Here is a 57,671-nt window from a genome sequence, read left to right as displayed (position 1 = left end):
CTTGCGTATTTATCATGAATTCCATCCTCCCAATTGGTTTATTTGTTAATCCTATAGCGCAGCCAAACACTGCCGCCATCCTTGACTTCAGCACTTTTGAGGGTAAAGCCGACCGCTTTATTTGTTGCCATGCCGCCCCGTGTCTCAAATAGCGCAGGAGTTTCTGAGGAACCATCGGCGGCCGCAGCAATGACAACACTCAGCTCATCACACATACCCGCCTGTATAAACGACCAGTTCAGAACGCCTCCGCCGCCCAGCATCAGGGTTTCAATGCCAAACAAAGTTTTCAGCTTTTCCATGGCGAGGGCATAGTCCAGAGAGTCCTCGCCGGCAATGATGTAAGAGATGCCCAGCTTGCGCAGAAAAGCTTTATAGGCATTGCTTGCTTTTCCGGTGAGCACCTCCAGCACATGGGCAGTGGTATCACCGTAGGTCAGCGTATTACTTTCCCAGCCCAGCTTGCCGGAAGGGTCTACCGAAACATAGTACATTGGTGCATTGGGAAGGGCAACAAAGTCGCCCGACCGTACCAGCGGGACATTCTCGTCCAGTACAGGCTTGCGGTAAAGTGTAAAATTGTCATCGGTGGTCACTCTGCCGGATAACCACCCTTGATGTTTATAATGGGGATTGCTGCCGAATGCAATGTTGTAGAACACATCGCCTGCCGCATTGCCTTCGGGTGTTTCCATATAGGAGCCCATGATTTTCCCATCTACGGAAGTCATCATGTGGCAAAAGATATAAGGTCTGTCCATTCTTATCCTTCCGTTCGTTTAATTTTCCGGTTTCAATGGATCGTAAAAGTAAGATGCAGCAACACCGATATGCCAATCTGTCCGGCGCTGGTCAAAATCATGACATTCTTCATTGAATTGCCTCCTTGAGCCGCTCAATCCACTTTTTCAGAATAGGGTGTTACGGTCTGTATTTCAGCAATATCACAGTCCAGGGCTTTTCTGATATGTTGGGCAATCCTGTTGATATGCCGCCGTAAGAATAATAAAGAACCAATGCTTTCATAGGGGCCTCCCTTACCGGTATGATTTTTCAAAAATTGCCGCGCAATCCTCGTCGGACAGAGGCACACGGTCAACGGTAAACAACCCGCCCATAGTCGCACGGGCATTCTGTGCCATCGTCATGAATTCATCTGGGCGAATACCGTAATCGGACATTTTTAAATCGGCAACGCCGCATTCTTCTTGCAATTTTACAAGGGCAGTAATGAAATCCAGAGGCTCCGCTGCATCCTCCACGCCAAGAACCTGTGCCATTCGTACAAAGCGCTCATCACAGGCCCGGGTTTCAATGAAGTGGGTAAAATATGCCTTTGAAATCATAATCAGCCCTGCACCGTGAGGCAGATCTTGATGATAAGCACTCATGGCATGCTCCAGAGAATGCTCACTGGTGCAGACGCTGATAGTCATCACAACTCCGGATAGGGTGTTGGCAAAGGCAACATGTTCTCTTGCTTCCCTATCGGAGCCATCCTTGACCGCACGGGCAAGATACCTGCCGATATTCTCAATAGCAGTGAGTGCATACATATCACTCATCAGATTGGCCGCAGTCGAAATATAACATTCGACGCTGTGGAACAGGGCGTCAAAGCCCTGTAATGCGGTAAACTTAGGCGGCACAGTTTTCATAAGCTCAGGATCGACAATTGCAATTTTCGGGAACAGGGAGTCAGACCCGCCAAAGCCGATTTTTTCATGGGTTTCTTTATTGGAGATGACACCGTACTGGTCAACCTCACTGCCGGTGCCTGCCGTGGTAGTAATTGCAATGATCGGGAGCGGTTCATTGGTCAGCGGTTTCCCCTTGCCGGTTCCTCCGAAGATATAATCCCACAGATCGCCGTCATTGGTCGCCATCGCTGCGATTGCCTTGGATGCGTCCATCACACTGCCGCCACCAAGGGCAACGATAAAATCACAGTTATTTTCACGCGCACAGGCAGCTCCATCCATAACCGTAGACTTCAAGGGGTTTGCCATAATGCGGTCAAAGACTGTCCACTCTACACCGGCTTGTTTTAGCTGCTCTTGTGTTTTGCTAAGGGAGCCGTTGGTTTTTGAGGACTTGCCATCGGAAATGACAATCAACGCCTTTTTCCCCGGCATCTGTTGGTTGCGTAAATTATCCAACTGACCTTGACCAAATAGAATTCTTGTCGGTACATACATTTGAAAACTCATTTTTTCTTCCTCCTAATTGACGAATATCGTCTTGTTCGTTATAATTCATCCTACAACTTAATCGTTATACTACAACTTAAACCATACTTTAAGTCAACAAAAAATAAAAAAAGATAGAAAACAAAAAAGACGAAAAGAGGAAGGGAAAGCGATGCTGTATACAGTTGGTGAAATGGCGAAAAAGTTGGGAGTAGCACCCTCCACACTGCGATATTACGATAAGGAGGGCCTTCTTCCTTTTTTAGAGCGTTCCGGCGGGGGTATCCGCGTGTTCCGGGACGAGGATTTTGAGTACCTCTCCACCATTGAGTGCCTGAAAAAAACCGGCATGACCATAAGGGACATCAGGGTATTCATCGGCTGGTGTCTGGAGGGGGATGATACCATCGGCCAGCGGCTCGCCCTCGTTGACAGACAACGGGAAGCGGTACTTGCCCAGATGGAGCAGATGAAAGAAACGCTGGCTATGCTTGACTATAAGCACTGGTATTATGAAACCGCTGAGAAAGCCGGTACTTGTGCCGTACACGCAGCAATGAAAGAAGATGAAGTGCCAAAGGAATTTCGTAATGCACGGGAAAAGGCGAAGGGGGTCCCAGGCGTCGAGTGAAAATTATATTTTCCCCGAAAGGAAATACTGAGATGATTTTTCGCCCCTGGAGCAAAGCGATTGCGGGCCTCATGTGTTAAACTGCTATTACGATTTTTCCAGATCAAAAACTTTCGTTACTGCATAAATAAGGGAGCGAACGGTATCCGAAGGGGAAGGGGAATAAAGGAGTCCAAAAGGAACCTGATAATCCCATTCTACCGGTAGGACTTTCATAGAGTTATCAATGAAGGTATAATAGTGTGAATGGTGAAGGAAAGTTGGAGATAAATGTTAAAGTGCGTTTAGGCATAAGGAGTTTTTTGATGCTGTTGGATACTTGGAATTATCTAGTGCGAATGTGAAGTGAACATAAAATCCCTGGGAGGTTCGCACCTCGAGATTTGAAGGAATTTGTTGAAAAGTGTAGAGTATAGTGAAGGAAGAAGTGGTATTTGAAAGAAAACTGTCACAAAATTGGTGAATAGTTTTAAGATGAGACGATTTTAATTAGTTTTTGCTGTCGCTCTCTACATGGGAGCGTGGATTGAAATAACGATGGGCGCGCGTGGATTCTATCGGGCGGTAGTCGCTCTCTACATGGGAGCGTGGATTGAAATAGCGTTACGGGGCGGCCACGGCAGTGGGGCTAAGTCGCTCTCTACATGGGAGCGTGGATTGAAATATCACAGTAGGATCCTTCGCTTCATCGGACGCGAGTCGCTCTCTACATGGGAGCGTGGATTGAAATACACACATAATGATGTACCTACGCACATATATTTTCGTCGCTCTCTACATGGGAGCGTGGATTGAAATATGCTATCGCATAAAAGCGCATCAAAAGGGTCTCTGTCGCTCTCTACATGGGAGCGTGGATTGAAATGACACTAAGGAGTCCTAGAAGAACTTCGTTTCGCCCCGCGGTAAGGTATGTTATAATTATCCTATAGTTAACCTTTATAAGAAACATTAGTGATGCGGTTTAGGCACCGAACCTTGTTTTGCCGGCAAATCCCCGTTAGCGCTCAGAAGGAGTGAGGGAATTGAACCTTATCCATAAACCCCATGACAAGTTTTTTAAAGAGACCCTCAGTGATCTTCGGACGACTCAGGATTTTTTGCAAAACTATCTGCCCCAGGAACTTCTGGAATTCATGGACTTGGAGACTGTTACCCTGCATAAGGACAGCTTTATTGAAAAAGAGTTGGAAGAAACCTTTTCCGACTTGTTATTTCAAACCAAAATCAACCATAAGGACAGTTATCTTTACCTGCTCTTTGAGCACAAAAGCTACCCCTCGCCCAAGGTTGCCCTTCAATTGTTAAAATACATGCTGAACATTTGGGAATTAAAAACAGCGGGTCGGCCCGCGGCCAAACTGCCCGTCATCATCCCCCTGGTAGTCTATCACGGTCAAGCACGCTGGAACAGCCCGTTGAAACTCTCGGGTCTGATTGAGGATTATGAGCAGCTGCCCCTAGCCGTTGCCAACTGCCTGCCGGATTTTTCTTATCTGCTCTATAATATCTCCGCCTACAGCAACGCCGACATCAAGGGCAGCATGAAGCTGCAAATCTTTCTGAAATTATTGCGAGATATCTTTGAAGAAGATTACGGGGTATTTCTGAAGACTTTACAAGAATCCCTTCGGGCCCTGGATGAGCTGGAAAAGCAAGACAAGGAGTCGGAGTACTTCGAGACGTTTATCCGATATATTATGAATGCCAGAAATGACTTGGAATTTCAAACGGTCTACGATCTGGCCAAAGAGATTTCTTTGGAAAGGAGTGAAGTCCTTATGACTATTGCCGAAAAGCTGATCACAGAAGGCATGGAGAGGGGCCTGGAGGAAGGCATGGAAAAGGGCAAGCTGGAAGTGGCGGAGAATTTGCTGAGGCTGGGTATGGAAGTAGACATGATTATCAAGGCGACAGGACTGGCTGAGGATGAAATCAGAAAACTAATGAATTAACGCGGAAGGCCTGTGGTCTTGGGCTGCATTAAGCAGTCCGGGGCCATTTTTTATTGGCGGGATGAGAATATTCAAGACAATTAACCTGCCGGCTGTACTGGGAAATAGATGCTTTTTCTGGAGGGGCGGCTACAGATCTTGGTTATAGATGCAGGCTAACAGCTGACGTTGGAAGAAATATTTTTGGCCATCATCAGCAAGAAGGAGGAAAAGTAAACCGCATTGATTTATATAATTTTTTCTAATCAGCTGTCAACCCCGCGTACATTTCTATTGGATAAACAAAGTAAAACGCAAAGCTGCTTAATGCTTCAGGCAGGAAAGCCAATTATCTTGAACCCTTAGGTGGGCCTCCTCTTCAGGATTATTGACTTGCTTGCCCCCAGACGCAAGGGAACATATTCAATTTTAACGTCGGTATGCTCAAGACCAAACCAACGAACAGGGGAAACTGAAATTTTCTTGAGCTTAAGTTTAAATAAGAGGATCAGTCGTTTAAATAAGGGAAGGGCAGTATCATGGGCCAGTTCTTCACGGACCAAAACAAAACAAAAATCCCCGATATGGCGGTTAATATCGCTTGAAGAATAAAATTGAAACTGTTTCTTTATTTCGTGTGATTTCATGAGATCCGTAACAATTTGTTTTAAATAGGTACTCACTCTTTGTTCAACCCTAAACCCCAAGTGTAATTGGATTTTAAAAATATAATCCGTGCCAAAATTTTCAATGGAGTATTCCATGGTCCTTGGTTCATCGGTAACCTGTACATTGATGAACCAATAAACGTCCGCTCTTTTGGGGCGCTTATCCAGAATAGAATAGATGATTTCATTGTTGACTTTTCCCGGCTTTGACTTGCTGGTTAAATAAACCAAGTTGGTTGCATAGAGGGGAAAGTGTTCATCTTTTCTAAGTTTTTCAAGCTTAAAAATATAATCGTCCAGGGAAACTTCTTTGATCACGGCTTGCTCAATGATGGTGGCTTTATGCCATAACATCATGAGTGTTAAAATGAAAAAGGCAATAATGACAGTTACAAACCCGCCGTGGAAAAATTTCGAAGCGCTCGCAATGAAAAAAGCGGTCTCTAAAGTCCCAAAAATGATAACCACCAGCAGGGAGAGCAACCGAGATATCTTTTTTTTCATAAGCCAATTGAACAGCAGGATGGTGGTCATGAGCATGGTAACCGTAATCGCTAACCCATAAGCAGCCTCCATATGGGCAGATGTTTGAAAGAACAGGACCACGCCGATACAGGAAAGCATTAAAAGGGTATTGACGATGGGGATGTACATTTGGCCTTTGGACAATGCCGGATAGTAGATTTTTAATCTCGGCAGTAAATCTAACTTAATTGCTTCCGAAACCAGTGTAAAGGAACCGCTGATTAAGGCCTGGGAGGCAATGATCGCGGCTAAAGTCGCTAAGAGGACACCGACGATGCGGAAATTTCCCGGCATCAGTTCAAAAAACGGATTAAAACCGATGATTTGCTGCAGCTCTGCATTTCCCTTGGCATGTAACAGCCAAGCCCCTTGGCCAAAATAGTTCAAGAGCAAAGCAACTTTAATAAAAGGCCATGTTCCGTAGATGTTTCTCCGTCCTACATGCCCTAAATCGGAGTACAAAGCTTCGGCTCCGGTTGTAGCCAGGAATACGCTGCCTAAAATCGCCAGACCGGCTTTATTATGGTCACTAAACAAAAATTGAATTCCATAGTGCGGAGAAAGGGATTTCAGGATATCCAGGTTTCCCAAAACATGGGCAGCACCTAAAATGCCCAGCATGAGAAACCATAAAAGCATAATAGGTCCGAATAATCGTCCCAGTATCTCAGTGCCGGTTCGTTGGAGCAGAAACAGAAAACAAAGAATAAAGATGGTAATGATAATCACGGTGGATTGGCTTGAACCAAAGCTGTTCACATAGGCGGGAATCCCTTTTAATCCTTCCACAGCGCTGGTAACGGTAACGGCCGGTGTTAAAATACCATCTGCCAAAAGGGTTGCTGCCCCAATCATTGCCGGAACAATCAACCAGGCTTTTCTTTTTCGAATCAGTGAATACAGGGCAAGGATGCCGCCTTCCCCATGATTATCCGCCTTGAGTGTGATCAGAACGTATTTTATGGTTGTAAGCAAAGTAATTGTCCAGAAAACAAGCGAAAGGGAACCGTATACAAACTCATTGGTAAGGGAAGCCAAGCCTCCGTTTCCTTCAACTAACGCCCTCATAACATATAAGGGGGATGTCCCAATATCACCATAAACAACACCGATGGTTACGAGCATTCCGGCCAAGGTTAAGGGCCGTTCTTTACAGATAGTTGCTGCCTTATTCATTTTTTATCCCCTCATATGACAATTTTTTATAGCTGCAGTGTAATGAGTATCCAAGGTCTTTTTAGTATAGCCGCTTTAACATTAAGATAGTATAAAGGTAAAATCAGCCGCATAAAGATACCATCAATTCACGTGAAAACCAGGCCCCGTTCAAGTGGCTACTCTACAGGGTACAGTTTATCTGCCAGTTGCCGTCTCTTGTTATTTTCCTGGCTGTCTTACTGATTATTCCTGTAAAAACAATAAAAAAATCCTTATAATTAGAGTTAGGGTAGTTCTTGCCCAAATCTCTAACTATAAGGAGATCTGACGCCCTTAATATCTTTGATCGGGGCTATGTTGGCTCAATGAATTAACCTCAGACCCAGTTATTCTCTAGAACTATATCGAAAGATGAGGTAATGTCATGGATCAAGTAATACAGCAAATGAAAGAGATCTTTAAAGAAATTCCTTTTGGAATTGAACATACGCTTAAAGTGCTTAAAAATGCTGAAGAAATAATGGCTGGAGAAAATGTCAGTGACAAAGCAAGGGAATTAATATCAATAGCGGCCATACTTCACGATATCGGTGCAGTAGAGGCCCAACGTAAATATGGTTCAATAGAGGGCGTTTATCAAGAAAAAGAAGGTCCGGCGGTTGCAAGAAGAATATTGGAAAAAGAAGAATTGGATTCAAAGGATATAGAAAGAATTTGTTATATTATTGGTAACCATCATACTCCTTCCAAAATTGATGGTCTTGATTTTCAAATACAATGGGAAGCAGATTTGCTGGAAAATTTAACAGTTATAGATAAACAAAAGGAACAACAGAAACTAAAAAAATGCATAGAAGAAAACTTTAAAACAGCTTCAGGAAAAAAGATTGCTTACGAACGTTTTATTTTAGATTAGGAGATTGTAAAGGCACCCTACGTCGAAAACATAGAGTGCCTGATTTGGTTTTTTGCCTAGACGCTGAACTTGCTCACAGCAAGCTGAAGATCCTGGGCCATTTTCGCTAAGCCCTGACTGGAAGCAGAGATCTGTTCTACTGAAGCACTTTGTTCTTCAGTGGCCGCTGAAACGGTCTGGCTTTGGCTAAGATTTTGTTTGCTGATCGTGTCAATCTGGTTGATGGCATTAACGATCTGTTGACTTCCGCTGGCCATTTCCTCGACACTGGCGGATACTTCCTGGATGCTGTTGACGGATTGGTTGATTGAGCCGGCAATTTCCTCAAAAGTCACACCGACAGAAGAGACCATATCGATGCCATGCTTCACATCCTGGTTTCCAGCCTGCATGGCGGTTACGGCGTTATTGATATTGACTTGATTTTCGTTGATTAACTCCGCAATTTGGTTTGCCGCCTTGGAGGATTGTTCGGCCAGCTTTCTTACTTCTTCAGCAACAACTGCAAAACCGCGGCCCTGCTCGCCGGCACGGGCGGCCTCGATTGCGGCATTAAGCGCCAGTAAATTAGTCTGAGAGGCAATGTCGGATATCACATCCGTTATCTCGCCAATCATTCTGGAGCCCTGCGCTAGTTTGTCAACGACGCCTTGAGTGACGTCTGTAGCATGACCAATTCTATTCATTTGTTTTATGGCTTGGTCAATGACCTTCTGACCATCTTGGGCCGCCAGGGAAGTATTGCTGGCTTGTTCGGCCACCTCGCTGCTGGTGGCGGCCACTTGCTGAATCGCTGCAGATATCTGTTCAATGGCCATAGAAGTTTCGTCAATGGCGATGGATTGTTTTTCCGTTCCAGCAGCTACATCAGCAATGGCTGTAGCAACCTGGCTTGTGGCAAGTGCCTGCTGCTCAGAGCTTGCCGAGAGTTCTTCTGAGGAAGAAGCCACTTGTTCAGCCGAGACACTGACATGTTTGATCAGGTCTTTAAGATTAGCAGTCATTTGGTTTACCGCTTGGGCCAAAATCCCGATTTCATCCTTCGTGTTCAGCTTAACCGCTTCAATGGTAAGATTGCCCCGGGCGATCTCATTGACATTGGCCACGACTTTATTTAACGGTACTGAAATAAGTCTGCCTATGAACGTGCCAACGGCGATTGCCAACACTACTGCGCCGGCTAAGACGATGATAGTGGCCCGAGTAGAGCTTTTAAAATCTTCATTGGCCCGATCCATCATCTCTTTGGATGTCCGATCGTTGTAATCGGATATTTCCAGCAGGATGGAGTTAAGCTTCTCCATATGGGGGGTGACTTCGCTTGTAAAATACCTGAATCCTTCCTCCTCATTCCCTGCTGAGGCAATGGCCAGCGCCTTTTCTCGCTCAGTCCGATATTGTTCCAACTCTGACTCAAAGGTTGGGAACATATCCTGTTCATAAGTATCTGGATTAGCCTGCTTGTAATTGGTCCAGCTTTCATTGAATTGAGTAATTAAACCGTCCATCTCGTTTTTCAGATCGAGGTATTCAGTTTGAGTGAGAGGGGCTGTCAGTAACCGATAAGAGATGCCTTGAATATTGCGGTTAGTTGCTCGGGCTTCTTTAAGCAAAGATATGGATCTGAGTTTGTCGTTGTACAATGTACTAATAGTATCATTGGACTTCAGATTATTGTAATATCCAGTGTAACCCACCACGGAAAGAAAGGCTGCCATTAACATCACAAGAGCAATTATTTTGGCTCCTACCCTGAGATTGCGTAAAGCTTTCATTATGTTTCTCCCTTCCGGAATTCATCTAAAGGTAATTCTGTGTTCAATACGAGTTGAGATAAGTCAAGAAATCAAGCCTCAAGCGCTTTGAGGTATTCCACCCAGGATCTCCTCGGGCTTCAAGATAATAAGCAATCGATCGGCCAGCATTCCAATTCCATCAATGAACGTTTCAACGACCAGCGGTTCATCACCAGGGGCTAGTATATCTTCATCCTTGAACATCAAGACTTCAGTGACGCTATCGACCATAACCCCAACCGTATTTTCGAAAATGTTAAGAATAATGATTCGGGAATGCCCGGTAATGGGCTTCTCCTTAAAGCCAAATTTCTCTGATAAGTTAATAATCGGTGTAACCATTCCTCTAAGATTGATAATTCCTTGTACAAACTCTTGGGCATTGGGAACATGGGTTATGGCTGTTAGTTTTATGATTTCTTTTACCGATTGGATGTGGAAAGCGAACTCCTGATCATTAAGTTTAAATACGACGACCTGCATGTGTGGTATCCCTCCTTTGCTGTTAAAATCATAAAAAGCGAATTGCCATTGCGTGCTTTTTAAGCGGCAGATGGTCAACTGCTGAAACTAAAGTTAAAGTCTTTCTCTTTAAAAAGTCTCACGCAATGCTCAACGACTTCAGAATCATATTTTTCACCTTTAAAATTGCAGATTTCATCAAGGGCAGCCTCTATCCCAAGGGCCGGCCTGTAAGGGCGGTGTGAATTCATAGCTTCGACAACATCTGCCACAGCGAGGATTTTACTTTCAAGAAAGATCTGTGAGGCGGTCAGGCCCTTGGGATAGCCTGAGCCATCCAAGCGCTCGTGGTGCTGGCTGATGATTTTGGGGATTTTCCAAGGCAGTTTGAAGTCTTTAATAATTTCATTACCAACTTCCACATGGGTTTGGAGCATTTGATACTCAAGTTGGGTCAGCACCCCCGGTTTGTTCAAAATATCGGTGCTGATATATATTTTTCCGATATCATGAATTGCAGCAGCCATGGAAAGATTATTGATCCCTTCTCCTGAAAGCTTCATCTCCGAGGCAATGGCGCAAGCTAGTTGTTGCGTCCTTTTTTGGTGTCCGGAAGTATAGGGATCCCGAAATTCGCTGATTTTGGAGATAAGGCTAATGATTTGCGTCAGCATTTCTTCAAGGGTAAAGTGGCCGTTCGCGATTTGTTCCTGAAAAACCATAAGGCACATCGTTTTTTCGTTATGCAATAATTTATTGGCTGAAGCCATCCCGGATTTTAAGGAGCCGTTCTTGGTTTTAATCGATAGGAACCGGCTATCTTCCTCTGGCAATAATCCCAGCTCAAACACTGTTTTAACGATGAATTCATCCTTGGAATAACCCAGCAGATCCAGAAAGGCTTGATTGACATCGAAAATCCTTCCTGTGTTGGGATCGGCAAATAACATTGGTTCCAATGATTTGTTGAAAGCAAAGTAATACATTCCGTATATTTCCACGCCTTTCCAGGGAAAGCATAGCTTTTCCTCAAAGTTTCTAAAATCAACAATAGATTTACATATATTTGCATTAATAGACAATTAACGGACTTTTTCGTAAACATAATACTATAGCGATCTGACAGAATTCTGACAACCCGCTTGCTATTGTTAGCAAAAATGAAATTCGGAAGAAATCTTTGGCAAAGCTTCCCCAAAAAAGCAAAGCCATGAGTCGTTGATTTCTCATGGCTATGCAAAACCCAAGTGTGATGCTAGGATAAAGTGCAGACATCGTTGTAAACTGCACATTTTCGATAAAGTCAGACTGATTTGAGTGATGGATTCCAAAATTAGATTAGGGGTTTGTTTCAGTGAAGTTTTATCAGCTGGCAAGAGTATCAGCAATTGATGCGATTCAGGAAGGGATAATTATTGTTGATGGACAGGGCCGAGTCATCGATCATAATGTTGCCGTAGACAGGTTTATCTACGATATTATCGGTGTGAAGCGCAATGTCATCGGCAAGAACATTGCGCAGGTGCTCTCTGTCTGGCCCCAATGGCAAGCGGCCTGTAAAAATGGGCATGAGGATGAATTTGAGATTGATGTTTGGGCTTGGGGAAAAGCTAGATTCTTCAGGGTAAAAGTGTATCCTCTTCAAGAATATAATTTCCGGAAAAGGGGAACGGTTTCGCTGCTTACGGATATTACGAAGGAAAGAATCCGGGGACAGGAGGACTCTGGTTCAGAAAGGACGGGAGAACTGGTTAAAAATGAGTTGACTCTGCTTAAACAGCAAATGGCGATGGTTTTCAGCACGATATCAGACCTGGCGCTGTTATCCATTGTGGATCGCAACGGCAAATACTTGTTTTATACCGAAGCCGTCAAAGCCCAATTTGTCGAAGCAGCTGCCGACCTTACGATTGGCTCGGCCTTTCGAAAAGGATTGTATTTTTCTGCTGGCGGAATAGAAATGGACTATTGTGATATCCCGGAGATAAAAGTGCTCAGCGGAGAAAAAATATCCCAATGTCACTTTGTGATGAAGAGGGTAGCTGGTGAGACCCATTTATTGTTTAACGGAACGCCTATTTATGATAAAGAAGGAAACGTCACCTATGCTATATTCTTTACCCAGGATATAACGGATCAAATCCTTCGCAAAAGACAGGCTCAGGTGACACAGAATCTGATAGAGCTCAATATGACAAAGGATCAGCTTATTCAGGCGGTTACCCATGATATCCGCAACCCCATCGCAACTCTGGTAAGTCTGATGGAATTGATGGAGGAAAAGGAGCATGACCCTGACTATCACAACCTTTTAACGACAGTGTCAGAACAGCTGAAATATACCTATGCCATGGTCGAAAATGTGTTGAAGTGGTTTCAAAAACAGAAGGAGAGGGTAAGTCTAAACCCTTCCCTGATCAACTTATATGTAAACACCCAAAAAGCCCTCAAGCTTTATGCCAAGCAAGCGGAATGGAAGGGGATAAAGGTTAAAAACAGGATCAAAGCCAATCTGAATGTCTATGCAGACAGGGAGTTGATCGAATTTGTTCTGCGCAATCTCCTGGACAACGCGATAAAATTTACGGCCAAAGGCGGGACAATCTCCATTCAGGCACACTCATCCGCAACCGACGTGATTGTTTCAGTCACTGATACCGGAATAGGGATGGACACAGCAAGTTTAAGAGCCCTATTTAAGGATTCTGCCCTATCGACCCGGGGAACGGAAGGAAAAAAGAGCTCAGGACTGGGACTTAAGCTCTGTAAAGAATTCGTGCATAGTCACGGTGGGGAGATATGGGTTGAAAGTGAATTGGGAAAAGGAAGCACCTTTAGTTTTTCCCTCTCAACATCCGGTAAATCAATTCTTGCAGGGGGTGAAGAATGAAGGCAATTCTTATCGATGATGATCAACCGATGTTATTTATTCTGAACAAAATGCTGGCCAAGATCCCCAGGGTGGAAGTCGTAGGCGAATTCCTGAGTGCCGGAGATGCTTATCATTTTCTTAAGCATAACTCTGTGGATCTGGCCTTTGTGGACATCAAAATGCCAGGGGAAAGCGGACTTGATTTTGCATGGAGAAGCTTGGCAGAATTCCCGGGCCTCTATGTGGCTTTTTTGACAGCCTATAAAGATTATGCCGTGGAGGCCTTTGAAGTACAGGCATTTGACTATATCCTCAAGCCGATCCAACTGGAAAGGCTTGAAAGGACGGTAAGCCGCGCCCTACACCGCAAAGCTTCAGAGAGTTCATCAAGGAACACAGTTGAACATTCCAAGGTTCTATCTGTCTATTGTTTAGGTGGAATGGATATTAGAAATACCAACGACGATTTTGTGCTTATTAATTCATCCAAAGGACAGGAGTTATTTGCCTATCTTTTAATCCATCGGGAAAGACTGACCTCAAAGTGGAGAATTATAGAGGATGTTTTTCATGGCATGTCACCCCAGAATGCGGAAACCTACCTTAATACAACCATCTATAAGTTACGAAAAGTATTAGAGCAATATGGAAAACGATCGGCCATTGTGGTCTCCAATGAGAGCTATGTCATGGAAATAAAGGATTTCTATATTGATTTCATCGAGTTCGAAAACAACGTGCGTACCTTGCAGAGTATGACCGAGGCTAATCTCCAAGAAGCAATCAAGACAGTTAATTTGTTTGCCGGAGAACTTTTTGGGGATAAGGATTACCAATGGTCTTTAGCTGAAAAAGAGAGATTGTGGGATATCTATTCCAGCTTTGCTAAAAAGCTGGGCCGGTACCTTTTTGAGAATCAGAATTTAGCCTTAGCACTGCAAGTCTTTAAAAAGCTCGTGACTAAAAACGAGCTGGATGAAGAGTCCCACTGCTTTCTGATGCAAGTTTATGCTGCGCAGAACGACCTGCCCTCCCTTATTCGGCATTATGAGCGTTACGTCCAACTCCTGCAGCGGGAGTTGGCAATCTCACCAAGTAATTGGACGGCACAGTTGTTCCTGAGCTTAAAGAAATCCCTTCTGTAAATGGGTAGGGTGCATAAGGAAGCAGATATAAATTACCGGATAAGACAGTTAACAGACGGCAAGTGTAAGAAACAAAATGTAAAATGCTTTTGACATTACGGAGGCTTAATTATGAGAAAAATGGATGAGATGGAATCGAAAATAACCAAAAAGGAATTAAGTGGGTATTACTACTTTAAGAGCCAAGAAACGTCGCTTCCTTTAATCCTGTTCGGTCTGCAGTTTGACGATAACAGTGGTAAAAAAATTCTTATTTCACTTAGAGGTGATATTATTACTAATTGTATTTGGCGTAATACTAAGGCCAGTACTTTCCACAACTTGACCGCTTAAAAAGGAGATTGACAATTAAAATTACAAGTGTAATGATGATTACAAAAGTAAACGTAAAAGGGAGGAGACATTTTCACTTCAAGTCTAAGGACCTATTGGTAAACTGGCTAACCCAGGGGTTGCTTATACTCCATTGGTTTAACCCTCTGCTCTGGTACTCATTGCTAAAATTACGGGAAGATCAGGAAATTGCCTGCGATTATTTGACTATCGAAAAGATGGGAATTGGCACCCCTGAGGAATATGCCCTTACGCTGCTCAAGCTAGCGGAGAGCAACTTGAAAGTATCAGGAATTGTCAGTGTGGCAAGTTTGTTGGGTACACAGTCACAGATAAGGAGAAGAATCAAAATGATAAAAGATTTTCGTAAAGTACCTTTAAAGTGGGCTTTATTGGTTATTCCAGTCGTAGCTGTTCTGGTATGGGTTACTTTGACCAATGCTAAGGTGAGCACTTCCGGTACGGTTGGCAAAGTGTCTGCCGTGACAAATGGCCAAGCGGGTGAGACTATAACTCAGTCTGATCAATCTTCTTCTGTACCTGAGGGAGGCTTTAATTACCGGCAATATCTGCCCTTCACCCCTTTGCTTCCCAGCTACACTGCGGGCTACGAGCTTACCTCTTCTCAGATCAGCTGCAGCCAAAACATGCCTCCTGACAACACTTCCGGTGTAGGGTACTTAGCTGCCTATGGCAGCCACGCAGCATTTACAATCTCAGAAGGGCCCTCCAAGGGGATAGAGCCTAATATTTCGGATTACTCTACAAAAACCCAAATCCAAATAGGTGATTTGCCGGCAACATTATACGTCAGAGAGATTGGTGATGCCTTTATTCGATTTACAAAAGATGGTGTGGAGTATACCGTCAACAATATAATCGGCGGGGGCATTTCCATCGAGGAGTTAAAGAAAATCTGTGCCAGTATAGCAGTTCCGGCTAAAAATCCGCCTTCAGACATTTATATAGGAAAAGGAGGCACTTCGGCTACAGATGGGTTAAGCTTTAAGACTCTCCAAGCAGGGGAGGTGGTCATTCCCCAGGGCTACAAATTTGATATGCAAAATTCCATGATCTATATTCAAGGGGACAAAAAGTCAGAGAACTTTTCGTTATACTATACGAATACGCAAGGCACGGCAACACCTTTCATTAATGTCCAGATGATCCAAGGAGATCACCCCTGGTTCGCTCCAGTGTCAACGCCGGACTCAACCTTTGATACGAAACGAATTGACGGAATTGACGTTAAACTGCGTAAAAATTATAAGGATCGTCTGCCGGCAGCTGTGTTTCAAATGAGTGGTGGTTTAAGATTTGAGATTGCTTCGACGGAATCGCAAGGGATTATCGAGACTATAGTGAAATCGATTGTGCAAGCTTATGCTAAACAGTAGGTACTAATCGTCAGTAAATCATCCTACCAGAATAAAAACGCAGCTGTCATGTTCAGCCTGATTCCTAATGTTGGCGAGATTTGCTTCAGCTTTATGATCAATACGGCGATTTTGCCGGAGCTTATTACAACCGGGAAAATCTAGGTGAACGGTACAGTATGGCATACTTTACGGCTGATACAGTGCAACAGCGGTTGCCGGCTCGGAAACTATAATTTTTGCTATTAATTATAAAGTTGTCCGCTGAAATGCTAGCTCTTGGAATGATAATTGCATTAGCAGTAATTGCGACAGAAATTAATTTATCAAGAAGGGAAGAGCTAGGGTTATGAAAATGTATAGCAGAGAACATCAATGGGTTGAGTTAAAGGGTGAGAAAGCTTATCTGGGGATAACAGAATTTGCTGCCAAGCAATTAGGGGATATCGTCTTTGTAGAACTGCCGGCGGTAAATGATCAATTTGCGGCTGGAGAAGTAATAGCAAGAGTTGAATCTGTCAAGTCTTCATCTGAAATTTATTGTCCTGTATCCGGGGAAGTATTGGCGATTAAGGAAGAACTGGCGGATGCTCCGGAAAGGTTAAACGCTGACCCTGAGGGAGAAGCCTGGATTGCGGAAATCCGACTGGAAAACCCCAAGGAACTCGATGAACTGATGACCAAAGAAGAATATTTAGCCGGCCTCTCCAGTTAGCAAACTCTAAGGGGCCCTGTGATATAAGGTCACAGGGCATTTTTAATACTATTAGAAAGTATAAAACTTACGTTATTATACTGCAAGAAGGTCTAACCCGTGCGAAGACAGTGTCTTCGTCTAAGCATAAGGGCAACCAACGGTTTCGCCTCATTTGTGAGTATGCGTTTAAGGCTCGGCGAAGCCGGGTTTTCTTTATAGGCGTTAGTTTTTGCCTTGGGCGGGATTGGGTATTATAATAATGAAGATTGTCGGATTTTGCATTTGGAGGAGACATCATGAAAGTTAAGCAAATAATGTTAGAGAACCCTCGGACTTTGCATTATAGCCAAACTATAAGGGATGCCTGTCATCTTTACAGGCAAACCAATGTTAACTGTGCTCCGATTGTGGATGACCAGAATACCGTTGTGGGAATTCTAACAGTCTTTCGCTTACTTGAGGCAATTGAAGATGGGGCAACCTTTGCAACCACTGTTGACCAGATCATGGAGAGACATTTACAAATAATTGACGAAAATACGGCTTTCCATGATATCAGGGAACAAACCATGGACCGGCTGCTGATTTATAATAACGAGCAGAAGCTTACAGGGGTATTAACCCGCATTGATCTAATCAATAAGGTCCACGGGGCTCTAATGAACTCTGAGGACAGACTGGCTGAAGCCCATGAGATTAACAAGGAACTAAGAAGCGTTATTGAAGCATCTTATGATGGGATCATAGTCGTTGATAGTCAAGGCTCAGTGCAAATGGTCAATAAGAGCTTTTTCAGAGTACAAGGTTCTGACCACGACCCCATGGGAGGACCCATCGAGCAGCTAACCATAGTCTGTCGGGAAGCTCTTATCCAGGTGTATCAGCGTGTGATGGCAAAGGGCAAGGTGACGTTTGAGCGGTATAAAGGCAAACATTTAACTGAGTTAGTTATTACGGGAAGTCCTGTCTTTGATGAACTGGACGAGCTTGTTCGGGTAGTTATCAGCATTCGTGATTTAACCGAACTCAATCAATTGAAACTTCAGACTGAGCAATACTCTCATGAGCTGAAATCACTTAGGGTAAAAGAACAGAAAGATCTTATTTATCATAGTGCCGCTATGGAGAGGGTTGTCAACGAAGCCTTGCGGGTATCGGGTGTGGACTCGACGGTGCTGATTGTAGGGGAATCGGGAGTAGGGAAGGAAGTAATAGCTAAAACTATTCATCAAAACAGTCCCCGGGCAGAGGGGCCGTTTATACAAATAAACAGCGGAGCGATACCGGAGAATCTTCTGGAATCCGAGTTGTTCGGCTATGAGAGAGGATCCTTTACAGGGGCTAATAAAGAAGGCAAGCCCGGGATGATGGAACTGGCCAACGGAGGTACGTTATTGCTGGATGAGGTTGGGGATATGCCCCTGAATCTTCAGGTGAAATTATTGCGGGCAATCCAAGAGCAGGAGATATACCGTATCGGCGGCCGTGTACCTATTAAGCTTAACATTCGTATTCTCTCAGCCACCAATAAGAATTTAGAGGAATTAGTTAAAGAAAGGAAGTTTCGCGAAGATCTGTTCTACCGTCTTAATGTGGTTTCCATTAAAGTTCCTGCGCTGCGGGAACGGAAAAGTGATATTTTACCCTTGGCTAAGCATTTCTTGAATAAGGTTAATGAACGGTATAAGATGCGAAAGTATTTTTCCTACGAGGTCTATAAACTCCTTGAAGAGTATAATTGGCCCGGAAACATCAGAGAACTGGCTAATTTGGTGGAACGTCTGGTCATCATGTCCGAACAGGATGCCATCTTCCCGGACCAGTTGCCCGAGGAGTTCTCTGTCAATCAGCCCTCAACTCCTCTCCGGGTAACGGTTGATCAGATTGTCCCGTTAAAAGAGGCCAGGGATATTGTGGAGACGGAGTTGATTATTAAGGCTTTAAAGGAATATAACAGCCTGCGTCGTGCCGGAGAGGTCTTAGGAGTAGCCCATTCTACGTTATTGAGGAAGGCTAGAGCATTAGGTATAACTTACGCTGACTAAGAAGCGGTGCAAAAATGGAAAACGCGGTGCAAAAATGGAACGGGACGAAAAAGCCTTGTTGCAGAGAGTATTTTTCTCAAGACATAGAGAGATGATTATTACGTGGTGCATTAAGACACCGCGTTTTTTCTTTTTAAAGGTAAGGATAGTTTTCCAGTGCCGCCTTCTGAAGTGTGCAGCCAGGGCAGTAGCCTGTGCCGGCCAACTTTTCTAATAGGTCTTATATAAAATTTCTATAGCCTGGCTAATATGGCATGGCCCTTGCAATTGTAATCACAAGGACAAGGATATTGAGTGCTTATGAAGGTGGTGAGGGTTAAAGTCATCTGAATAGGGCAGCGAAGTAATTCATAAAAAGGAGAGATTAGTTATGTCGAAAGTAAACATTACCTGGGAAGGAAATATGAAATTTGTAGGGACAGATGAAAGTGGATTTAAGGTGCCTATGGATGCTTCCTCAATTTATGGCGGTAAAAATGAAGGTATAAGGCCGATGGAACTAATGCTGATGTCCCTGGGTGGGTGCACAGGTATCGAGCTGGGTCACATTCTCAATAAAATGAGAGTCGTCTACGACCGCTTAGACATTGAAGTCAGCGGCAATAGAGCAGAAGAGCATCCCAAGGTGTTCAGCGATATTCAGGTTGTCTATCGGTTAAGCGGGGAGAATATCCCCGTAGAAAAGGTGAATAAAGCTTTGCAAATGGCTGAACAGGTTTATTGTTCAGCGTCGAATATGATTAAAGAAGTTGCAGAAATTACCTATTCCATAGAAATTAATGGTACGGTCCATCCCTACGAAGCTTAGTTCTATTCATTAGGGAATAGGAAGTCTTGATTAGGTAACATGAAGGAGGAGCGCTAATGAATTCATTCGGAGCGTGGATTGTGGGATTATGGCTGACCTATACCGCTGTCCTTATAGTCCTGAGCAGATATGCCAAAAAGAAAGCGGAATCCGGCGGCGGCGACAGCTTTTGGGTCGGAGGACGCAGCTTTAAACCCTGGATGGTCTTCGTATGCATTACGGGCTTATTTTCGGGATCGTCGTTTATTTCAGTTTTGGAATTATCCTATAAAGTAGGTATTTCGGCGGCCTGGTATGGTGTAGCGGAAATGGTTCACGTCTTAATCATTGCGCTATTGTTAATTGCTAATTTGCGCAGACTGAAAATGGTGACGGTTTCCGGTTTAATCGGGGATAAATTCGGGCGTCTGGCCCTGGGTGTGAGCGGTGCGATTACTGCCTTTACCTTTCCCATGTGGTCCGTGGCGACCGCCCTTGCTTTTGCATCGGGCCTTCACGTTTATACCTCCTTATCCCTGCCTGTTTCCATTGCCATTACAAGTATAACCCTGCTGATTTTCCTGCAATCAGGTGGAATGTGGTCCATTGTTGTTACTCAAACAGCGAATAGCTTAGCTTTCGCAGCCATGTTTATCGTGGGCTGTATTGCCTTCTTCATCGAACCGGGTCTTGGCGGGTTAGCTCAATTAGCAGCCGCCCAACCCGCCATGTTTTCCGCAACCAATGCCGGCTTGCAGGTGATCATTGCCTGGTTTGCTACCTTTTTGATCAATGTGTTTGTAGCTCAGGCAGCCTTTCAGATGGCTTTATCCTGCCGTACTCCTGAGGAGGGCAGAAAAGGCTTGCTGATGGCTTTTGGGGCAAATGCCTTTTTCATTGTTTTCGGTGTATTATTTGGTTTGTCAGCCGCTATTGTGGTACCCGGCGGAGCCCGGGGGATGATTGCCATACCTCAATATTTGGCTCAAGTGCTGCCTGCCCCATTGGTAGGGGTGTTCTTCCTGGGAATTTGGGCCGCGGCCCTGGGCTGGGGTGCCCCCTGCCAGTTTTCCGGGGCAACAAGTCTTGGACGTGACGTAATGGGTGCCATTAACCCGTCCTTAAGTGATCAACGCAAAGTCACTTACACGAAATATGCTTTAGCCGCCCTAACCCTTGAGATGATCTTATTAGGCCTGATGAGAAGTGAAAACGCTTCCTGGTGGAATGTTCTGGCCTGGACCTTGCGGAACGGCTCGACCTTCGCCCCGGTGATTGTGGCCCTGGTTTGGCCGTTGGCAACGCGCCGCGGGGCGATAGCTGCCCTGGTCGGCGGATTTATTTCCGGATTAGCCTGGTATGCTTTGGGTGGTTGGGACCCCGTTAAGTTTTTCTATAATATACATCCGGTGTTTATTGGTATGACCTTTAATATCTTACTCATGGTACTGGTTTCCATGACAGAGAAAGCCGGACAGTGGAAATTCAAATTCGATCAGTCCTCCGGCAGAAAGACGTTAGGGATTGTATCCGCAGCAGCCATGGTTATCTTTGTAATTACAGCCTTAACCCAATTTAACTGGCTCTTCCAGAAAGGCTTGATTGGCTTAAATCTCTTCTTGATTGTAACGGCAATTTTTGTGAATGTGATGGTCTTTATTGTTCCCATAACATCAGAGACGGCCGCTGCCGAACAAGCAGCTTGAAGTTCAAATGGATTTGTAAGCAACTGTAAATGCCCGTTGTTTTAAGTGTACGAGGGGTAAGCTGGCAATGGTTCAATGCGTTGCCAGCTTAATTCTTTAACGAAAATAGTTAAGATCAAGGAGGACAAAGTTTTATATGCAAAACGGAGGATTTGATGTTATTGTCATCGGCGGTGGACCCGGAGGATATACGGCCGCTGCCAAAGCCAGTGCTCTGGGTGGCAAGGCAGCGGTTGTGGAAAGAAGCGCTTTAGGGGGGACCTGCTTGAATCTGGGCTGTATCCCCACCAAAACCTTGCTGAAGTCCACTGAAGTACTGGAAAGCGTTAAAAAGGCCAAAGATTTTGGCGTGGATATCAGCGAAGTAAAGGTGTCTCCGGAAAAGATCCTCAACCGGAAACAGGGGATTATTAAACGTCTCAATACCGGTGTTGAATTTCTTATGAAGAGTCATAACATCACAGTTTTCAGGGGGGAAGGGAAAGTTACCGGAGTCGATGAAGTAACCGTAACGACCCCCTCCGAACAAATTGTTCTGAAAACGCGAAACATTATTATAGCCACCGGCTCCAGGCCCGCTGCAATACCGGGCCTGGAGCCGGACGGACATTGGATTATGAACAGCGACCAGGCCTTAATGTTAACAAGCATTCCAGAAAAACTCTTAATCATTGGCGGGGGAGCAATCGGTGTTGAATTCGCTAGCATCTACCGGAAACTTGGAGCGCAGGTCACCTTAGTTGAAGCAATGGACAGAATCTTACCCTTTGCGGACAGAGAGGTCAGCGATGCTTTAAAACAGTTAATGGCACGGGAGAAGATCGTTGTTTTAACGGAATCTAAGGTGGCCGGAATTCAAAAATCGGCAGAGGGTTTACTGGTTAACGTGGAGACTCCTAAAGGGCTTAAAGAGATTCAGACGGATAAAGTGTTGGTAGCAGTCGGCCGGCGTCCGGAATATGAAGGTTTGGGTTTGCCGGAAATAGGCGTCACGGTGGAAAAGGGGAAGATCGCAGTTAATTCCAAAATGGAAACAAATATTCCCGGCATTTATGCCATAGGGGACGTAACAGGGGGAATTTTGCTGGCCCATGTCGCCTCCGCCGAAGGGACAGTGGCGGCAGTAAATGCTATGGGCGGCCAAAAACACATGAATTATAAGGTTGTACCCAGTTGTATTTATACCTCGCCGGAATTGGCCAGCGTAGGTCTTAGCGAAGAACAGGCTGTCAGCCGGGGCCTGAAGATTGTTATCGGAAAGTCTCAATTCACCGGGAGCGGTAAAGCTCTGGCCATGGGAGAAAATAAAGGATTAGTTAAAATCGTTGCCGAGGCAGTCAGCGGCAAAATACTGGGTGTGCATATCCTTGGGGCCCAGGCCACAAGCCTGATCTCTGAGGCAGCATTGGCCATTAATTTGGGAGCTGCGGTTAACGATATTGCAGACACAATTCACGCCCACCCCTCACTTCCGGAAACTCTGCTGGAGGCTGCTGAAGAAGCGGTAAAATTAATTGATAGGGAAAAGAATGATCCCATTTCTAAGCTATAAGAATTTATGCTGTTTTTACCAAGGTATTTAATTCTGAAAAAGCAGGGGTATAGAGTTAGTATTGTTGAGAGGCATCTGAGTTTTATAAATTAAAAGAAGAGAAATAGTTATTATCTATGCCATTGTGGATGGAAGAAGAGAATACCGCAATTTAATATAGCTGCGGGTGATTCAAAAACCGGCTGTTTTGAGATCTTACTAATCTAGATTAGTTAATCCCAAAACAGCCGGTTTTTCAAATTGGAGCCGGATTTATGGCAGCATTTTTCTCTCCTTTAGGCACGTGGAAAATTACGGTTTTGCGGGTATAATGATATAAAGAAAGCCATAAGCGGATACGGATGTGAAGTACGGTGAATCCAGAAGAGATTCTCAAATTAAACAAGCTCTTAATGGATGAACTGCTGGCCGGGCGAAGTTTTCACGGTTTGGCCCAGCAGTTGTCCGGCAGGCTGGAACGTCCGGTCATCATCACTGACCGGAATGACCGGGTGTTGGGTGCCGCCCAAGCCCTGGCCATACTCGAAGGAAATTTGTTGTTCCACTGTGAGCTTGACCCCAATGTCCCTCATTGCACTTTGATCCTGGATGATGAGAAGCGGCCGGCCGTTTATTTAAGAATAACCGGCCAGAACAGCAGGCTGGTTGGGTTTCTCTATATTTTGACCGAAGATGCGGGGGTTTTGGAGATCGCTCAGCAGGCAGCGCCTCTGTGTGCCTTGGAGCTGATAAAACAGAATTATGTGATCCAGGCTCAGAGAGAGTATAAGGATGCCTTTATCTATGATCTATTGTACAGCAATATTGAATCTGTCCGGGATATTATGAGCCGCGGGGAGATCTGGGGCTGGGATCTCAACCGGCCCTATGGCGTGATTGTTTTTGAATTGGAGGATTATCAGGATTTTTCTGCGGACAGCCATTTGCTGGAGGGAATCTACGCAATCGTGGAGACGATCCTGCAGCAGGAACTGGAAAACCCCATCATCATGAAGATGAAAGGTCAGATCATAGCCCTTCTTCCCGGAGATATGGAACAGAGGAACATTGCTAACGCCAGAGAGTTTGTGGAGAAAATCCAAAAGAGCGCCCGGGAACGCTCCAGCAAACGAACCTTAAATGTTGGCGTAGGCCGGGTTTATGAATCCGTCAAAGATATCTTCCGCAGTTTTCAGGAGGCCAAGATTGCTTTGGAACTGGGCCGGCTGATGGAGATCAAAGGGGAAATCCCCTTCTTCAGCGATCTGGGCCTGGCCAGGATTCTCTATAATCATGACCGTCAGGAATTGAAGGAATTCTATTGGGAAACCTTAGGACCACTGGAGAGTTTTGACCGGGAGCAAGGAAATAACCTGATGGCTACCTTGGAACAATATTTTCAGAATCAATGTGATTCAAGGGTGACGGCCAATGATCTGTTTCTCCATCCCAACACTCTGCGCTACCGCCTGAAAAGGATCGAAAAAGTCTTGCAGATCAACCTCGAAGATTTTGAAACTCGCTTAAATTTAATGACGGCATTCAAGGCAAAATACCTCAGGAAACTATAGCAGGGGGTGAAACAATGTCCGGCGATGGCGAGCTGGTTTTTCGGAATATTTGTCCAAGGAACTGTTATGGAACCTGCGGTATGCTTTCCTATGTTAAAGACGGCAGGCTTATCAAGGTGGAAGGGGACCCCCAGCATGGCTATACCAAAGGCCGGCTTTGTCTGAAAGGTTATGCCTATCCGGAATACGTTTATCATTCCCGGCGTTTGCGCTACCCCTTAAGGCAATATCCCAGAGGGTCCGGGCAATGGCAAAGAATAAGCTGGGATGAAGCACTGACAGCGATCAGTGAGAAAATACTTGAACTCAATACCCGCTACGGGTCGAATCTGGCCTTAAGTTATAACAAGTTTTCCGGCAATTTAGGTTTTTTGCATCAGGCGGTGGAGGGGATGTTTAATAGTTTTGGTCCCCATACCAAAGCTATTGGCGATCCATGTCTGGCCGCCGGAAGTGATGCGCTGGTCTATGATTGCGGGGAAGCAACCGGACCCGATCCGGAAAGCATGGCAGAGGCTGAACTGATCGTGATCTGGGGAGTCAATCCGGCCTGGACAGCCGTGCATCAATTGCATTTCATTGAGAAAGCCAGGGACCGGGGCGTTCCCGTCGTGGTCATTGATCCCTTATTTACAGCGACTGCAGCCAAAGCGGATCTCTATCTGCAAATCCAACCGGGAACGGATGGCTTGCTGGCTCTAGCTGTGCTCAAGATTCTGCACGAAGAGGAGAAACTTGAGCAGACGGCGATTCGGGACTACATCTCGGGCTGGGAGCCCTTCGAAGCTTACTTAATGGCTAAAATCGACCTGGAGGCTGCTGCAGAGCAGATTGGCATAGACGCGGCGGGAATCCGGGAGCTAGCGGTTCTTTATGCCCGGCATCATCCGGCGGCAAACTGGGTGGGCTTTGGTGTGCAGCGGCATGCCAACGGCGGGCAAACGGTACGTGCAGTCAATGCCTTGACAGCCCTGACCGGAAACCTCGGGGTAAAAGGGGGAGGGCTTTTTTACTGTTATTTGGCCGGTCAGAACTTTGCGCAAACTATCAGTCAAGTGGCGGGTCCGGTTCCCAACCGCTTAATTAACTTTAATCATTTTCCCCAGGAAGCCTTAAAATTACAGGACCCGCCCCTCAAGTTTCTTTGGATTGCCAGCCGCAATCCGCTCTCTCAAGACCCCGCGGTTAAAAACTGGGAAAAGCTGATTGCCCAGCTGGAAATGGTTGTGACTGTGGATTTATTTATGAGCCAGACAGCGGAAAAATCCGATATTGTCCTGCCTGCTTCCAGCCATTTTGAAGAGCTCGATTTAAATACAAGCTTTTGGCATCGCTGGGTAGGAATCAACGAGCCGGCTATTCCTCCTTTCTATGAAGCCAAGAGTGACCTGCAAATCGCCCGCGAGCTGACTGCCAGGCTGAATGAATTGGCGCCGGGCTTTTCTGCTTTTCCCAGCCACTTAAGTCCTGAAGACTGGCTGGATCAGGAATTCACTCCGGAAATTCTCCGGCTGCTGGGGATAGACTCCTGGCAGGACTTGAAAAAAGCTCCCCGCAAATTGCCGGTGCACTTAAATCCCTGGCAGGACCGGGTATTTAAGACCGGGGATAAGAAGTTTTCTCTCTATACAAAAGAAGGAAAAGCAAAGAACTTCCCGGCCTTGCCGCGCTACAAAAGCTTATCCGCGCCAGGGGAGTACCCCCTCCGGCTCCTGACCCCTCAGCACCTGAACCGGATTCATTCCCAGTATTCGACCCTGGACTCATTGAACCCGGATGAGGAAAGCAACTCAATTGAAATCCACCCCCGGACGGCCGGCTCCAGAGGAATAACTGAAGGAGATTGGGTTTCAGTTTATAATGAAACCGGTTCCGGTCTTTTACGGGCCCGGCTCAATCCCACACTCCCGGTTAATGTCGTCATGGCCTATCAAGGCGGGGGAAAGCCGATCAATTCCCTGATTCCAGCGCTTTTTACGGATATGGGAGTCAAGAGTACAGGAAACACAGGGCTGGCTTTTTACGATGTTTTCGTCAATATCGAGAAAAGCAGGGGGGAAGCACATGCCTAAGCAATATGGGTTTTTATTGGATATCAATCGCTGTGTAGGGTGCAAAGCCTGCGAACTGGCCTGCAAGAGTGAAAACCAAACCCCGGTCCGGGTGCGCTGGCGCAGCGTCAGCCCTAACTCACCGGAGTCTTACCTTTCCTTATCCTGCAACCATTGTGAAAGCCCGGAATGTTTTCGGGTTTGCCCCAACCGGGCTTACAGCAAACGGAGGGACGGCATCGTTGTGATTGACAGCGACCGCTGTGACGGCTGCCGGACATGTGTCAATGCCTGCCCCTTTAAAGCCCCTCAATATGATCCTGAAACCCACAAGGTCAGTAAGTGCAACCTTTGTGTCTCCAGGCTGGAGAAAGGTCTCAGTCCGGCCTGTGTCAATGCCTGTCACACCGGGGCGTTAAAAATCGCGGATCTGAGTGAAGGAGTCCGAAACGGAACTGTTGCCGAAGTTCCCGGCTTTGCGGAAATCCGCTTAACCCGTCCGTCAATAAGGTTCTATCCGTTGAAAGAGAAAAAGCGTTATTGGAATAAAGGCAAGGCCAGCGAATAAAGAATCAAGGCTGTCAGCTGCTTTTTGTACTATCAGACTCCTATGACGCTGTGCGGCACCACCACTGATGAATGAAAATAGGCCCTTTGGGTCGGGCAGCTTCTCCCACATCCTGCAAGAAAGCTAACTCGTGCGAAGACAGTGTCTTCGTCACTCAGCACTCCGAGGCTCGCCCACTCACCGGCGCGGGACTACCTTCAGCGGATAAGTATTCTTTGGAGATAGCCGCTTCGGCGAAACTGTCCACCGGACACTTTCGTGCCAAACCTCCGGGTAATACCTGATGTGAACCCGTGGCTACGTTTCCCCGCACCGGTTTGTGGGCTTTTATCGCCTCTCCATGCGATGAGTTCACTCCTGTGGGAGAAGCTGCCTGACTTTGTGGTCTACAGATTCTTTGAATGGTTTTGGGGTGTTTTTCAGGGCAGACCCCCATGCCGCTACGCAGCACCATCAGATGATGCTGCAAGATGGCTAATACGCGCGAAGACAGTGTCTTCGCACGCTAGCCAAGTTTTCTTTAATAGTTGCAGCGATCAACAGTGTTAAAGAGATGCCACATTACGATAAAGTGTGGCATCTCTTTTTATTTGAAAGCAATTAACGCTTCATAAGACAAGTTATAGATCAACGTTACTTATAAATTTGATTTTGCTTTAAAAGAAATCGAATAGTGTCGGCACACAAAAAATAATGTCGAAGTCTGTGAGTCCACACAATAGAAGATGTGAAAGTATTAACGTATACTCAGAGATAAGAAGATTTATTCTTTTTTTATAGGAGGTGCCGCTATGATTCAAGAAGCAGTGCTCAGCACAATTAAACCTCTCTTGGAAACCCGGGTGTTTGCCTATGATTTTTTGCGGCGGACATTTCTAGTGGAGCCAAGCCAGGATTATCTGCGGAGCTTAAGCGAAAATCAACTTGTCTCAGCATTTCCTTTTCAGGAAGAAGATCCGGAGCTTGCCGAAGGAACGGCAAAGGTTCAGGATTACCTTAATACTCAGGACGTTTTGTCCGCCGAAGGCTATGACAGGCTGCACTGGGATTATACCCGTCTCTTCATCGGACCGTACAGTTTGCCGGCTCCCCCTTGGGAGTCTGCTTATCTCAATAAGGACAAACTGCTCTTTCAAGAAGAGACACGCCGGGTAAGGCTTGCCTATTTGAAATATGGTTTCCTGCCCAAGCATTATCAGCAGGAAGCGGATGATCATCTGGGTCTGGAGTTGGATTTTATGTATCAGCTGGCCAATTTGACCGTCGAAAAAGCGGTTGTTGGGGACCTGGATGGATTTAAGGAGCTGCTTCAGGATCAGGCGGATTTTCTTGAACAGCACTTGCTCCTTTGGGTGCCCGCTTTCGCCAAAAATGTCAGGTTGAGTGCCAATACCGGGTTTTATCAAGGAATGGCCCGGATGCTTCAAGGGTTTATCCAAATCGATGGCCGGGCTGTTAAAGAGCTGTTAGATATCGAATGTAAGTTCAAATTTTTTGGAGGTGAACATTCTCATGGCAAATCTCATTGAAAAAGCCCAAAGTTTCGTGATGAGCCGGAGGTCTTTTATCGGGGTAACCGCAGGTGCGGCAGCAGCGGTGTCTCTAACCGGCTGTGGTCTGGCCAAGGTTGATGCCACAACCGCTGAGGCCCTGGCCCAAAAAGAAGGCAAGTGGGTCACGGCAGCCTGCTGGCATAACTGCGGCGGCAGATGTCTGAATAAAGCCTATGTGGTTGATGGAGTGGTTGTTCGTCAGAAAACCGATGATACCCATGCCGACTCTCCCGATCATCCTCAGCAAAGAGGATGTGCCCGCGGACGTTCCCAGCGGCATCAGGTATTTGGTGCCGACCGCATCAAATATCCCATGAAGCGTAAAAACTGGGAACCTGGCGGAGGCAAGAAAGAACTCCGCGGTAAAGACGAGTGGGTCCGGATTTCCTGGGACGAGGCCTTGGATCTGGTCGCCGGTGAAATCAAGCGGATTCGGGAAAAACACGGCAATAGCTCTATTCTGGTGACCGGCGGCAGTGAAATGCCCCGCACTCTCGGTCTTTACGGCGGTCATAGCACCCACTGGGGGACCACTTCCTGGGGAACCTGGCGCTGGGGTCCTGAAAAGTTTGGTATGGCGGAAGGTTTTTTTGAGCACAGCATCAATGACCGGCTGGATCTCAGGAATTCCCAGCTGATTGTGCTTTGGGGAGGCAACCCTGCCTGGAGTGCAGGGGGAAGCCCGACCTACAATTATCTTCAAGCCAAGCAAGCCGGGGCCAAATTCGTCATTATCGATCCGATCTATACGGATTCGGCGGAAGTGCTCGGTGCCCAATGGATTCCCATTCATCCGGGAACCGACCATGCCATGGTGCTGGGCATGGCTTATACACTGCTAAAACAGGATGATCCCGCCAATAACCCTTTGATTGACTGGGATTTCTTAAATCGCTGTACCGTTGGCTTTGATGCGGATCATATGCCTGAGGGCGCTGATCCCAAGGAAAATTTGAAAGATTATATTCTGGGAACTTTTGATGGAGTGCCGAAAACGGCTCAATGGGCCTCGGAAATCTGTGGTGTGGATGCCAAAACCATCGAAGAGCTGGCCCTGGAAATTGCCACCACGAAAAAGGCCGCCTTATTTACAGCTTGGGCCGCCGCCCGGATCAATAATGCCGACTCCTGGCCTCAGATGTTCATGGCCTTTGGAGCCATGACCGGCCACATGGGCGAAAGTGGACGGATGACGGGAGTAAGCTGTCACTTTGGTACCGGCAACGGCGGCCCGGCTCTTGTTAAACCAGGCGGCAACGGTTTGCCGGCCATTAAAAATCCGGTTGCGGACAAGATCAATGACAATGAAATGTGGACTGCTATCCTGACCGGCAAGTATACCGCCGGCTACAATAAGACCAAAGATATCAACCTGCAGATGGTCTATCATGGCTACAATGCCGTTCTGCAGACCCGCTCGGCTATGAGCAAAGGGATCGAAGCCCACCGCAAGCTGGAATTCGTGGTCTGTAATTCTCACTTCCTCACCACCAATGCCAAGTATTCTGATATTGTGCTTCCGGCTACAACAGAATGGGAGAGGGAAGGCGGATTCGGAACAGGCAACCGTGAGCTCCTGATCTACTATACCCGGGTAACCGAGCCTTTGTTTGAAGCAAAGCATGACCAGTGGATCGCCATCGAAATCGGCAAACGCTTAGGCTTAGCGGAAAAAGATATTTATCCGATTTCCGAGAAGCAGCAGGTCTTTAATCAACTGGCCGGCGCAACGGTGATGAAGACAGACGGTTCCGGAATGGAGCCCCTCTTAACCATCAGCGAGGCAGACATTGCCGGGATGGGAGTTACCGGAAAGCCGCAGCAGGGCCGCATTACCTTAAACGAATTCAGGGAAACGGGCATGTATCATGTTGAGCGCAAACCCGGTGATAAACTAGGCAGTATTGCTTATGAAAAATTCCGTAAGGACCCGGCCGCCAATCCCCTCAAAACAGAATCGGGAAAACTGGAAATCCACTCCAAGGCCCTGGCAGAATTGATCAAGGGTTATGGTTTCACTGAAATTAAACCGATTCCCACCTACAACAAGGCTGCCGAAGGCTATGAAGATACGTTCAAGGATTGGGCCAAAAAGGAAAAGGGTGACTATCCTCTGCAAGTGATTAATCCCCACTATTTCAGACGTTCCCACAGCATCTTCGACAATATTCCTCAATTGCGGGAAGCTTTCCCCAACCCGGTCTTTGTAAGTTCCCAGGATGCTGCTGAGCGCGGAATCAGTACCGGAGATACGGTTTTACTGACCAGCCGCCATGGCAAGACCTTGCGGACCGCTCAGGTTAGCGAGCGCCTGATGCCGGGTGTGGTGGGACTTCCTCATGGCGCCTGGGTTGAAATGGACGAGAAGAGCGGTGTTGATAAAGCGGGCGCGGATAACATCCTGACCGGACCTATTGCTACAGGACAAGGAACAGGCGGTTGGAATACCTGCAATATCCAAATGGAGAAATGGAGCGGCGAAGCCCTCCAGCCGGATGTTAAATGGCCTCAGAGAATTGTGCTGTAAAGAGGAAGGAGTGAACGGAAATGGCGCAACTTGGTTTTCATTATGATATGTCAGTCTGTATTGGCTGCAGGGTCTGTCAGATCGCCTGCAAAGATAAGAATGATCTGGAAGTCGGGGTATTATACCGCCGGGTCTTTGATATGGAAAAGGGCGTTTACCCGAATCCGCGGCTGGATCACATCTCTCTGGGATGCAATCACTGCAAGGAACCCAAATGTGTGCAGAACTGTCCTACCGGAGCACTTCATAAACGGGAGGCAGACGGAATCGTTCTCCATGACAAGGCGAAATGTATTGGCTGCCGGTTATGCACCTGGTCCTGCCCTTACGGCGCACCTCAGTATAAAGAGCATGAAGGTAAAGTCGGAAAATGCGATCTTTGTGCAGACTTGCTGGAGAAGGGGGAAGAGCCGGCCTGCGTGTCTGCCTGTGTGATGAGAGCTCTTCATGTGGGCGAGATCGATGAGCTGCGCAAGAAATACGGAAATACCGCAGATAGCGAAGGGCTGCCCAGTTCAGGGATCACGCATCCGTCTCTGACCATTACCACCAAGAAGTAATTTCAGAAAAGGAGGGAACAAGATGTTTGCAGAAGAATGGCCGCTTATGATGTTCACTTTACTCAGTCAATTGGCGATTGGAACCTATATTATGCTATTCCTTATCCGTCTGATGCTGGCCAAGGATAATGCTTCTTCAGCCTCTCAACTGACCAAATCAGGTCTCATGCTGACCGGGCCGGTTATGGCGGCAGCCTTAGTTTTCTCGCTGTTCCATTTGGGCACTCCCTTGGGAGCGGTCCGCTCGATTTTAAACCTGGGGTCCTCCTGGTTAAGCCGGGAAATTATTACTGCCGGCGGATTTCTGGTCTTCTGGCTCATCTCTTATCAGGCTTTTCGAAAAGGAAAATCAGGAAAAGGCTTGGGGATTGTGACATCCCTGATCGGACTGGCCGCCATATTCTGTATGGCAAGCATTTACTCATCCTCAATCCGTCCGGCCTGGACCAGCCTGAACACTTATATCGCTTTCTATGGCGCCACCTTTGCCTTAGGCAGTGCCGGTGCCCTTACCCTTGTGAGCCTGGCGGCCCAGGGTAAGCCTTCGGAGCAGGCCCGCAAGATCTTGAAAACCGTCGTCCTGGTATTGGGAGCCGCGATTGTGGTGCCTCTCCTTTATCTTCCGGTCTTCATATCCGGTTTGAGTTCCGGAGTTCCAGCGGCTCAAGCTTCTGCTCAATTGCTTTCCGGAACCTATCTGGCACCCATCGTCATCCGTGCTCTTTTGTCCCTGGCCGGCGTGGTTCTCTTATTCCTGGGCCTGAAAAAGCAGGCGCCTCTTTCCCCGAATCAGGTTTTGACGGCCTTGGTTCTTGTTTTGGCCGGGGAGTTCATAGGACGTTATGTATTCTACGGTGCTGCAGTATCCATCTTTACGGGACATTCCCTAATCTAAAAAAGAAGCTCTTTTATGAGTTAGCAGCGGCCAAAGGCCGGGAACTTAACCTGACAGGTTATTTCCCGGCCTTTGGCTAATTTTAATTTTTAGGGATTATTTCCAATCTTGGGAGGATATGAAGGCGGAATGTGGAAATTAAAAGAGTGGATTGTTAATCATAAGCAAAATTAAGCTTAGAGGAGTGACATTAGTATGGATGTATTCCTTGGTCTTGGCAGCATTGGCTTGGCATTGGTTGCCTGGGTATTTCCCGTAGTAAATCTCGCAAGGCGTAAAAAATCAGAAAACAAAAGCTGGATCGCCTTTTCCATAATAAGCGTCAGTGCCTGTGCTATCACGTTGTTTATCCAAATAGTATCTCTGGATCATCGGGTAGATATAGAGGATTGGTCAGCCCTTATGGATACTACGAATGCGCTGGTATTTGTGTCCTCGGTTTATCTATTCATCACCCTTGCCTTAAATTTGATTACGTTTTTGGTCTATAGTATAATCCAAAAACCTAAGCACACTTAACCGGGAATTAAAGAAATACCCCCCCGCCGCTAAGAGGCTATCAGCCTCAAGCGGCATCTTTTTTATCTATTCAAGGTATTGCGTTGTAGTAGAAGCAAAGGAAAAGATATAATGATAATTTAGTTCAAGCAATTTGCTGCAAGGAAGATATGATATGATAGGAAATGACCGTCAATAGATTAAAGAGAGGACGAACTACATGAAAGAATTTTTAGGAAAACTCCAGTATAATTCACCGGTTACCCTGACCTTTACGTTTCTTTCCTTAGTTATCTTGCTGTTAAGTTATTTAACGGGCGGATTAACTACGAATTTGCTTTTTGGGGTATACCGTTCATCCTGGAGCGATCCTTTGGCATATTTCAGATTGTTGGGCCATGTGCTGGGCCATGTGGATTGGAGCCATTACTCCGGCAATATGGTGCTTTTTTTGGTGTTGGGTCCTATACTGGAAGAAAAGTATAAGTCTCAAGTTCTTTTAATTATGATTGCCATCACGGCAGTGGTGTCCGGATTATTCCATGTCATTTTATTTCCCAGTACCGTATTGCTGGGGGCAAGCGGAATTGTATTTATGATGATTGTCCTTTCATCCGTTGCCGGCATGAAGGATGGGAAAATCCCCCTCACTCTCATATTGGTGATCATTATTTATCTGGGGGGCGAGATAATAAGTGTGGGATCAAAAGATGGAATCGCTCATATAGCTCATATTTTAGGAGAAATTTGCGGGGCTGCTTTTGGTCTTCTAAGCAGACGTACGTGAATCTCCAATGTTAACGAATCGAGCAATGCAAACAGTGGACTGTGGGACTGAAGAAAGGTGATAGTATGGCAACAACAGCAGATTATATAGACTATGTTTGTGAACAGATCAGCGGTGTTGGCGCTGTTAGATATAAGAAAATGTTCGGAGAGTATATGGTTTATGTGAATGAGAAGCCTATACTTCTCGTCTGTGATAATATGGTCTTTGTGAAAATACTTGACTGTATCAGTGAAAAGATGAAAGAGGCAGAGAGAGGTTTTCCTTATGACAGGGCAAAAGAACATTATATATTAGACATAGACAATTCTAAATTCAGCAAAGAAGTCATCGCTTTATTGGAGCCGGTTATTCCAATTCCACAACCTAAGAAGAAAAAACTGTAGAACATCCAGGGACGAAGAGGGGGAAGCGGCGAGAATATAGTGGAGGTATGGGATTGAAGAAAATACTGGTTGTCGAAGATGAAAATATTTTGCGTGAAGTAATTATGGACTATCTGATCGAGGATGGATATCAGGTATTAGAGGCGGCAGATGGAGAACAAGCTTTAGAGCTGTTTCAAGCAAATGCTGTTGATTTAGTGATCTTAGATATAGTTCTGCCCAAGATTGACGGCTGGTCAGTGTGCCGCAGAATTCGGAAACATTCCGGTATCCCTATTATTATTTTAACCGCCCGTTCGGATGAGGATGATTCTCTGCTGGGCTATGAGCTGGGTGCGGATGATTATCTGATCAAACCCTATAGTCCTCGGGTTCTAATGGCCAAAGTGAAACGGTTTCTGGAAAGACACCCGGGTATTGCGGAGGGAAGGCTGATATCTGCCGGTGGTATTGTTATAAATATGGGGTCAAGACTGGTTTCTGCAGATGGCCATACCATTAATCTGACACATACGGAACTGGAAATTCTCGCTTACTTAATGCAAAATAAAGGGATTGTCATTACCAGAGAGCAATTAATCTCGAAACTATGGGGCTATGATTTTTATGGTGATGAAAAGACCGTGAACAGCCATATCAGAAACCTGCGTGCCAAGCTGGGTAGTAAAGGCAGCTGTATTGTTACAGTGATCCGCTCAGGATATAAGTTCATAGAGGAACAGGTATGAAAAAAAGTATTGTTTTCAAGTGGTTTATGCTGACAGCTCTATTGTTCTCCGCCATGTTTTTAGTGATTGGCATCACGCAGAATTACTTTTTTGAGAGATATTATCTCAATAAGAAAGCGGATGCTCTCAAAATGGATATGAACGAGTACTTAAGCCTGGCGGCGAAAAAGGGAGCCGAAGCAGCATCAGTCCAACTCTATAAGAATAATCATGTCTGGATGACCAAACTGGATGACTGTGGACGGATCTTGGATGTGGAAAATTACTATATCGAAGTGACATTGGAAAATGAAGCCCAGGGGAATTGGCGCATACCTATGTACTCTTTTGCAGGAGAATTTTCTTCCGCTGTCCTCTCTTCCTTAAAGGTTGGCGATGAGGTGATTATTGATACCGTTAATAGCGCAGATGAAAGGATACCTTATCATATCCAGACTCATTCAACGGGAGTCATCAATCTAAACCTTGCTAACAAGCTGCATGGTCCTCAGGCCGACCCGGCCTATAGCCAGCTGGCAACCGGCCTGTATAGAGGAAGGATAACGAAAACTATATTTCCGGAACGCGGGGAGGATATAGTGTTTCCTTACCAGGAAACTTATTTTTTGGAACAGGTCAAAGAATTCCAAGCCCGTCTGCTGGTTGATAAGAAACCTCTTCAGAGTACAGAAGAACTTAGGGCCACAGAAAATTTTGCACAGTACCAGATCATCATTAAACCGGTTAGGGAAAATGGGTCAAGAGGATATATTTTTGCTATGACTTCTCTCCAGCCGGTGGATGAAGCCATAGCGGTTATGCGGCAATTCTATCCTTACTTTTTTGGCTTGGCCTTGCTGTGTGTGATCGGTTTAGCCTTTATTGTTTCCAAGCGGTTGTCAAAACCGCTGATCTCTATCAACCGGATCACCGGGAAAATAGCTAACCTGGATTTTACGGAAAAGCTGCCGATGGGTTCCGAGGATGAAATAGGCCAGTTGTCCGCAAATATCAATGACCTGTCCAGCCAGATAGAAGGGTATATCGGTCGGCTGAAACAGGATCTGGATCAAGAGAAGCAGCTGGAAGAGACCCGGAAGGAATTTATTGCCGGGGTCTCTCATGAATTGAAAACCCCTCTGGCGGTTATGAAAAGTTGTCTGTCCATTTTAAAAGACGGAATAGCCGCTGAAAAAAGGGAACATTACTTTCAGGCCATGGAAGAGGAAATACAGCGGATGGACCTGCTGGTGGTCAACATGCTGGATCTGGCTAAATTTGAATCAGGTACCTATAAGCCTGAAATGGCTCCTTTTGAAATCGACAAGGTGATTAGAGAAGCAGGCAGGTCCCTGGCAGGGGAAATAGAGGGGAAAAATCTCTCTTTTAGCTTGAGGCTTGTCTCTCTGATGGTCGTGGGGCATAAAGGGCTGATCAGCCGAGTGATCACTAATTTTCTCAGTAATGCAATCCGGCATACGGAGAATGGTGATGCCATCGTCATTGCTGTCAGTGGCAAAGGGCAGACCGCAGAAATCAGCGTTGTAAACCAGGGGAAGCCTATAGCAGAGGAGGACAGGAAAAAGATATGGGACCAATTCTACCGTGTCGAGGCCAGGACCTCCAAAGCAGGTACAGGTCTGGGACTTGCCATATCCAGAGAAATACTGGAGCTTCATCATGCGGTTTATGGTGTGGAAAATACCCGGGATGGCGTCCGCTTTTTCTTTTCCCTGCCGGTACATCATCATGACTAATATGTATCAACCTCTTTATACTAGTTTAGATGACTTTTTACGAATTAGGTCTTGATAATGAATTGAACTATCTCCCCTATTTCGTTGAAGTGGGGGATTCCGGAACATCCGCACCTTAATAAAGCTGTTGGGAGAGAGCATATTTGGAAATTTTGTTAAGCAAGCGTGGAGAGTCAGGATGGCTTAACTCTTTTCTGAGGTGTTAAAGGGGCACGTTTAGAAATTCTTATGTGGAGGGAGATGCCTTATAAATAATAAACTTGGGTCGATATCACCGAGTGACGAAGTTTTGGAGAAATTCGGAGTCCGGGTGGTCGCTCCGCTGGGCGGAAGGCTCAATCAGCACTGGCTTGTAGACCTTCGAGGGGAACGGCTTGTTCTGCGCCTTTGGTGGTCCAAGTCGCCTGAAGATATGGACTACGAGTTACGCCTGCTGACAAGCATCTCTGTTCTGGGGTGGCCCGTTGCTCCCGCTGTCGAGGGGCCGGTCAATCTGGATGGTCAATTTTGGTGCTTGTTTCCCTATCTTCCCGGTGATCCGCCATCCGTCGCTGACCGGATTGCCGAACAACGTGCTCGAGGACGACTTCTGGCTCAGTTCCACACCGATCTCGAGAAACTAAGTGGGTTCGGGCAGCGTGGAGATTGGCAGCGCTGTGAGAAGGTCCTTAATGACCCGACCCTCGAACGTGTGCTGTCCAAGAACGAGAGGAAGCAACCGGAAGAAACCCGTATACTGAGATGGCACCTTGAACGAGCTCGCCAGCGAGTAGATGGACTAAAGACCCAGGCCCGCCCCAGTATCGTTATCCATGGCGACTTCACACCGTGGAATCTACTCTTCAAAGACGGGCGTCTCTCAGGAATCCTTGACTTCGAGTTTGCGCACTTGAATCATCGGGTCGCCGACTTTGCGCTTTCGTGGCGGGGCAGGCATGACGAGGTTGTCCGAGCGTACGATGAAGTTTCACCACTTGACCCTGAGGAATGGGAGTTACTCACCCCAGTATGGTGGGCATGGCTCATTGGCGGTGCCTGCAAGGATCTTGCACAGGGCATTTTAACGCACGAGTGGACCATCAAGCATTTGCTGCGACGCTCCCCATTGATGGGACAGGATTCAGCCGAGTTTAGGTAGGGTATACGCAGCCGCCGGAACAGCGGTCGTGTTTTGAATAAAAGTGGCCTGTGCCACTTATTTTAGCGGTACCTAGCGGCTTTTAGATAATTAGCAGTCCTCTCTTTTTCCATCTGAAGATTATCACTTGCCCTCAGTACGAGTAGTTTGGGGTATTCGGTACTTGGTAAAACTAATGAAAACTGTAAAAACAATCGTTGCAGAAGAGGTTGACATTTGTTAACCTCTTCTGCTATATTAAAGGCGATAAATGTTAACCAAATTCAGGAGGACTTGCCATGAAGTGTAATATAGCTCTGTCGAACGGCGAATGGAAACTGATGAACCTGTTGTGGAAGGAAGCACCCCGTACGATTGCGCAGCTGGTTGCCGCGCTGAAGGACGATACAGGCTGGACCAAAGGAACCGTTTTTATGATGCTCTCACGAATGGAAGATAAAGGGGCAGTTCGCTTTGAGGAAGGCGGGCGTTCCAAGCTTTTTTATCCTGCCCTGAAAAAGGAGGAAGCTGCCTCCTTTGAAACGGAGAGCTTTCTCAATAAGGTTTACGGCGGCAGCGTCGGGCTGATGGTGGCCTCCATGGCCGGACAGAAAGCACTGAACAAAACGGATATTGATGAACTTTACGCCATTTTGCGGGAGGCGGAAAAGGAGGCAGGGCAATGACCGAGTGGATCATCACTTCGTCTGTTTTGATTATGGTTGTGATCGCGCTGCGCTTTCTGTTCCGGGGGAAAATCAGTCGTCGGCTGCAATATGCGTTGTGGGGATTGGTGATGATCAGGCTGTTGATGCCTTTTTCCCTGTCGGAAAGCTCGTTCAGCGTGATGAATGCCCTGCCGAACAGCAGTTTTGCTGAACGGCAGGTGCACGTTCTGCCGATTTCCAGACAGTCCGTGGGCGAAGCTTACGGCATCGTGGTCAACAGCAACCGCATCGTTGCGGATGTCCACAGCTTTGGTTATCCAGTATTATCCGGTGACGGTGAAACCATTACCCGTTATGCCGGGAAGATGAGCGTCCGCGAGATCTTAAGCCTGATCTGGCTGACCGGCAGCATTGCGTTTTTGTTATGGTTTATGGTTACCAACATGATATTTTCCAGGCAGATGCAAAAAACGCGCCAGGTATACGGTGCCGAGGGTACCGATACTGACCATTTCCCGCTGCCTGTTTATGTGACTGAACAGATAGCTTCACCCTGCCTGTTTGGTCTGATTCACCCGGCTGTTTATTTGACGCCGAAAGCTGCAGCCAGGGAAGGTGTCACCTGCCACGTTCTCGCTCATGAACTATGCCATTACCGTCACGGTGACCATATCTGGTCGGTTCTGCGGGGGTTGTGCCTCGCCGTTTGGTGGTGGAATCCTCTGGTCTGGACGGCGGCGATCCTGTCCCGTACCGACAGCGAGCTGGCTTGCGACGAAGCGGTGATCAAAACGATCGGTGAAGAAAACCGCTTCGCTTACGGACATACGCTCATAGATATGATTGCCGTCAGGGAAACTCCTTCCGGCCTGATAAATGCTGCGACCACAATGGCTTCCGGCAAGCGGAGGATTCAGGAAAGGCTGAATATGATTATCAAAAAACCTAAAACAGTTGTTCCCGCACTGGCTGCCGTCCTGCTGCTTATTACGGTCAGCGCAGTCAGCACATTTACAGGGGCGGGCAAGGATATACAGGATGTGCCGGAACAGGATTTCCCGGTAGTTGATAGGGTCTTTGCTTCGGATAGTACCGGCCTTGAACAGCTCGGTCGTGATGCGGCGACATTTTACTATACTCAGTTTATGACGGAGGAGGTTCCGCAGCGCTGGCATCTGACCAAATACGAACCCCTTTCCGGCAGACTGATGGCCGGTGATGAGCAAGAGTTTGCCGTCTGGATCACATCATATCTGCAAACAGACGGGGGCGGTTTTCTGGTTGGGGAAGGAATTCCCAATGATCCTGAAGATCTGAGCAAAGGCGGCATTTGCCCTGAGGTTGGCAGACAGTTCCGGATCAAAGCGCTGGGCGGCGGCAAATATGAAATCGTCAGCATTGGAACCGGCGGAGGGGCTCAGGGGCTGGCACCTGTAGATTCAGCTGTCTCCTATGGAATTATGGAATTGAGAAACGGCGAAGCCCGGCGTGCCGTATCACCGCTGTCCGGCGTTGACGCCCAGCTGGGAAAATTGGACACCGCATTAGCTGCCAAAGCATACAAAGGAGCTGTCCTGTTCCGGAAAGTAGAGCAGAAGAGCTAAAACAGGCTTATACTTACATATTGACATATATAGATCATCAATATACTATTGTATATAGATAATCTATATAATTGGGGGTTGAACTATGCCGGTTGATAAAAGTCTTTTAACGGGAAGCACTACCATGCTTATCTTAAGGCTCCTTGATGAAATGGATATGTACGGTTATCAAATGATTGAAGTACTTAGCAAAAAGTCAAACAACGTCTTTGAGTTAAAAGCAGGGACCTTATATCCATTGCTCCACAGCTTAGAGCAAAAAGAAATGCTCACTTCTTACGAAAAGGTCGCTGATAATGGGAAGGTACGAAAGTACTACAGGATCACCAAAAAAGGACGCAAGCATTTACACGAGAAAAAAAAGGAGTGGAAAGCATATACCACAGCTGTAAATGATCTTTTGGGAGGTGCAGGTTTTGCAAAAGCCTGATAAGGTTACCGAGTATTTGGAAACTGTGGGTCAACAAATACGGTGGAAAAGGGCGCAAGCTTCTGTTTTAGAGGAAATTGAGAATCACATAACCGACCAAAAGAACGCCTTTATAACTGCTGGGTACGATGAAGAAAAAGCAACTAATATGGCAATTGCCGAGATGGGCGACCCTATCGTTGTCGGGGAAGAACTTGACCGAACACACCGGCCTAAACCCGATTGGCCGCTACTGTTCATGACAGCAACTATGCTTCTTTTGGGACTTGCTATTCAATTTTTTATAGGATCACACATTCCTCTCGGTGCCTGGATGTTTGGAAGACAGATCGTCTGGGCAGGTATTTCACTTCTTTTGATGTTTGCTGCATACTTCTTAGACTTCACAATCATTGGAAAGTATCCTAAGTTTGTTTTTTTGGCGCTCTGTACAATAACCTTAGCTTCATATTTGTTTACAGGAGGAGGCAGAGGTACATCTACCATTTATCTGCTGTTGCTGTTTCCAACCGCATTTGCCGGATTTGTATATAGTATTAGAAATAAAGGGTGCAGCGGACTTATTCTTTGTGGGGCGGCATTTATAATTCCGGTATACTTAACGGTGATCATTAATAATTTAACGGTTCTCGTTTTGCTTTTAACTTCCTGCTTTATTGTTTTGACGGCTGCTGTTATGAAAAACTGGTTTAATGCAGGAAAACTATTGGCCGCACTTATTTTAGCTGTCCAGATTCTCGCCGCTTTGTGTACGCCATTTATTCTGAAGATGGCAGGAAAACAGTATATTTGGGACAAATTATTAGCCGCCTTGAATCCATCCCTTGATCCAGATGGATATGGATATATCAGTTCTCTGATACAACGTCTTTTATCTCATTCACTGTTAATAGGTCAGGGTTTGCCGATAGCTGACGTAGATTATTCTGTATTCAGGATTTTGCCCGGAGCCAATACGGATTTTCTTTTGACTTGCTTGATTTACAGATTTGGGTGGATTGTGCTTATCGGAATAATTGCGATATTCTCAGTTTTTATTATGCGTGCGATTATTCTTTGTAAGAAGCAAAAAAGTGTGCTTGGATTTTTGGTTTCACTGGCGATTATCTCAACATTTGCATTACAGTTTCTCGTTTATATTGCTGCAAATTTAGGCTTTTGGCGACTTGATCCAATGCCGTTACCACTGATCTCTTATGGAGGCCGAGCTCTTGTTATCAATATGTTCCTGATTGGGTTTTTACTTTCAGTATTTCGCACAGGCGATTTGGTGAGAGATAAAGCTAGGGTATCGGCAGCAAAGTTTATTCAATTTAATAAGGGGCAGATAATTATTGATTTGAAAAATGACTTTATTAAATGAGCAGTAGATATTTATGTATAAGACACCAGAATCTAGCCAATCCCAAATAAAAATACGAATTAAGAATTACTTAAAAGAACTCCCTATTAATCTAGAAGGAGAGGGATATAAAGATAAGTTTCATAACCATAAATTACGGTTCAGATGGAAACACTACCAAAGTCAGATTATATTTTTTTCCTGATGCAAAAATAAAAACAGGAGGATCTCATATGCTAGGTCATTATTTGATGTTCAACAGAAACTGTGTGGAAGCAATCAAGACCTATGAAAAAGCTTTTGACACCAAAACCATTGAAATTCAAAAGTACGGCGAAATGCCGCCGAATCCAGCCTTCACCATTCCCGACAGCGACAAAGATCTCGTTTTACATGCACGGCTGCAACTGGATGGTATGGAGATCATGTGTGCTGACAGCTCAGAGAGAAGCACGAGCGGCAATAACATGTATATTTCGATCACGACAAAGGATGCGGCTTTCGTTCAAAAGGCGTGGGACGTGCTTAAGCAGGACGGTGAAATCTATATGGAGCTTGCCCCATCATTTTTCGCAACTTTGCACGGCTCTTTGCGGGATAAGTTCGGTATTAATTGGATGTTTACCGCTATGAAATAAACGGTATATTCCTTCATTTCTAATACAGTATTGAATTTTAAGGAAGCAGCTATTATTTAGCGGTACCTGTGGCTACAGCTAATCCTAAATAGATAGTTGAGCCCTTTTCCGGTTTCATATTGAAATGTGGTATTGCTAATGACATTTTATTGACACCATCTCTAGACTCCGTCATAATCCTCACTTTCAAGTTTATAATGATAGGTCATCGTAGTCGGCGTAATCAGTGTGACCACGGTGACCTATTATAATGTATGTTGAAACGTAAATTGTTTAATCTCCGTTTACATTGGCATAGTACAATTTAGCATAGGTGATGAAAAATGAGTAAAATTATGATTGTGGACGACGACCCGAACATCCGTGAGCTTGTGCTCGCCCTGCTTCAAAACAACGGCTTTGAAGCCTGCGAAGCGGCAGACGGGCGCGACGCGCTGCAAAAAATGACAGACGATCATCCTGATCTGGTGATCATCGACATTATGATGCCGAATATGGACGGCTTTGAGCTCTGTCGTCATTTGCGGCGTTATTACGAAAACCTGCCGGTCTTAATGCTGACGGCTAAAGGGGAACTTAAGAGCAAGGTGAGAGGCTTCGGACTTGGCGCTGACGATTATCTGACCAAGCCTTTTGAAGGCGACGAGCTGATCGTCCGTATCCAGGCGCTGCTGCGGCGTTATAAAATTGAGGCTTCCCAGGTGATTCAGATCGGCAATGTCCTGATCGACAGGAACAGCTACAGCATCACGCTGTGCGGCGGGCGCGAGGATATTCCGATGAAGGAATTTGAACTGCTCTTTAAGCTGGCGGGTTTTCCCGGCAAAACTTTTTCGCGCAACCAGTTGATTGAGGATATATGGGGTGTTGGCTTTGAGGGAAACGAACGGACGCTGGACGTCCATGTGAACAGGCTGCGCGACCGTTTTCCGGAGGAACAGGCCGGTTTTAAAATTACAACCGTCCGCGGACTTGGTTACAGGCTGGAGGTGATTGGGTGAAACCGGGCGAACGGCCTCATACCGTGATTGTATTGTTCGCGGCGATCCTTGCTTTTGGCTGCTTTTTTGCCGCAGGGTACGGTATTATGTCTGTAATTTACCGGCGGACCGGTACTCCCCCGGAATTCTGGGCGCATATTTTTTCCAGCCTTATGGGGATGCTTTTAATCCTATGTGCTGCCATGATCTCCAGATTAATCGCAAGCAGGTATCCAAGAGGTATCCGGCATCATCAAAGCATGCACAGTCAATTGCTGAACGCCATGACCCGAATTGCGAAAGGGGATTTCGATGTCTTTATTGATACGCAGGATGATTTTTTTCATGATGATTTTGCAAAGGGAATCAATAAAATCGCCCAAGAACTTGGCTCGATGGAACAGCTGCGGCAGGATTTTATATCCAATGTATCCCACGAGATCCAGTCGCCCCTGACTTCCATCAGCGGATTTGCCGCATTATTAAAAAACGATGCTCTGACAGCCGACCGGAGGAATCATTATCTCGGCATTATTGAAACCGAAAGCAAACGGCTGTCCGCTTTAAGCGACAATCTGCTGAAGCTGTCGGCGTTGGAGACCGGCGGCGAGCCGTTAGCCTGCAAAGAATACAGGCTCGACAAACAGCTGGAAGAAGTTGCCCTGATGCTGGAACCGCAATGGGGCACCAAGCATATCGCAATGGAGGCGGACTTAGAAAAACTAACGATCCAAGGGGATGAGGGGCTGCTGTCCCAGGTTTGGGTGAATCTGCTCCATAATGCCGTAAAATTCACGCCGGAGGGTGGCGTGATCCGTGTTAGTTTAAAATCAGATCAAACCAATGTGTGCTGCCGGATCACCGATACCGGTATCGGCATCGCGCCGGAAGATCAGATCCATATATTTGAGCGCTTTTATAAAGTGGATAAATCCCGCGACAGGGCTCTTGGCGGCAACGGGCTCGGACTTTCCTTGGCCAAGAAAATCGTGGAATTGCATGACGGTCATATTACCCCGCAAAGCGAGATCGGTAAAGGCACAACCTTTACGGTTACCTTGCCGCGATACGGTATTATTTTTGAGAACGCTTAAAGATCTTTTTAGGGAATCACCAGCAGCTCAAATGAGGCGATTAAAAACTCGGCGGAGCCATCTTTGCTGACCGTCGTTACGGCCATGTATTCGTCTATCATAACAGTGCCCCCTCGTTCTATAGCAGCAGGGCATTTCGGGGTTGCTTGAGGGTATGAGCCGAACAGGACTATTACTTTAGCTTTGGTAGGCAAACATTTTATTTGAATATATTATTTCTTAGATTTCTTGTTAGTTAAGAACAAAGCTGGAATGAGCAATACTAAGCTAAGGACTAAAGCTAACATGAAACCATCGTGGTAAGCAGTGGTCATGAGGGGAATCGTTGGTACTTTACCTTGGATTGAAAGGCTAACAACCGTTGCAAGCACTGCTGAACCAAACGCACCACCAACATTTTGCATGAGACGAGTCCCGACACTGGCTTGCGCAATTTCTTGTTTGACCATACCAGTGTATGCATCAGTCATCATTGGAATGGTGACACCACCGATACCTATACCGCGAACAAACAAGGCAACACTCACAACAATGAGTGAAGATGCCTCATTGAAGAAGACAAATGGAATCGTGCCAACGATGGCTAATGTCAAACTTACTAAGACAACATTACGCGCACCCAATTTATCAGTTAGCCTACCAATCAATGGACGGGCAACTAACATACCGATACCTTGTGGAATCAAGATCAATCCAGCGCTCAAAACTGAGAAGCCCTTAATGTTTTGGAAAAACAAAGGTAATAACAACATTGGACCGTTGGTGGCTATCCCTGCAAGGAACAAGCCAATCATGACGGCGCTGAAATTTTTCGACTTAAACAAGTGTAATGGAAGAATTGCTTGTTCCTTTTTGATAGCTGCGTAAATCATGTAGATGGCCAAAATTGCGACCCCGGCAACAATATAACCAATAGTTGTGCTGTTGTTAAATGTAGCATTTTTCGCTGCTTTAGTAATCCCATAAATCAAGGCGGCTGAACTGGCACCTAATAAAATGATACCAATGAAGTCGAATTTGGCTTTAATGTTAGCTGGCGTGAAGTTAGGCAGCTTCAAAATCATCAAAGCGATGGCAAGAATACCAATTGGAATGTTGACAAAGAAAATGTAACGCCATGATAAGAATTGGACAATCACAGCCCCAATAACCGGACCAAGGATTGGACCTAAGATTGTTGGAATACCAATGGTCGACATCAGACGTCCCATTCGCTCTCTTCCGGCGACTTCAACACACAAAGTAGTCACCAATGTCATAATAAAGCCGGCACTGAAACCTTGAACAATCCGGAAAATAATCAATGAATTGATACTCCAACTAAATCCCGAAGCAATCGAAGCAGCTAAGAATAATATATTGGCGCCAATCATTAACCATTTGCCGTTGAAACGTTGAACCATCCAACCAGCAAGGGGCACTGAAATTGCCATGGCTAACACATAACCTGTAATGACCCATTGAATTAAGTCAAGTCCGATATTGAAATCATGACTCAAGTGCTTGATGGCAATGTTAACCATTGTGGAATCAAGTAGTGGCATAACTGCTCCAAGCACTAAAATCCAAGCAATGTTCATGATGCTCTTTGGAATCGGCTCCAGTTCTGGAGCTTTTTCATTCTTACTCATCATAAATAAATCCTCCTCATTATGTGCAGCGTTCGTGTCCATCGTTTTTCATTTTATAAAGCGCCGCATTTCGTTTACAATAAAAGCATAAACTATAACGCTACGTTCGAGTAAAGGATTTTTTGAAAAATATTTAAAAATAGTTTATCGACCTATTGAAAAGATAAAAAGAAGGGATGAAACTTGAAAAGTGTAAATGAAGTGAGCAAACTCTCCGGCGTAAGCCGCCGCACCTTGCAATATTATGATGAAATCGGCTTATTGCCGCCCAGCGCGGTAAAAAAATCGGGCTACCGCCAATATGACGACGAGAGCTTGCGCCGATTGTGGAGCATTTTATTTTATAAAGAGCTTGGCATTCCCCTTGACGACATTCGGTTGCTGCTTGAAAATCCAAAGGAAATGGAAAAAGAGATCATGCGGCAGCATAAACAAATTCTCTTGGAAAAACAATCTGGATTACAAAAAATGATACTGTCAGTTGACCGAATATTGAATGACGATTTTGATATTTCAATGCTAAGAGATTTTGATAAAAATAGAATTGAAACAATGAAGAAAACATATGCAAACGAAATCCGAGCGTTAATGGAAAGCAATTTTTTTCTGCCGGTAGTGAAAAGCGGCATATTCCCGAGCGGTGTATCCAGTGTTAAAAACGCCGCAAATATAATGAACTTGGATTTTGGCAAGCTTATTGCTCTTAGCGGGGAGGTCATACAAAAGTTTTGCGAGGCCATGCAGGATGGCCCGGACAGCTTAGCGGCAAAAGAAGCGGTTGCTTCTTATAAAGAATTTATAAATAGTTGGATTCCATGCGACGATAAAGCTTTCCGCAAAATCGGACAGGCGTATTTGAGGTATAAAGAAGATTTGGATAAAAAGACACCGGGACTTGCGGAATTTGTATATGAAGCTATTTTGCATGTCTACCAGTAACCAAACATTCTTGGAAATATTCATTCCAGAGGCATTGATGCTATATGCTTAAATTCCCGCCCGTCCCAAGCCGTAATAAAACCATGAGTTACACCAACGGATGTATCAGTGAATACCTTGCCTGCCATATCTTTGCATCCCTCGGACTCAAAACCCTATAATAATTCTATTGGAGGGATTACTGTGGCGAAAATAACGAATATTTATGTCAGGCTTGAGCCTGGCCTTAAAGAAGAGGCCGAAGCTATTCTGGCACAATTAGGTATCCCGGTATCAAATGCGGTGAATATTTTTTTAAAACAGGTAGTTATGCAGCGAGGTTTACCGTTTGATGTAAAGCTGCCGGAGGCAAAAATCCCAAGTATAGCAAATATGAGTAAAGAAGAATTAAATGCGGAAATAGAAAAAGGATACGCTGATTTCATACAAGGTAATGTTAGGCCTGCATCAGAAGTTTTCGCAGATATTCGCAAGAATTACGGGATATGAAGTACAAAATACTATTCACAAAACAAATGGAAAACGACTTGAAGGCAATCAGTGGTTGGCGTTTACATTGTGTTTAACTTCCATTTAACCTCCGTTTAAATTGCAGCGTTAAACTAATTCTGCAGTAAACAAACAGGAGGTTATTATTATGCCGATCATTCAGGTGGAAGAACTGATAAAACAATATGACAAAGCCCAAACTCCCTCCGTCAAGGGTGTGAGTTTTGCAGTGAACGAAGGAGAATTTTTTGCTTTCCTCGGCCCCAACGGAGCCGGCAAAACCACCACCATCTCCATACTGACCACTACGCTGGCCAAAACTTCCGGTATGGTCACGATCGCGGGTTATGACATTGAGAAGGAGGCAAAACAGGTGCGGGAGAAGGTGGGGATTATCTTCCAGCAGCCCAGCCTCGACTTGCAGCTCTCGGCGGAAGAAAATATCCGTTTTCATGCCTGCTTGTACGGGATGTTCAGCTACCGCCCGACCTTTCGCCTTATGTCCGCGGACTATAAAAACCGGGTCATGGAGCTTGCTGAGATTGTCGGTATCCAGGATGTCCTATTCAAGCCGGTCAAAAAAATGTCGGGCGGCATGCAGCGCAAGCTGGAGATTATCCGCAGCCTGATGCACATGCCGTCCGTTTTGTTTCTGGACGAACCGACCCAGGGACTGGACGCTGTGAGCCGCAGAAGCCTGTGGGAATACATTAATAATGTCCGCAAAGAACACGGCACAACGGTGTTTTTGACCACCCACTATATCGACGAGGCCGAGCATGTGGACAAGGTATGCATTATCAATCAGGGGCGGATTGCCAGCTGCTGCCCGCCGGAAGAAATGAAAAAAAACCTGCTGGGCCAGGAACTTATCCTGGATGCCGAAGACCGGGAGGGCCTGACGAGCGAACTTTCGGAGCTGGGATTGTTCCATAAAAAGGAGGCTCGTATCATCGTTCCTTATCAGGACAGAACGGCGCAGGAAATTATCGCCGGGCTTAAAACTAAACTGACGGTACTGGAAATCAATCAGCCGTCGCTGGAGGACGCTTATGTAGAATACCTGAACAAGACGGGAGGCGCGGCGGCATGAGTGAAATCGCATTGTCAACCGGAAAGGGAAAATCAAGAGTTTGGCGTGAAATCAACGCCGTTATCACCATAGCCCTAAGGGACATTACCATTTCCCTCCGGTCGCCCGCATCAATCATCATGAGCTTTGCCATGCCCCTGATCATGATGGGGATGCTGGGCGGCAGCTTATCCCAGAATATGGCGGGCGGGCTCGGTTTTGATTACAGCAAATTTATGCTGGTCGGCATGTTGGTCAATATGCTCTTTATGGTGACGACCATGGGGATGACGTCACTGGTTGAAGATCATACCACGGACTTTACCCAGGAGATGCTCGTATCTCCCGTCTCCCGCTATTCCATCGTGATCGGCAAAATTTTCGGTTCATCCTTTGGAGCGATTGTCAGTATGGCAGGCACATTAATTGTCGGGCTCATCATGGGAATTACCCTAAGTCCCGGGCAGCTCTTGATGATTCTCGCGCTGTCGCCGCTCATGTGTCTTTCGGGGGGCGCGCTGGCCATGATCATTATCGGGCTTGTCAAAAGCAACAAGACTGCCAATATTGCCATGATGCTTATCACCATGCCCCAGATGTTTCTTTCCGGGGCGATCATTCCAATCAACAACTCCAGCGGTGTTCTCTATGTCTTAAGCCATGCCATGCCGATGACATACTCTCTTGACCTGGCGCGGGCGGTGGTCTACGCCGGAACGCCGGAATACAGCAGCGTCGTATTGTTCAATCCGGCGGTGAACTTTATTGCCGTCGCCGCCTTAACGGTGATTTGTCTGATCGTTGGTACGTTTCTTTTTGCCCGCTCGGAAAAAAACAGGTAAAGCAACGTGCATCACCATACACAAAACAAAGTATTATCCCGTTAGTGTATCGAAGCTAGCGGGATAATACTTTGTTTCTTAATAGGCGGGGGATTTAATCCCTATGATTCGTTTTGAGGTTCTTAAGTAATATCAGGATTAGGGTGATAGATATTAATATTTAAACGCTTAATTCTATAAAAAAGATTCTGGCGGGAAACATTAAGGTGCTTTGCCGCCTTATTAATATTCCCATTATTCTTTTTAAGGCTTTGGATAACAATTTCTTTTTCATATTGAGTAAGCAGCATTTTTAAATCTGTATTATGGGTAATTTGAGGAATCATTTTATTGTTCTGTTTTTTTAAGTGTTGAGGGAGATACATTGCCGATAATTCAGTATCAGTCGCTTCGGCAAGATTCATGGCATGTTCAATGGTATGCCTGAATTCTCGAATATTACCCGGCCAGGAGTGGTTATGTAAAATATCTGAAGCTTCCAAAGATAATGTTCTGATGTTCTTACCCAATAATTTGTTGTATTGATCGATAAATGACATCAGCAGCAGGTCCAGATCGTTTTCACGTTCGCGAAGTGGGGGACATTCTAAAGTTACCGCGGCTAAGCGGTAAAAGAGATCACTTCGAAGCTGACCTTTTTCGATGGCTTCATCAGGACTAAGATTCATCGCACTGATTACTCGTGCTTTGAAAGGGGTTGCTTTATTACTGCCGGTTCGGCGAAAGGTTTGATCTTCTAAAACCCGTAAGATTTTTGCCTGGAGGGGGAGACTCATGGAGTTGATTTCATCCAGAAAAAGAGTTCCATTTCCGGCCTCTTCAAATAATCCCGATTTATCTTCTGCCCCGGTATAAGAACCTTTTGCCGTACCGAAGAAAATGCTTTCCAATAATGTTTCGGGTATAGCACTGCAGTTAATTGCCACAAAGGGATCGTTGGCTCTTATACTCTGATTGTGAATACTTTGGGCTATCATTTCCTTGCCTGTACCTGTTTCCCCGAGGATAAGCACCCGTGAATCCGAATATGAAATTTTACGTGCGGCTGCCCGCAGGGAGTTAATGGATCTGCTTTGCCCTAAAATATCGTCAAAAGTATAGCGGGTTCCGCTTTTCTTTTTACTTTTCACAGTTAGTAATTCCCGCTGCAGGTCAATTAATTTGCTGGAGAGTTCTTGAATTTTGGAATTATCTCGTGATATTGCGATAGAACCGATGGGCTCTTTATTTGAATTCCCCTCTGGAAACACTGGAAAAATATCCATCATGACATGAACATGTTTTCCATTGCGTGAAAAGTATTTCATATAGTAGTTTTTCTTAGGGACCTTTTCCCGAATGGAGGCTAACATCTGGCAATTCTGATCATTTAAGTCATATACTTCACGAATATCCCTGCCGACGATGAATTTTCGGTCGAAACCATCTATTTTTTCGAATCCGGTGGAAGAAATAATAATCGTTCCGGTCGTATCGATGATTTCTATATAGTCCTCTAAACTATTTAAGGCGTTTTTCAATAACTTATTTTCTTCCATTAGACTTTTAAGATCATGCTGATCAAAATTATTCACAGAAACGCCGCCTCCTTTCGCCCAGATAAAGAAATTTTCCACATCAAACGTCAAATTCCTTCTTTGTTAACTAATAATAAGTCAGAATAGATTGAGTATTCGTTGTGGTTGTTAAAAATTTTTTACATAATCAAGTTAGGTCTTAAACCATAAAGGAAGGCCAATCCATTATCTTTTTACAATGTTAAAAAATTTTTACAAGGCCAAATCAACCAGGGATTATGGCCTTTTTACTTAGAAGAATTTCTTTTTATTTCTACATGTTTCTACAAAAAATCTTATGATTCCAAACAATTTCGACTTAGTGTCTTCGGATAGTCAGATAGATCCTGGCATTAATCTTGCTTAATCTAAAGATAGGCCGCAGGGCATAAATGTAAGGAGGTTCAACCATGGAAACGGGAATTTTAGCCAGGATTTCTGAAGCAGTCGTAGAGGGAGATAATGTTCTGGTACAAGAGCTGACTCAACAGGCTGTCGGGGAGGGATTAGAGCCCTTAGTAATTATTAATGAAGGACTTACCCGGGGAATTCAAATCGTAGGTGACAATTTTGGGGCAGGGACGTTTTTCCTTCCTGATCTTCTCTTAGGGGCTAAGGCTATGGATGCGGGAATTAAGATCTTAGAACCCCTGCTTGATGGAGTCCAACAAGAGTCCAGCGGAAAAGTGCTGATTGGAACCGTGCAAGGGGATTTACATGAGATAGGTAAAAACATCGTTGGCATGATGCTTAAAACATCGGGCTTTGAGGTTGTTGATCTGGGAGTGGATGTCCCTTCAGCAATATTCATTGAGAAGGTCAAAGAACTCAAACCCAATATACTCGGTATTTCAGCCTTATTGACAACGACCGTAGACAAACAAAAAGAAATTATTGAGATTCTCCAAGAAGAAGGCTTAAGAAATCAAATTAAGGTCATCATTGGAGGTGCTCCTATCAATCAAGCGTGGGCAGATAAGATAGGGGCTGATGGATACGCGGAAGATGCGATTACCGCTGTTAAAGTCGCTAAAAGTCTGATCTGCTGATTTAATTGGTTTAGAGAAAGAGGGATAGAAAAATGCGTTCGGATTATTTTTCAGAAGAAGAACTGATTCAGGTCCATGAAGCAAGTCTGGAACTGTTAAAACGCACGGGGATTCATACAATCTCTGAGCGCTTCAAAAAAGTCCTTTTGGACAACGGATGCCAGGAAGAAAATGACCGGATTCTATTTACTCAGGACGTTATCGAGAAAGCGCTGAAGACGGTTCCAAAACAGTTCAAAATCTATGGAAGAGATCCCCGTTACGTCGTTGAGATGGGTTCGCGCCAAGCTTATGCCCAAACCTGTGTAGGAACCCCCTCCATTATGGATCTCGATACCGGGAAAAAACGGGATTGCCTGCTTAAAGACCTTGAAGACTTTTGCCGCCTGGCTGATGCTTTAGAGAATATTGATCTTATATCTCCCGTCTTCCCAAGAGATGTTCCCCAGGAAGGAATCGTAACCATAGAAACCATCACCATGCTTCGCAATTCGACAAAACCTTTAAGGATTTGTGCTGAGTCAAGCCATGAGATGAAATCGATTATTGAGGTTCTGGTTACAGCAGCAGGCGGGAAAGAAAAACTGCAGGAGCAGCCCCTGGCCTATATCGAGGTATCTTCCATCAGCCCGCTGGAATATGGATTGCATCCGGCAGAAGCCCTGGTGGATATTGTAGAAGCCGGGTTACCTTTAGGAGTTATTCCTTGCCCCATGATGGGCTCAACGGGGCCGATGACCTTAGTCGGCTGTGTCGCAATGCATAATGCGGAAATCCTGGCCGGAGTGGTTGCCAGTCAAATGATTCGGCCGGGACACCCAGTTATCATGTCTCCACGGGTGACCTTCATGGATATGCGGTCCGGACTCGGGTTATGGGCTATGCCTGAAATGGGTTTGGCTGCAGCGGCTTCAACTCAATTGGCAAGGCATTATGGAATACCCTCGACAGCTACCGGTTTTTCCGGAGCTTCTAAAATTGCCGATGGACAAAGTGGGTATGAGCATCTCTATAATGCTCTCATGCCGGCCCTCATTGGAACCGATATTCTGGCAGCTGCCGGGTCATTGGATAATTGTCTGACCTCGTGTTTCGCAATGCTGGTAATGGATAATGAATTATCGTCTGTGATAAAAAGAACCATTAAAAAGAACGAGATTACGGAAGAAAAACTAGCCGTAGCTGTTGTTGATGAAGTTATTCGAAGCAAAAGTAATTTCCTTGAACACAAACATACACGAAATGCTCTTAGAGCAGGAGAGTTATGGGTCCCGCCCCTTTGTGACAGACAGCCTTTTGAAAAATGGGAACTAAAGGGTGAGAAGGTTGAAGAGAAAGCAAAACGTATTGCTAAAGAACTGTTATCAACTCATCAAGTCGAACCCGTAAGCCAAGAGGTAAACGCTGAATTTGAGCGTATTATCGAACAAGTGTATAAACAAGCTTGATAAGGGGGGATACAGGTGAAGAGAAATTTGCGTGCGGGATTTCGACAGTACGGCGGATTTGGACTCAATGTGTTATCAGACGATGAACTCTATGCCATTCATTGTGCGACCCTTGATGTCTTATGGCATACCGGAGTCCGCATAACCAGCAAAGAAGCTCAGGATATTTTTGATGCCGGCGGTGCCATAGTTGAACGGAGTACCAACACGGTTCGGATTCCGCCCTATGTGGCTGAGGATGCTATTAAGTCGGCGCCAAGTACCGTATTATTAGCGGCCAGAAACCCAAAGAATGATTTTGTGATTGAGAGTAATCGAACCGGATTTACGAATTTCGGTGAAGGAATCAATATAATAGACCTCTTTACAAAAAAATACCGGCCGTCGAATAAGCAGGACGTCGCTGACACTGCACGTATGTGTGATGCCATGAGTGAGATTGATGTCTATGAGAGAGCGGTTTCAGCACAAGACGTTCCGCCCCTTGTAGCTCCCCTTCATGAGGCCCAGGTTGCCTTTAAAAATACCTCAAAGCACCTTTTCATGGGATGCGGCAACGGAAAGAACCTGCGGACACTGGTCAAAATGGGAGAAGCAGTGGTTGGAAAGGAAAACTTCAAAAAGCGCCCTATCTATAGCTCAATTGTGTGTCCTACAAGTCCGTTACAGTTAGTTCCCGAATGTTGTGAAGTCATTATTGAAAGTGCACGAGCCGGGATTACCTGCAACATTTTATCAATGGCCTTATCCGGCGGATCGTCACCCGTAACTTTGGCAGGAACCCTGATTACTCATAATGCGGAAGTTCTGAGCGGAATCATCCTTAGTCAATTGACTTGTAAAGGTTCACCCGTCATTTATGGCAGTTCGACGACCATCATGGATATGAAAAGCACTACGGCAGCTGTTGGAGCTCCGGAGCTGGGAATGATCAATGGCGCTGTGGCAAAACTTGCTCAATATTACTTGCTGCCCAGCTGGGTAGCCGGCGGATAGGCAGACAGCAAACTTCCTGATGGGCAGGCTGCTCATGAATCAACTCTGAGTGCTTTGCTTACCTCTTTATCCGGAGCAAATATTATCTATGGGCTCGGCATGCTTGAGTTAGGTATTACTTTTGATTATGCCAAGTTATTAATGGATAACGAAATGGTCCGGATGATTAAAAAAGCAGTTGGTGGAATTGATGTGAATGATGAAACTATGGCTGTGGATATTATCCAGTCGGTAGGTGCCGCTGGTGAATTCTTAACCCAGGAACATACATTCCGTCATTTCAAAACTGCACAATCTCAAAACAAGTTAATCGATCGCTCTATGAGACAATCCTGGCTGGACAAAGGTGCGAAGGACTTTACTGAGAGGGCTTATGAAGAAGCCCAGCATCTCTATAATACGTACCAACCCGATCCTCTAGCGAATGGAGTGGAAGCAGCGCTGGAAGAAATTGTAGCAAACGCCGAAGCAGACTATGGCTTAAAATAAGTCTCCAAAACAATCAGGCAGCAGGCAAAAGAGAAAAACCGGCTTCGCCATGCCTTAAACGCATACTCTCAAATGAGGCGAAGCCGTCGGCTGCCCTTATGCACCCCCAGACTTATACTTTCATCTCTGAAAAAACCCCAAAACATTCAAAGAATCTGTAGACCTCAAAGGAAGGCAGCTTATCCCACAGAAGTGAACTCATCGCATGGAGAGGCGATAAAAGCCCACAAGCCGGTGCGGGGAAACGGAGCCACGGGTTCACATCAGGTATTACCCAGAGGTTTGGCGGAGTCCCGCGCCGGCGAGTGGGTGAGCCTCGGAGTGCTGAGTGAACGGATGTGGGAGAAGCTGCCCGACCCGAGAGACCTATTTTCACTCATCAGTGGTGCCGCACAGCGGCATAGAATCTGCTATGCTTAAAAAACTTGCTTCAACCCTTAACAAATGACATCAGCGCTGACGGGTTCACCCCGGATGCTGCCTCGACAGTGGATCTTGTCAAGCAGGATCAAATGCCTAAAATTAGGGAGGATGTCTATGAACGCATTTAAAAAGTGGCTGGCCTTATTTGTTCTGTCCTTTGGGTATGCATCAATGTTTACTCTTCCGTATGCAAAATATGTGTTTTATGATCCAATGATGACAGCCTTGCAGTGTACGAACTTCGAGCTGGGTGCCATGGTCTCCGTCTATGTAACAATCGGTATTTTTACCTTCATTCCCGGAGGCTGGGTAGCGGACAGGTTTCCGGCCCGGACGACCATCTCTGTTTCTTTGGTAGCGCAGGGACTCCTAACGACCTGGTTCGGTATAAATATGACGATGAAAGTAGGCTGGATCGTCTGGGTTGCGTTTGCTTTTACCAATTGTTTTGCATATTGGGCAGCAGCATTAAAGGGTGTCAGGCTCTTAGGCGATAAGAATGACCAGGGAAAAATGTATGGCTTCTTTGAAGCCGGGTATGGCCTGTCCACAGTGGTCATTAGTTTTATTGCTTTGGGAATCTTCGGACGATATATGGATCCCGTAGCCGGCTTCAGAATGGTTGTTTTCATCTATTCGGGCTTTAGTATCTTAGCGGGTATTCTAACCTGGTTATTATATGAAGAATATATGGTAGAAACCAATGAAGACAAACCGGTTGTTGGTCTGAAAGACGTGATCTTTGTCTTAAAACAGCCCATCGTTTGGTTAATCGCTCTTGTTATTATGACTACCTATGGCTTATATGTCGGGCAAACCTATCTGACCCCGTATTTAACTGCCGTTGTGGGAATTACAGTTACTTTCTCCGGGGCACTGGCGATTATCAGAACCTACGGAGTAAAACTGCTGGGCGGCCCGGTCGGCGGGTTCATTGCTGACAAATGGAAATCACCCTGCAGAGTCTTAACCATAGGTTATATTTTTATTATTGTCATGTTATTCATCTTTCTCAATTTACCCGCAAAACCTTCTTTAGGTGTAGTAATCGTCCTGATGCTATTGGTAGCATTTGTCGGTGCCGGGATGAAGGGTATTATGTGGTCCACTGTTGAGGAGTCCAAAGTTCCGCGATATTACACCGGTTTGGCCATCGGCACAGCCTCCATCATCGGCTATTTAGCGGACATCGTTTTAGGACCTTTATTTGGTTATTGGTTAGATACTTACGGCAATAACGGCTACAATTTCATGTTTGCCTTCCTGATTGCTATTTCCGTTGTTGGTCTGGCGGCTGCCTTGGGAATTCTAAAATTAAAAAAGACAGCGTTTTCAAATATTACTGCGAACGTTACTACGAATGTCGATACTAAAATGTAACTATGTGAGCGGAGAATTAAACTAATTTATAGGGGGAAGAAACCATGGCAAATTTTGAGTCCCTGGCCCAAAATGTTGTTGCGGGAAAAGAGGCACAAGTTAAGGAACAGGTACAAGAATTTATTAAGGCTGGCACGGAACCTTTGGATATTATCAACCAAGGATTAATTGCCGGAATGAATATCGTTGGTCCGCGCTTTAAAGCGGGAGACATGTTTGTTCCGGAAGTATTAATGTCTGCTAAAGCAATGGCGTCAGGCATTGCCCTTGTAAAACCTCTCATGACGGATACTGATCTGCCTGCTATGGGTACGATTGTGCTGGGGACAGTAAAAGGCGACCTTCATGATATCGGTAAGAACTTAGTGGGCATGCTCTTGGAAAGCGGCGGTTTTAAGGTTGTAAATTTAGGAATTGACATTGCTCCTGAAGGATTTGTTCAAGCGGTTAAAGAACATAAAGCCGATATCGTAGCGATGTCAGCCCTGCTCACCACAACCATGACGGGAATGAAGGATACGATCGAACTCATGAAAGAAGAAGGATTAAACGTCAAATGCATTGTTGGCGGTGCTCCTATCTCTAAAGATTATGCAAACCAAATAGGTGCCGATGGATTTGCACCGGATGCCGCCTCGGCTGTGGACCTTTGCAAGGAATTACTTAGTGCGTAAAACTTACCGCAAAAACTAATAGGATGCATAATTGTGAGGAGGAAAATTATGTTAATTGTTGGAGAACTCATTAATGCAAGCCGTAAGGCTATCGGAGAAGCTATACGCGTTCAAGATGCTGAGGCTGTTAAAAAAGTCGCTATCGACCAACACGAAGCCGGAGCACATTTCATTGATGT

The 57,671-nt window shown here is 45.7% G+C and carries 52 protein-coding genes, 3 pseudogenes and 1 CRISPR repeat array (2 of these 56 only partly in view); of the genes and pseudogenes, 45 read left to right on the top strand and 10 right to left on the bottom strand.

Annotated elements, in window-relative coordinates:
- The 3 genes from DESYODRAFT_RS17565 to DESYODRAFT_RS17555 all read right to left on the bottom strand — a co-directional run.
- Positions 1-16: the start of a cupin domain-containing protein gene (locus DESYODRAFT_RS17565; RefSeq protein WP_007785137.1), read on the bottom strand. It extends 392 nt beyond the left edge of the window; the window shows 16 of its 408 coding nt (coding positions 1-16); the start codon lies at positions 14-16; its stop codon lies beyond the left edge, outside the window.
- 22 nt (positions 17-38) lie between these two features.
- Entirely contained in the window at positions 39-761 is a 723-nt protein-coding gene (locus tag DESYODRAFT_RS17560) for a dihydrofolate reductase family protein (RefSeq protein ID WP_007785136.1), read from the bottom strand.
- Positions 762-1,037: 276 nt separating this feature from the next.
- Positions 1,038-2,210, bottom strand: a complete 1,173-nt coding sequence (locus tag DESYODRAFT_RS17555; protein ID WP_007785134.1) for an iron-containing alcohol dehydrogenase — start codon at positions 2,208-2,210, stop codon at positions 1,038-1,040.
- 151 nt (positions 2,211-2,361) lie between these two features.
- On the opposite strand from DESYODRAFT_RS17555, the gene DESYODRAFT_RS17550 reads away from it, so the two are divergent.
- Positions 2,362-2,820 carry a MerR family transcriptional regulator gene (locus tag DESYODRAFT_RS17550; protein WP_007785131.1) on the top strand — a complete coding sequence of 153 codons (459 nt, stop codon included), beginning with the start codon at positions 2,362-2,364 and terminating at the stop codon, positions 2,818-2,820.
- A 501-nt stretch (positions 2,821-3,321) separates the two neighbouring features.
- A CRISPR array of direct repeats spans positions 3,322-3,686; the repeat unit is 33 nt; unit sequence GTCGCTCTCTACATGGGAGCGTGGATTGAAATA.
- Positions 3,687-3,845: 159 nt separating this feature from the next.
- On the top strand, positions 3,846-4,775 hold the full coding sequence (locus tag DESYODRAFT_RS17545) for an Rpn family recombination-promoting nuclease/putative transposase (protein WP_007785130.1): 930 nt from the start codon (positions 3,846-3,848) through the stop codon (positions 4,773-4,775).
- A 341-nt stretch (positions 4,776-5,116) separates the two neighbouring features.
- Here DESYODRAFT_RS17545 and DESYODRAFT_RS17540 read toward each other — a convergent pair whose 3' ends face one another.
- Positions 5,117-7,123 carry a KUP/HAK/KT family potassium transporter gene (locus tag DESYODRAFT_RS17540; protein WP_007785127.1) on the bottom strand — a complete coding sequence of 669 codons (2,007 nt, stop codon included), beginning with the start codon at positions 7,121-7,123 and terminating at the stop codon, positions 5,117-5,119.
- A gap of 406 nt (positions 7,124-7,529) precedes the next feature.
- Here DESYODRAFT_RS17540 and DESYODRAFT_RS17535 point away from each other — a divergent pair, with 406 nt between their 5' ends.
- A complete protein-coding gene (locus DESYODRAFT_RS17535) occupies positions 7,530-8,021 on the top strand; it encodes an HD domain-containing protein (RefSeq protein WP_007785126.1) in 492 nt (163 codons plus the stop codon).
- A gap of 56 nt (positions 8,022-8,077) precedes the next feature.
- On the opposite strand, the gene DESYODRAFT_RS17530 is transcribed toward DESYODRAFT_RS17535, so the two are convergent.
- From DESYODRAFT_RS17530 to DESYODRAFT_RS17520, 3 genes are all read right to left on the bottom strand, one after another.
- The gene (locus tag DESYODRAFT_RS17530) at positions 8,078-9,796 is read right to left on the bottom strand and encodes a methyl-accepting chemotaxis protein (RefSeq protein WP_007785124.1); all 1,719 of its coding nucleotides are present in this window, start codon (positions 9,794-9,796) and stop codon (positions 8,078-8,080) included.
- A gap of 78 nt (positions 9,797-9,874) precedes the next feature.
- On the bottom strand, positions 9,875-10,300 hold the full coding sequence (locus DESYODRAFT_RS17525) for a chemotaxis protein CheW (RefSeq protein ID WP_007785123.1): 426 nt from the start codon (positions 10,298-10,300) through the stop codon (positions 9,875-9,877).
- A 74-nt stretch (positions 10,301-10,374) separates the two neighbouring features.
- Positions 10,375-11,265, bottom strand: a complete 891-nt coding sequence (locus tag DESYODRAFT_RS17520; RefSeq protein WP_242833476.1) for an HD-GYP domain-containing protein — start codon at positions 11,263-11,265, stop codon at positions 10,375-10,377.
- A gap of 368 nt (positions 11,266-11,633) precedes the next feature.
- On the opposite strand from DESYODRAFT_RS17520, the gene DESYODRAFT_RS17515 reads away from it, so the two are divergent.
- The 12 genes from DESYODRAFT_RS17515 to DESYODRAFT_RS17460 all read left to right on the top strand — a co-directional run bounded on the left by DESYODRAFT_RS17515 (position 11,634) and on the right by DESYODRAFT_RS17460 (position 26,961).
- The gene (locus DESYODRAFT_RS17515) at positions 11,634-13,169 is read left to right on the top strand and encodes a sensor histidine kinase (protein WP_007785118.1); all 1,536 of its coding nucleotides are present in this window, start codon (positions 11,634-11,636) and stop codon (positions 13,167-13,169) included.
- The gene (locus DESYODRAFT_RS17510) at positions 13,166-14,296 is read left to right on the top strand and encodes a response regulator (RefSeq protein WP_007785117.1); all 1,131 of its coding nucleotides are present in this window, start codon (positions 13,166-13,168) and stop codon (positions 14,294-14,296) included. The genes DESYODRAFT_RS17515 and DESYODRAFT_RS17510 overlap by 4 nt, the downstream gene beginning before the upstream one ends.
- Positions 14,297-14,407: 111 nt before the next feature.
- A complete protein-coding gene (locus DESYODRAFT_RS17505; protein ID WP_007785115.1) occupies positions 14,408-14,629 on the top strand; it encodes a hypothetical protein in 222 nt (73 codons plus the stop codon).
- An 8-nt stretch (positions 14,630-14,637) separates the two neighbouring features.
- A complete protein-coding gene (locus tag DESYODRAFT_RS17500) occupies positions 14,638-16,026 on the top strand; it encodes a M56 family metallopeptidase (RefSeq protein ID WP_169315927.1) in 1,389 nt (462 codons plus the stop codon).
- Positions 16,027-16,354: 328 nt separating this feature from the next.
- Positions 16,355-16,720: a glycine cleavage system protein GcvH gene (gene gcvH, locus DESYODRAFT_RS17495; protein ID WP_007785112.1), complete on the top strand. Its 366-nt coding sequence runs from the start codon at positions 16,355-16,357 to the stop codon at positions 16,718-16,720.
- Positions 16,721-16,998: 278 nt separating this feature from the next.
- A complete protein-coding gene (locus DESYODRAFT_RS17490; RefSeq protein WP_007785111.1) occupies positions 16,999-18,747 on the top strand; it encodes a sigma-54-dependent Fis family transcriptional regulator in 1,749 nt (582 codons plus the stop codon).
- Between the two features lie 370 nt (positions 18,748-19,117).
- The gene (locus DESYODRAFT_RS17485) at positions 19,118-19,555 is read left to right on the top strand and encodes an OsmC family protein (protein ID WP_007785110.1); all 438 of its coding nucleotides are present in this window, start codon (positions 19,118-19,120) and stop codon (positions 19,553-19,555) included.
- Between the two features lie 56 nt (positions 19,556-19,611).
- Positions 19,612-21,240: a sodium:solute symporter family protein gene (locus DESYODRAFT_RS17480; RefSeq protein ID WP_007785109.1), complete on the top strand. Its 1,629-nt coding sequence runs from the start codon at positions 19,612-19,614 to the stop codon at positions 21,238-21,240.
- 136 nt (positions 21,241-21,376) lie between these two features.
- On the top strand, positions 21,377-22,792 hold the full coding sequence (lpdA, locus tag DESYODRAFT_RS17475) for a dihydrolipoyl dehydrogenase (protein WP_007785107.1): 1,416 nt from the start codon (positions 21,377-21,379) through the stop codon (positions 22,790-22,792).
- A gap of 353 nt (positions 22,793-23,145) precedes the next feature.
- The gene (locus tag DESYODRAFT_RS17470; protein WP_007785106.1) at positions 23,146-24,342 is read left to right on the top strand and encodes a PucR family transcriptional regulator; all 1,197 of its coding nucleotides are present in this window, start codon (positions 23,146-23,148) and stop codon (positions 24,340-24,342) included.
- 14 nt (positions 24,343-24,356) lie between these two features.
- Positions 24,357-26,414 carry a molybdopterin-dependent oxidoreductase gene (locus tag DESYODRAFT_RS17465; RefSeq protein ID WP_007785103.1) on the top strand — a complete coding sequence of 686 codons (2,058 nt, stop codon included), beginning with the start codon at positions 24,357-24,359 and terminating at the stop codon, positions 26,412-26,414.
- Entirely contained in the window at positions 26,407-26,961 is a 555-nt protein-coding gene (locus DESYODRAFT_RS17460) for a 4Fe-4S dicluster domain-containing protein (protein ID WP_007785101.1), read from the top strand. Before DESYODRAFT_RS17465 ends, DESYODRAFT_RS17460 begins: the two co-directional genes overlap by 8 nt.
- A gap of 154 nt (positions 26,962-27,115) precedes the next feature.
- On the opposite strand, the gene DESYODRAFT_RS28330 is transcribed toward DESYODRAFT_RS17460, so the two are convergent.
- A complete protein-coding gene (locus DESYODRAFT_RS28330; protein WP_169315901.1) occupies positions 27,116-27,415 on the bottom strand; it encodes a hypothetical protein in 300 nt (99 codons plus the stop codon).
- A 337-nt stretch (positions 27,416-27,752) separates the two neighbouring features.
- Here DESYODRAFT_RS28330 and DESYODRAFT_RS17455 point away from each other — a divergent pair, with 337 nt between their 5' ends.
- From DESYODRAFT_RS17455 to DESYODRAFT_RS27465, 18 genes and pseudogenes are all read left to right on the top strand, one after another.
- Positions 27,753-28,490 carry a TorD/DmsD family molecular chaperone gene (locus tag DESYODRAFT_RS17455; RefSeq protein WP_007785099.1) on the top strand — a complete coding sequence of 246 codons (738 nt, stop codon included), beginning with the start codon at positions 27,753-27,755 and terminating at the stop codon, positions 28,488-28,490.
- Positions 28,474-31,041 (top strand): molybdopterin-dependent oxidoreductase, encoded by a 2,568-nt coding sequence (locus tag DESYODRAFT_RS17450; RefSeq protein WP_007785098.1) that lies wholly within the window; start codon positions 28,474-28,476, stop codon positions 31,039-31,041. The genes DESYODRAFT_RS17455 and DESYODRAFT_RS17450 overlap by 17 nt, the downstream gene beginning before the upstream one ends.
- Before the next feature lie 20 nt (positions 31,042-31,061).
- Positions 31,062-31,601: a DMSO/selenate family reductase complex B subunit gene (locus DESYODRAFT_RS17445; RefSeq protein WP_007785097.1), complete on the top strand. Its 540-nt coding sequence runs from the start codon at positions 31,062-31,064 to the stop codon at positions 31,599-31,601.
- 22 nt (positions 31,602-31,623) lie between these two features.
- Complete coding sequence (locus tag DESYODRAFT_RS17440) at positions 31,624-32,496, top strand: dimethyl sulfoxide reductase anchor subunit family protein (protein ID WP_007785096.1); 873 nt, start codon at positions 31,624-31,626, stop codon at positions 32,494-32,496.
- A 195-nt stretch (positions 32,497-32,691) separates the two neighbouring features.
- Positions 32,692-33,015 carry a hypothetical protein gene (locus DESYODRAFT_RS17435; protein ID WP_007785094.1) on the top strand — a complete coding sequence of 108 codons (324 nt, stop codon included), beginning with the start codon at positions 32,692-32,694 and terminating at the stop codon, positions 33,013-33,015.
- 199 nt (positions 33,016-33,214) lie between these two features.
- Positions 33,215-33,781 (top strand): rhomboid family intramembrane serine protease, encoded by a 567-nt coding sequence (locus tag DESYODRAFT_RS17430; RefSeq protein ID WP_007785092.1) that lies wholly within the window; start codon positions 33,215-33,217, stop codon positions 33,779-33,781.
- A 65-nt stretch (positions 33,782-33,846) separates the two neighbouring features.
- Positions 33,847-34,167 carry a TfoX/Sxy family protein gene (locus tag DESYODRAFT_RS17425; protein WP_007785090.1) on the top strand — a complete coding sequence of 107 codons (321 nt, stop codon included), beginning with the start codon at positions 33,847-33,849 and terminating at the stop codon, positions 34,165-34,167.
- A 47-nt stretch (positions 34,168-34,214) separates the two neighbouring features.
- Positions 34,215-34,895, top strand: coding sequence for a response regulator transcription factor (locus DESYODRAFT_RS17420; RefSeq protein WP_042338765.1), 681 nt, complete (start codon positions 34,215-34,217; stop codon positions 34,893-34,895).
- Complete coding sequence (locus DESYODRAFT_RS17415) at positions 34,892-36,631, top strand: sensor histidine kinase (RefSeq protein WP_007785086.1); 1,740 nt, start codon at positions 34,892-34,894, stop codon at positions 36,629-36,631. The genes DESYODRAFT_RS17420 and DESYODRAFT_RS17415 overlap by 4 nt, the downstream gene beginning before the upstream one ends.
- A 289-nt stretch (positions 36,632-36,920) precedes the next feature.
- Positions 36,921-37,769, top strand: a complete 849-nt coding sequence (locus tag DESYODRAFT_RS17410) for a phosphotransferase enzyme family protein (RefSeq protein WP_157137203.1) — start codon at positions 36,921-36,923, stop codon at positions 37,767-37,769.
- A gap of 278 nt (positions 37,770-38,047) precedes the next feature.
- Entirely contained in the window at positions 38,048-38,434 is a 387-nt protein-coding gene (locus tag DESYODRAFT_RS17405; RefSeq protein ID WP_007785084.1) for a BlaI/MecI/CopY family transcriptional regulator, read from the top strand.
- On the top strand, positions 38,431-40,020 hold the full coding sequence (locus DESYODRAFT_RS26695; RefSeq protein ID WP_007785083.1) for a M56 family metallopeptidase: 1,590 nt from the start codon (positions 38,431-38,433) through the stop codon (positions 40,018-40,020). Before DESYODRAFT_RS17405 ends, DESYODRAFT_RS26695 begins: the two co-directional genes overlap by 4 nt.
- Before the next feature lie 85 nt (positions 40,021-40,105).
- The gene (locus DESYODRAFT_RS17395; RefSeq protein ID WP_007785081.1) at positions 40,106-40,450 is read left to right on the top strand and encodes a PadR family transcriptional regulator; all 345 of its coding nucleotides are present in this window, start codon (positions 40,106-40,108) and stop codon (positions 40,448-40,450) included.
- Positions 40,437-41,813, top strand: a complete 1,377-nt coding sequence (locus DESYODRAFT_RS17390; protein WP_007785080.1) for an FtsW/RodA/SpoVE family cell cycle protein — start codon at positions 40,437-40,439, stop codon at positions 41,811-41,813. The genes DESYODRAFT_RS17395 and DESYODRAFT_RS17390 overlap by 14 nt, the downstream gene beginning before the upstream one ends.
- 212 nt (positions 41,814-42,025) lie before the next feature.
- Complete coding sequence (locus tag DESYODRAFT_RS17385) at positions 42,026-42,430, top strand: VOC family protein (protein ID WP_007785078.1); 405 nt, start codon at positions 42,026-42,028, stop codon at positions 42,428-42,430.
- A 323-nt stretch (positions 42,431-42,753) separates the two neighbouring features.
- Positions 42,754-43,431: a response regulator transcription factor gene (locus DESYODRAFT_RS17380; protein WP_007785076.1), complete on the top strand. Its 678-nt coding sequence runs from the start codon at positions 42,754-42,756 to the stop codon at positions 43,429-43,431.
- The gene (locus DESYODRAFT_RS17375) at positions 43,428-44,504 is read left to right on the top strand and encodes a sensor histidine kinase (protein WP_007785075.1); all 1,077 of its coding nucleotides are present in this window, start codon (positions 43,428-43,430) and stop codon (positions 44,502-44,504) included. Before DESYODRAFT_RS17380 ends, DESYODRAFT_RS17375 begins: the two co-directional genes overlap by 4 nt.
- 44 nt (positions 44,505-44,548) lie before the next feature.
- Positions 44,549-44,662 (top strand): annotated as a pseudogene (locus tag DESYODRAFT_RS27465) (DUF4256 domain-containing protein); the annotation flags it as partial.
- Positions 44,663-44,716: 54 nt separating this feature from the next.
- Here DESYODRAFT_RS27465 and DESYODRAFT_RS17370 read toward each other — a convergent pair.
- A complete protein-coding gene (locus tag DESYODRAFT_RS17370; protein ID WP_007785073.1) occupies positions 44,717-46,138 on the bottom strand; it encodes an MDR family MFS transporter in 1,422 nt (473 codons plus the stop codon).
- Between the two features lie 180 nt (positions 46,139-46,318).
- Here DESYODRAFT_RS17370 and DESYODRAFT_RS17365 point away from each other — a divergent pair, with 180 nt between their 5' ends.
- The 5 genes and pseudogenes from DESYODRAFT_RS17365 to DESYODRAFT_RS17350 all read left to right on the top strand — a co-directional run bounded on the left by DESYODRAFT_RS17365 (position 46,319) and on the right by DESYODRAFT_RS17350 (position 49,477).
- Positions 46,319-47,074, top strand: coding sequence for a MerR family transcriptional regulator (locus tag DESYODRAFT_RS17365; protein ID WP_007785071.1), 756 nt, complete (start codon positions 46,319-46,321; stop codon positions 47,072-47,074).
- A 41-nt stretch (positions 47,075-47,115) separates the two neighbouring features.
- Positions 47,116-47,229: pseudogene (locus tag DESYODRAFT_RS29295) on the top strand (CtkA family protein); the annotation flags it as partial.
- Between the two features lie 28 nt (positions 47,230-47,257).
- Positions 47,258-47,563, top strand: coding sequence for a type II toxin-antitoxin system RelB/DinJ family antitoxin (locus tag DESYODRAFT_RS17360; protein WP_007785070.1), 306 nt, complete (start codon positions 47,258-47,260; stop codon positions 47,561-47,563).
- 148 nt (positions 47,564-47,711) lie between these two features.
- Entirely contained in the window at positions 47,712-48,656 is a 945-nt protein-coding gene (locus DESYODRAFT_RS17355; RefSeq protein ID WP_007785068.1) for an ATP-binding cassette domain-containing protein, read from the top strand.
- Positions 48,653-49,477 carry an ABC transporter permease gene (locus DESYODRAFT_RS17350; RefSeq protein ID WP_007785066.1) on the top strand — a complete coding sequence of 275 codons (825 nt, stop codon included), beginning with the start codon at positions 48,653-48,655 and terminating at the stop codon, positions 49,475-49,477. The genes DESYODRAFT_RS17355 and DESYODRAFT_RS17350 overlap by 4 nt, the downstream gene beginning before the upstream one ends.
- A 122-nt stretch (positions 49,478-49,599) precedes the next feature.
- Here DESYODRAFT_RS17350 and DESYODRAFT_RS17345 read toward each other — a convergent pair whose 3' ends face one another.
- Positions 49,600-51,051 carry a sigma-54 interaction domain-containing protein gene (locus DESYODRAFT_RS17345; protein WP_007785064.1) on the bottom strand — a complete coding sequence of 484 codons (1,452 nt, stop codon included), beginning with the start codon at positions 51,049-51,051 and terminating at the stop codon, positions 49,600-49,602.
- A gap of 392 nt (positions 51,052-51,443) precedes the next feature.
- On the opposite strand from DESYODRAFT_RS17345, the gene DESYODRAFT_RS17340 reads away from it, so the two are divergent.
- From DESYODRAFT_RS17340 to DESYODRAFT_RS17310, 7 genes and pseudogenes are all read left to right on the top strand, one after another.
- Entirely contained in the window at positions 51,444-52,082 is a 639-nt protein-coding gene (locus DESYODRAFT_RS17340) for a corrinoid protein (protein ID WP_007785062.1), read from the top strand.
- A gap of 32 nt (positions 52,083-52,114) precedes the next feature.
- A complete protein-coding gene (locus DESYODRAFT_RS17335) occupies positions 52,115-53,530 on the top strand; it encodes a trimethylamine methyltransferase family protein (RefSeq protein WP_007785061.1) in 1,416 nt (471 codons plus the stop codon).
- 15 nt (positions 53,531-53,545) lie between these two features.
- A pseudogene (mttB, locus tag DESYODRAFT_RS29290) lies at positions 53,546-55,015 on the top strand ([trimethylamine--corrinoid protein] Co-methyltransferase).
- Between the two features lie 192 nt (positions 55,016-55,207).
- The gene (locus tag DESYODRAFT_RS27460; RefSeq protein ID WP_083842182.1) at positions 55,208-55,435 is read left to right on the top strand and encodes a hypothetical protein; all 228 of its coding nucleotides are present in this window, start codon (positions 55,208-55,210) and stop codon (positions 55,433-55,435) included.
- A 117-nt stretch (positions 55,436-55,552) separates the two neighbouring features.
- On the top strand, positions 55,553-56,818 hold the full coding sequence (locus DESYODRAFT_RS17320) for an MFS transporter (RefSeq protein WP_007785060.1): 1,266 nt from the start codon (positions 55,553-55,555) through the stop codon (positions 56,816-56,818).
- A gap of 44 nt (positions 56,819-56,862) precedes the next feature.
- Positions 56,863-57,492: a corrinoid protein gene (locus DESYODRAFT_RS17315; protein ID WP_007785059.1), complete on the top strand. Its 630-nt coding sequence runs from the start codon at positions 56,863-56,865 to the stop codon at positions 57,490-57,492.
- 48 nt (positions 57,493-57,540) lie between these two features.
- Positions 57,541-57,671 carry the 5' end (the start) of a methyltetrahydrofolate cobalamin methyltransferase gene (locus DESYODRAFT_RS17310; RefSeq protein ID WP_007785057.1) on the top strand. The gene runs 667 nt beyond the window's last position, so only the first 131 of its 798 coding nucleotides appear in the window; its start codon is at positions 57,541-57,543; its stop codon lies off the right edge, out of view.

Origin of the sequence: Desulfosporosinus youngiae DSM 17734 (assembly GCF_000244895.1) — a bacterium.
Taxonomy (GTDB): Bacteria; Bacillota; Desulfitobacteriia; order Desulfitobacteriales; family Desulfitobacteriaceae; genus Desulfosporosinus; species Desulfosporosinus youngiae.
The sequence above is the reverse complement of the archived record's forward strand: the minus strand, read 5'-3'. Positions and strand labels throughout refer to the sequence as shown.

Bases quoted from the DNA above. Each gene is read 5' to 3' on its own strand.
- DESYODRAFT_RS17525 (WP_007785123.1), bottom strand. From the start codon at position 10,300: ATGCAGGTCGTCGTATTTAAACTTAATGATCAGGAGTTCGCTTTCCAC.
- DESYODRAFT_RS26695 (WP_007785083.1), top strand. From the start codon at position 38,431: ATGACCGAGTGGATCATCACTTCGTCTGTTTTGATTATGGTTGTGATC.
- DESYODRAFT_RS17550 (WP_007785131.1), top strand. From the start codon at position 2,362: ATGCTGTATACAGTTGGTGAAATGGCGAAAAAGTTGGGAGTAGCACCC.
- DESYODRAFT_RS17420 (WP_042338765.1), top strand. From the start codon at position 34,215: ATGGGATTGAAGAAAATACTGGTTGTCGAAGATGAAAATATTTTGCGT.
- DESYODRAFT_RS17520 (WP_242833476.1), bottom strand. From the start codon at position 11,265: ATGTATTACTTTGCTTTCAACAAATCATTGGAACCAATGTTATTTGCC.
- gcvH (WP_007785112.1), top strand. From the start codon at position 16,355: ATGAAAATGTATAGCAGAGAACATCAATGGGTTGAGTTAAAGGGTGAG.
- DESYODRAFT_RS17315 (WP_007785059.1), top strand. From the start codon at position 56,863: ATGGCAAATTTTGAGTCCCTGGCCCAAAATGTTGTTGCGGGAAAAGAG.
- DESYODRAFT_RS17445 (WP_007785097.1), top strand. From the start codon at position 31,062: ATGGCGCAACTTGGTTTTCATTATGATATGTCAGTCTGTATTGGCTGC.
- DESYODRAFT_RS17560 (WP_007785136.1), bottom strand. From the start codon at position 761: ATGGACAGACCTTATATCTTTTGCCACATGATGACTTCCGTAGATGGG.
- DESYODRAFT_RS17355 (WP_007785068.1), top strand. From the start codon at position 47,712: ATGCCGATCATTCAGGTGGAAGAACTGATAAAACAATATGACAAAGCC.
- DESYODRAFT_RS17385 (WP_007785078.1), top strand. From the start codon at position 42,026: ATGCTAGGTCATTATTTGATGTTCAACAGAAACTGTGTGGAAGCAATC.
- DESYODRAFT_RS17440 (WP_007785096.1), top strand. From the start codon at position 31,624: ATGTTTGCAGAAGAATGGCCGCTTATGATGTTCACTTTACTCAGTCAA.
- DESYODRAFT_RS17415 (WP_007785086.1), top strand. From the start codon at position 34,892: ATGAAAAAAAGTATTGTTTTCAAGTGGTTTATGCTGACAGCTCTATTG.
- DESYODRAFT_RS17480 (WP_007785109.1), top strand. From the start codon at position 19,612: ATGAATTCATTCGGAGCGTGGATTGTGGGATTATGGCTGACCTATACC.
- DESYODRAFT_RS17450 (WP_007785098.1), top strand. From the start codon at position 28,474: ATGGCAAATCTCATTGAAAAAGCCCAAAGTTTCGTGATGAGCCGGAGG.
- lpdA (WP_007785107.1), top strand. From the start codon at position 21,377: ATGCAAAACGGAGGATTTGATGTTATTGTCATCGGCGGTGGACCCGGA.
- DESYODRAFT_RS17340 (WP_007785062.1), top strand. From the start codon at position 51,444: ATGGAAACGGGAATTTTAGCCAGGATTTCTGAAGCAGTCGTAGAGGGA.
- DESYODRAFT_RS17320 (WP_007785060.1), top strand. From the start codon at position 55,553: ATGAACGCATTTAAAAAGTGGCTGGCCTTATTTGTTCTGTCCTTTGGG.
- DESYODRAFT_RS17405 (WP_007785084.1), top strand. From the start codon at position 38,048: ATGAAGTGTAATATAGCTCTGTCGAACGGCGAATGGAAACTGATGAAC.
- DESYODRAFT_RS17460 (WP_007785101.1), top strand. From the start codon at position 26,407: ATGCCTAAGCAATATGGGTTTTTATTGGATATCAATCGCTGTGTAGGG.
- DESYODRAFT_RS28330 (WP_169315901.1), bottom strand. From the start codon at position 27,415: ATGGTGCTGCGTAGCGGCATGGGGGTCTGCCCTGAAAAACACCCCAAA.
- DESYODRAFT_RS17380 (WP_007785076.1), top strand. From the start codon at position 42,754: ATGAGTAAAATTATGATTGTGGACGACGACCCGAACATCCGTGAGCTT.
- DESYODRAFT_RS17505 (WP_007785115.1), top strand. From the start codon at position 14,408: ATGAGAAAAATGGATGAGATGGAATCGAAAATAACCAAAAAGGAATTA.
- DESYODRAFT_RS17535 (WP_007785126.1), top strand. From the start codon at position 7,530: ATGGATCAAGTAATACAGCAAATGAAAGAGATCTTTAAAGAAATTCCT.
- DESYODRAFT_RS17465 (WP_007785103.1), top strand. From the start codon at position 24,357: ATGTCCGGCGATGGCGAGCTGGTTTTTCGGAATATTTGTCCAAGGAAC.
- DESYODRAFT_RS17335 (WP_007785061.1), top strand. From the start codon at position 52,115: ATGCGTTCGGATTATTTTTCAGAAGAAGAACTGATTCAGGTCCATGAA.
- DESYODRAFT_RS17510 (WP_007785117.1), top strand. From the start codon at position 13,166: ATGAAGGCAATTCTTATCGATGATGATCAACCGATGTTATTTATTCTG.
- DESYODRAFT_RS17435 (WP_007785094.1), top strand. From the start codon at position 32,692: ATGGATGTATTCCTTGGTCTTGGCAGCATTGGCTTGGCATTGGTTGCC.
- DESYODRAFT_RS17350 (WP_007785066.1), top strand. From the start codon at position 48,653: ATGAGTGAAATCGCATTGTCAACCGGAAAGGGAAAATCAAGAGTTTGG.
- DESYODRAFT_RS17370 (WP_007785073.1), bottom strand. From the start codon at position 46,138: ATGATGAGTAAGAATGAAAAAGCTCCAGAACTGGAGCCGATTCCAAAG.
- DESYODRAFT_RS17530 (WP_007785124.1), bottom strand. From the start codon at position 9,796: ATGAAAGCTTTACGCAATCTCAGGGTAGGAGCCAAAATAATTGCTCTT.
- DESYODRAFT_RS17455 (WP_007785099.1), top strand. From the start codon at position 27,753: ATGATTCAAGAAGCAGTGCTCAGCACAATTAAACCTCTCTTGGAAACC.
- DESYODRAFT_RS17555 (WP_007785134.1), bottom strand. From the start codon at position 2,210: ATGAGTTTTCAAATGTATGTACCGACAAGAATTCTATTTGGTCAAGGT.
- DESYODRAFT_RS17490 (WP_007785111.1), top strand. From the start codon at position 16,999: ATGAAAGTTAAGCAAATAATGTTAGAGAACCCTCGGACTTTGCATTAT.
- DESYODRAFT_RS17540 (WP_007785127.1), bottom strand. From the start codon at position 7,123: ATGAATAAGGCAGCAACTATCTGTAAAGAACGGCCCTTAACCTTGGCC.
- DESYODRAFT_RS17395 (WP_007785081.1), top strand. From the start codon at position 40,106: ATGCCGGTTGATAAAAGTCTTTTAACGGGAAGCACTACCATGCTTATC.
- DESYODRAFT_RS17425 (WP_007785090.1), top strand. From the start codon at position 33,847: ATGGCAACAACAGCAGATTATATAGACTATGTTTGTGAACAGATCAGC.
- DESYODRAFT_RS17485 (WP_007785110.1), top strand. From the start codon at position 19,118: ATGTCGAAAGTAAACATTACCTGGGAAGGAAATATGAAATTTGTAGGG.
- DESYODRAFT_RS17430 (WP_007785092.1), top strand. From the start codon at position 33,215: ATGAAAGAATTTTTAGGAAAACTCCAGTATAATTCACCGGTTACCCTG.